Annotated in this window: 51 protein-coding genes, 17 tRNA genes and 2 rRNA genes (2 of these 70 only partly in view); 13 read left to right on the top strand and 57 right to left on the bottom strand. The window is 39.6% G+C overall.

Annotation, left to right across the window (positions count from 1 at the left end):
• Together ACZ5XR_RS03895 and ACZ5XR_RS03890 are read right to left on the bottom strand one after the other, a co-directional pair.
• On the bottom strand, positions 1–543 hold the start of the coding sequence (locus tag ACZ5XR_RS03895; RefSeq protein WP_464500375.1) for a SpoVR family protein. Its footprint begins 870 nt before the window's first position; the window shows 543 of its 1,413 coding nt (coding positions 1–543); it begins with the start codon at positions 541–543; its stop codon lies beyond the left edge, outside the window.
• A gap of 336 nt (positions 544–879) precedes the next feature.
• Entirely contained in the window at positions 880–1,851 is a 972-nt protein-coding gene (locus ACZ5XR_RS03890; RefSeq protein WP_464500374.1) for a M14 family zinc carboxypeptidase, read from the bottom strand.
• A gap of 161 nt (positions 1,852–2,012) precedes the next feature.
• On the opposite strand from ACZ5XR_RS03890, the gene ACZ5XR_RS03885 reads away from it, so the two are divergent.
• Positions 2,013–2,267: a YhdB family protein gene (locus ACZ5XR_RS03885; RefSeq protein WP_464500373.1), complete on the top strand. Its 255-nt coding sequence runs from the start codon at positions 2,013–2,015 to the stop codon at positions 2,265–2,267.
• 112 nt (positions 2,268–2,379) lie between these two features.
• Here the strand turns inward: ACZ5XR_RS03885 and ACZ5XR_RS03880 are convergent, their stop codons facing one another.
• From ACZ5XR_RS03880 to ACZ5XR_RS03865, 4 genes are all read right to left on the bottom strand, one after another.
• Positions 2,380–3,027: a response regulator gene (locus ACZ5XR_RS03880; RefSeq protein WP_464500372.1), complete on the bottom strand. Its 648-nt coding sequence runs from the start codon at positions 3,025–3,027 to the stop codon at positions 2,380–2,382.
• 11 nt (positions 3,028–3,038) lie between these two features.
• Positions 3,039–4,154, bottom strand: coding sequence for a GAF domain-containing sensor histidine kinase (locus tag ACZ5XR_RS03875; protein ID WP_464500371.1), 1,116 nt, complete (start codon positions 4,152–4,154; stop codon positions 3,039–3,041).
• Between the two features lie 416 nt (positions 4,155–4,570).
• Positions 4,571–6,313 carry a phospho-sugar mutase gene (locus ACZ5XR_RS03870; protein WP_464500370.1) on the bottom strand — a complete coding sequence of 581 codons (1,743 nt, stop codon included), beginning with the start codon at positions 6,311–6,313 and terminating at the stop codon, positions 4,571–4,573.
• A gap of 190 nt (positions 6,314–6,503) precedes the next feature.
• Positions 6,504–6,902, bottom strand: a complete 399-nt coding sequence (locus ACZ5XR_RS03865; protein WP_464500369.1) for a YhcU family protein — start codon at positions 6,900–6,902, stop codon at positions 6,504–6,506.
• A gap of 112 nt (positions 6,903–7,014) precedes the next feature.
• On the opposite strand from ACZ5XR_RS03865, the gene ACZ5XR_RS03860 reads away from it, so the two are divergent.
• Positions 7,015–7,938 (top strand): RluA family pseudouridine synthase, encoded by a 924-nt coding sequence (locus ACZ5XR_RS03860; protein WP_464500368.1) that lies wholly within the window; start codon positions 7,015–7,017, stop codon positions 7,936–7,938.
• Positions 7,939–7,994: 56 nt separating this feature from the next.
• On the opposite strand, the gene ACZ5XR_RS03855 is transcribed toward ACZ5XR_RS03860, so the two are convergent.
• The gene (locus ACZ5XR_RS03855; protein ID WP_464500367.1) at positions 7,995–8,249 is read right to left on the bottom strand and encodes a GlsB/YeaQ/YmgE family stress response membrane protein; all 255 of its coding nucleotides are present in this window, start codon (positions 8,247–8,249) and stop codon (positions 7,995–7,997) included.
• 371 nt (positions 8,250–8,620) lie between these two features.
• Between ACZ5XR_RS03855 and ACZ5XR_RS03850 the strand changes: the two genes are divergently transcribed.
• The 4 genes from ACZ5XR_RS03850 (at position 8,621) to ACZ5XR_RS03835 (ending at position 13,361) form a co-directional block, all read left to right on the top strand.
• The gene (locus ACZ5XR_RS03850) at positions 8,621–9,238 is read left to right on the top strand and encodes a DUF47 domain-containing protein (protein WP_464500366.1); all 618 of its coding nucleotides are present in this window, start codon (positions 8,621–8,623) and stop codon (positions 9,236–9,238) included.
• Positions 9,239–9,249: 11 nt separating this feature from the next.
• Positions 9,250–10,251, top strand: a complete 1,002-nt coding sequence (locus tag ACZ5XR_RS03845) for an anion permease (RefSeq protein WP_464500365.1) — start codon at positions 9,250–9,252, stop codon at positions 10,249–10,251.
• Positions 10,252–10,387: 136 nt separating this feature from the next.
• The gene (locus tag ACZ5XR_RS03840; protein WP_464500364.1) at positions 10,388–11,683 is read left to right on the top strand and encodes an NCS2 family permease; all 1,296 of its coding nucleotides are present in this window, start codon (positions 10,388–10,390) and stop codon (positions 11,681–11,683) included.
• 274 nt (positions 11,684–11,957) lie between these two features.
• Complete coding sequence (locus tag ACZ5XR_RS03835) at positions 11,958–13,361, top strand: peptide MFS transporter (protein WP_464500363.1); 1,404 nt, start codon at positions 11,958–11,960, stop codon at positions 13,359–13,361.
• A gap of 49 nt (positions 13,362–13,410) precedes the next feature.
• On the opposite strand, the gene ACZ5XR_RS03830 is transcribed toward ACZ5XR_RS03835, so the two are convergent.
• The 11 genes from ACZ5XR_RS03830 to ACZ5XR_RS03780 all read right to left on the bottom strand — a co-directional run bounded on the left by ACZ5XR_RS03830 (position 13,411) and on the right by ACZ5XR_RS03780 (position 24,958).
• Positions 13,411–16,473, bottom strand: a complete 3,063-nt coding sequence (locus ACZ5XR_RS03830; RefSeq protein ID WP_464500362.1) for a hypothetical protein — start codon at positions 16,471–16,473, stop codon at positions 13,411–13,413.
• Positions 16,470–17,882 carry a glycosyltransferase family 2 protein gene (locus ACZ5XR_RS03825; RefSeq protein WP_464500361.1) on the bottom strand — a complete coding sequence of 471 codons (1,413 nt, stop codon included), beginning with the start codon at positions 17,880–17,882 and terminating at the stop codon, positions 16,470–16,472. The genes ACZ5XR_RS03830 and ACZ5XR_RS03825 overlap by 4 nt, the downstream gene beginning before the upstream one ends.
• Before the next feature lie 4 nt (positions 17,883–17,886).
• Positions 17,887–18,924, bottom strand: a complete 1,038-nt coding sequence (locus tag ACZ5XR_RS03820) for a HEAT repeat domain-containing protein (RefSeq protein WP_464500360.1) — start codon at positions 18,922–18,924, stop codon at positions 17,887–17,889.
• Entirely contained in the window at positions 18,925–19,371 is a 447-nt protein-coding gene (locus tag ACZ5XR_RS03815; protein ID WP_464500359.1) for a response regulator transcription factor, read from the bottom strand. It lies immediately after the preceding gene.
• A 54-nt stretch (positions 19,372–19,425) separates the two neighbouring features.
• Positions 19,426–20,229, bottom strand: coding sequence for a pyrroline-5-carboxylate reductase (gene proC / locus ACZ5XR_RS03810; protein ID WP_464502214.1), 804 nt, complete (start codon positions 20,227–20,229; stop codon positions 19,426–19,428).
• Between the two features lie 83 nt (positions 20,230–20,312).
• Positions 20,313–20,828: a DUF3189 family protein gene (locus ACZ5XR_RS03805; protein WP_464500358.1), complete on the bottom strand. Its 516-nt coding sequence runs from the start codon at positions 20,826–20,828 to the stop codon at positions 20,313–20,315.
• Positions 20,829–20,946: 118 nt separating this feature from the next.
• Positions 20,947–21,342 (bottom strand): cytidine deaminase, encoded by a 396-nt coding sequence (locus tag ACZ5XR_RS03800; protein ID WP_464500357.1) that lies wholly within the window; start codon positions 21,340–21,342, stop codon positions 20,947–20,949.
• Positions 21,343–21,368: 26 nt separating this feature from the next.
• The gene (locus ACZ5XR_RS03795; RefSeq protein WP_464500356.1) at positions 21,369–21,539 is read right to left on the bottom strand and encodes a XapX domain-containing protein; all 171 of its coding nucleotides are present in this window, start codon (positions 21,537–21,539) and stop codon (positions 21,369–21,371) included.
• 22 nt (positions 21,540–21,561) lie between these two features.
• Positions 21,562–22,236 carry a deoxyribose-phosphate aldolase gene (gene deoC / locus ACZ5XR_RS03790; RefSeq protein WP_464500355.1) on the bottom strand — a complete coding sequence of 225 codons (675 nt, stop codon included), beginning with the start codon at positions 22,234–22,236 and terminating at the stop codon, positions 21,562–21,564.
• A gap of 284 nt (positions 22,237–22,520) precedes the next feature.
• Complete coding sequence (locus tag ACZ5XR_RS03785) at positions 22,521–23,882, bottom strand: IS1182 family transposase (RefSeq protein WP_464498701.1); 1,362 nt, start codon at positions 23,880–23,882, stop codon at positions 22,521–22,523.
• A 134-nt stretch (positions 23,883–24,016) separates the two neighbouring features.
• Positions 24,017–24,958, bottom strand: a complete 942-nt coding sequence (locus ACZ5XR_RS03780; RefSeq protein ID WP_464500354.1) for a sugar-binding transcriptional regulator — start codon at positions 24,956–24,958, stop codon at positions 24,017–24,019.
• 161 nt (positions 24,959–25,119) lie between these two features.
• Between ACZ5XR_RS03780 and ACZ5XR_RS03775 the strand changes: the two genes are divergently transcribed.
• Positions 25,120–27,294, top strand: a complete 2,175-nt coding sequence (locus ACZ5XR_RS03775) for an MMPL family transporter (RefSeq protein ID WP_464500353.1) — start codon at positions 25,120–25,122, stop codon at positions 27,292–27,294.
• Positions 27,295–27,312: 18 nt separating this feature from the next.
• On the opposite strand, the gene ACZ5XR_RS03770 is transcribed toward ACZ5XR_RS03775, so the two are convergent.
• The 7 genes from ACZ5XR_RS03770 to ACZ5XR_RS03740 all read right to left on the bottom strand — a co-directional run bounded on the left by ACZ5XR_RS03770 (position 27,313) and on the right by ACZ5XR_RS03740 (position 31,622).
• Complete coding sequence (locus ACZ5XR_RS03770) at positions 27,313–27,654, bottom strand: cupin domain-containing protein (protein ID WP_464500352.1); 342 nt, start codon at positions 27,652–27,654, stop codon at positions 27,313–27,315.
• A gap of 173 nt (positions 27,655–27,827) precedes the next feature.
• Entirely contained in the window at positions 27,828–28,373 is a 546-nt protein-coding gene (locus ACZ5XR_RS03765; protein ID WP_464500351.1) for a 2-oxoacid:acceptor oxidoreductase family protein, read from the bottom strand.
• A complete protein-coding gene (locus ACZ5XR_RS03760; RefSeq protein WP_464500350.1) occupies positions 28,370–29,128 on the bottom strand; it encodes a thiamine pyrophosphate-dependent enzyme in 759 nt (252 codons plus the stop codon). Before ACZ5XR_RS03760 ends, ACZ5XR_RS03765 begins: the two co-directional genes overlap by 4 nt.
• Positions 29,125–30,189, bottom strand: coding sequence for a 3-methyl-2-oxobutanoate dehydrogenase subunit VorB (locus ACZ5XR_RS03755; protein WP_464500349.1), 1,065 nt, complete (start codon positions 30,187–30,189; stop codon positions 29,125–29,127). Before ACZ5XR_RS03755 ends, ACZ5XR_RS03760 begins: the two co-directional genes overlap by 4 nt.
• Positions 30,190–30,208: 19 nt before the next feature.
• Entirely contained in the window at positions 30,209–30,439 is a 231-nt protein-coding gene (locus tag ACZ5XR_RS03750) for a 4Fe-4S dicluster domain-containing protein (RefSeq protein ID WP_464500348.1), read from the bottom strand.
• Position 30,440: 1 nt separating this feature from the next.
• Positions 30,441–31,130 carry a hypothetical protein gene (locus ACZ5XR_RS03745; RefSeq protein WP_464500347.1) on the bottom strand — a complete coding sequence of 230 codons (690 nt, stop codon included), beginning with the start codon at positions 31,128–31,130 and terminating at the stop codon, positions 30,441–30,443.
• Positions 31,131–31,301: 171 nt separating this feature from the next.
• Positions 31,302–31,622: a hypothetical protein gene (locus ACZ5XR_RS03740; RefSeq protein ID WP_464500346.1), complete on the bottom strand. Its 321-nt coding sequence runs from the start codon at positions 31,620–31,622 to the stop codon at positions 31,302–31,304.
• Between the two features lie 205 nt (positions 31,623–31,827).
• On the opposite strand from ACZ5XR_RS03740, the gene ACZ5XR_RS03735 reads away from it, so the two are divergent.
• From ACZ5XR_RS03735 to ACZ5XR_RS03720, 4 genes are all read left to right on the top strand, one after another.
• Complete coding sequence (locus ACZ5XR_RS03735) at positions 31,828–32,946, top strand: metallophosphoesterase (RefSeq protein WP_464500345.1); 1,119 nt, start codon at positions 31,828–31,830, stop codon at positions 32,944–32,946.
• 314 nt (positions 32,947–33,260) lie between these two features.
• Positions 33,261–33,392 carry a hypothetical protein gene (locus ACZ5XR_RS03730; protein ID WP_464500344.1) on the top strand — a complete coding sequence of 44 codons (132 nt, stop codon included), beginning with the start codon at positions 33,261–33,263 and terminating at the stop codon, positions 33,390–33,392.
• A gap of 178 nt (positions 33,393–33,570) precedes the next feature.
• Positions 33,571–35,079, top strand: a complete 1,509-nt coding sequence (locus ACZ5XR_RS03725) for a diguanylate cyclase domain-containing protein (protein ID WP_464502213.1) — start codon at positions 33,571–33,573, stop codon at positions 35,077–35,079.
• A gap of 152 nt (positions 35,080–35,231) precedes the next feature.
• Positions 35,232–36,488: an ATP-binding protein gene (locus ACZ5XR_RS03720; RefSeq protein ID WP_464500343.1), complete on the top strand. Its 1,257-nt coding sequence runs from the start codon at positions 35,232–35,234 to the stop codon at positions 36,486–36,488.
• A gap of 33 nt (positions 36,489–36,521) precedes the next feature.
• Here the strand turns inward: ACZ5XR_RS03720 and ACZ5XR_RS03715 are convergent, their stop codons facing one another.
• The 5 genes from ACZ5XR_RS03715 to nagA form a co-directional block, all read right to left on the bottom strand.
• Positions 36,522–38,720, bottom strand: a complete 2,199-nt coding sequence (locus tag ACZ5XR_RS03715; RefSeq protein WP_464500342.1) for an alpha-galactosidase — start codon at positions 38,718–38,720, stop codon at positions 36,522–36,524.
• Positions 38,721–38,830: 110 nt separating this feature from the next.
• Complete coding sequence (locus tag ACZ5XR_RS03710; RefSeq protein WP_464500341.1) at positions 38,831–39,568, bottom strand: SIS domain-containing protein; 738 nt, start codon at positions 39,566–39,568, stop codon at positions 38,831–38,833.
• A gap of 10 nt (positions 39,569–39,578) precedes the next feature.
• Positions 39,579–40,301: a GntR family transcriptional regulator gene (locus ACZ5XR_RS03705; protein WP_464502212.1), complete on the bottom strand. Its 723-nt coding sequence runs from the start codon at positions 40,299–40,301 to the stop codon at positions 39,579–39,581.
• A 56-nt stretch (positions 40,302–40,357) separates the two neighbouring features.
• The gene (nagB, locus tag ACZ5XR_RS03700; RefSeq protein WP_464500340.1) at positions 40,358–41,095 is read right to left on the bottom strand and encodes a glucosamine-6-phosphate deaminase; all 738 of its coding nucleotides are present in this window, start codon (positions 41,093–41,095) and stop codon (positions 40,358–40,360) included.
• Between the two features lie 4 nt (positions 41,096–41,099).
• Complete coding sequence (gene nagA / locus ACZ5XR_RS03695) at positions 41,100–42,290, bottom strand: N-acetylglucosamine-6-phosphate deacetylase (RefSeq protein ID WP_464500339.1); 1,191 nt, start codon at positions 42,288–42,290, stop codon at positions 41,100–41,102.
• A 258-nt stretch (positions 42,291–42,548) separates the two neighbouring features.
• Between nagA and nagE the strand changes: the two genes are divergently transcribed.
• Positions 42,549–44,438: an N-acetylglucosamine-specific PTS transporter subunit IIBC gene (nagE, locus tag ACZ5XR_RS03690; RefSeq protein ID WP_464500338.1), complete on the top strand. Its 1,890-nt coding sequence runs from the start codon at positions 42,549–42,551 to the stop codon at positions 44,436–44,438.
• Positions 44,439–44,469: 31 nt separating this feature from the next.
• On the opposite strand, the gene yhbH is transcribed toward nagE, so the two are convergent.
• The 5 genes from yhbH to queG all read right to left on the bottom strand — a co-directional run bounded on the left by yhbH (position 44,470) and on the right by queG (position 50,708).
• The gene (yhbH, locus tag ACZ5XR_RS03685) at positions 44,470–45,639 is read right to left on the bottom strand and encodes a sporulation protein YhbH (protein ID WP_464500337.1); all 1,170 of its coding nucleotides are present in this window, start codon (positions 45,637–45,639) and stop codon (positions 44,470–44,472) included.
• Positions 45,640–45,874: 235 nt separating this feature from the next.
• Positions 45,875–47,770 carry a PrkA family serine protein kinase gene (locus ACZ5XR_RS03680; RefSeq protein ID WP_464500336.1) on the bottom strand — a complete coding sequence of 632 codons (1,896 nt, stop codon included), beginning with the start codon at positions 47,768–47,770 and terminating at the stop codon, positions 45,875–45,877.
• A 332-nt stretch (positions 47,771–48,102) separates the two neighbouring features.
• On the bottom strand, positions 48,103–48,576 hold the full coding sequence (gene trmL / locus ACZ5XR_RS03675) for a tRNA (uridine(34)/cytosine(34)/5-carboxymethylaminomethyluridine(34)-2'-O)-methyltransferase TrmL (RefSeq protein WP_464500335.1): 474 nt from the start codon (positions 48,574–48,576) through the stop codon (positions 48,103–48,105).
• Between the two features lie 53 nt (positions 48,577–48,629).
• Positions 48,630–49,499, bottom strand: coding sequence for an amidase domain-containing protein (locus ACZ5XR_RS03670; protein WP_464500334.1), 870 nt, complete (start codon positions 49,497–49,499; stop codon positions 48,630–48,632).
• 75 nt (positions 49,500–49,574) lie between these two features.
• The gene (gene queG, locus ACZ5XR_RS03665; RefSeq protein ID WP_464500333.1) at positions 49,575–50,708 is read right to left on the bottom strand and encodes a tRNA epoxyqueuosine(34) reductase QueG; all 1,134 of its coding nucleotides are present in this window, start codon (positions 50,706–50,708) and stop codon (positions 49,575–49,577) included.
• 78 nt (positions 50,709–50,786) lie between these two features.
• Between queG and ACZ5XR_RS03660 the strand changes: the two genes are divergently transcribed.
• Positions 50,787–51,458 (top strand): B3/B4 domain-containing protein, encoded by a 672-nt coding sequence (locus ACZ5XR_RS03660; RefSeq protein WP_464500332.1) that lies wholly within the window; start codon positions 50,787–50,789, stop codon positions 51,456–51,458.
• A 78-nt stretch (positions 51,459–51,536) separates the two neighbouring features.
• Here the strand turns inward: ACZ5XR_RS03660 and ACZ5XR_RS03655 are convergent.
• The 22 genes from ACZ5XR_RS03655 to ACZ5XR_RS03550 form a co-directional block, all read right to left on the bottom strand.
• Positions 51,537–51,610: transfer RNA gene (locus ACZ5XR_RS03655), tRNA-Gly, on the bottom strand.
• A gap of 179 nt (positions 51,611–51,789) precedes the next feature.
• The gene (locus ACZ5XR_RS03650; protein ID WP_464500331.1) at positions 51,790–52,734 is read right to left on the bottom strand and encodes an alpha/beta hydrolase; all 945 of its coding nucleotides are present in this window, start codon (positions 52,732–52,734) and stop codon (positions 51,790–51,792) included.
• Positions 52,735–52,990: 256 nt separating this feature from the next.
• Positions 52,991–53,518, bottom strand: coding sequence for a hypothetical protein (locus ACZ5XR_RS03645; protein ID WP_464500330.1), 528 nt, complete (start codon positions 53,516–53,518; stop codon positions 52,991–52,993).
• A gap of 218 nt (positions 53,519–53,736) precedes the next feature.
• Positions 53,737–53,934 (bottom strand): hypothetical protein, encoded by a 198-nt coding sequence (locus tag ACZ5XR_RS03640; RefSeq protein ID WP_464500329.1) that lies wholly within the window; start codon positions 53,932–53,934, stop codon positions 53,737–53,739.
• Between the two features lie 124 nt (positions 53,935–54,058).
• A tRNA-Leu gene (locus ACZ5XR_RS03635) sits at positions 54,059–54,139 on the bottom strand.
• Between the two features lie 23 nt (positions 54,140–54,162).
• A tRNA-Leu gene (locus tag ACZ5XR_RS03630) sits at positions 54,163–54,248 on the bottom strand.
• A gap of 46 nt (positions 54,249–54,294) precedes the next feature.
• Positions 54,295–54,368, bottom strand: a tRNA-Cys gene (locus tag ACZ5XR_RS03625).
• An 8-nt stretch (positions 54,369–54,376) separates the two neighbouring features.
• Positions 54,377–54,451: transfer RNA gene (locus ACZ5XR_RS03620), tRNA-Gly, on the bottom strand.
• A gap of 4 nt (positions 54,452–54,455) precedes the next feature.
• Positions 54,456–54,530: transfer RNA gene (locus ACZ5XR_RS03615), tRNA-Gln, on the bottom strand.
• A gap of 38 nt (positions 54,531–54,568) precedes the next feature.
• Positions 54,569–54,644, bottom strand: a tRNA-His gene (locus ACZ5XR_RS03610).
• 15 nt (positions 54,645–54,659) lie between these two features.
• A tRNA-Trp gene (locus ACZ5XR_RS03605) sits at positions 54,660–54,733 on the bottom strand.
• Positions 54,734–54,772: 39 nt separating this feature from the next.
• Positions 54,773–54,857: transfer RNA gene (locus ACZ5XR_RS03600), tRNA-Tyr, on the bottom strand.
• Positions 54,858–54,889: 32 nt separating this feature from the next.
• Positions 54,890–54,962 (bottom strand) — tRNA-Thr (locus ACZ5XR_RS03595).
• Positions 54,963–54,979: 17 nt separating this feature from the next.
• Positions 54,980–55,055: transfer RNA gene (locus ACZ5XR_RS03590), tRNA-Phe, on the bottom strand.
• A 6-nt stretch (positions 55,056–55,061) separates the two neighbouring features.
• A tRNA-Asp gene (locus tag ACZ5XR_RS03585) sits at positions 55,062–55,138 on the bottom strand.
• A gap of 3 nt (positions 55,139–55,141) precedes the next feature.
• Positions 55,142–55,215: transfer RNA gene (locus ACZ5XR_RS03580), tRNA-Met, on the bottom strand.
• A gap of 9 nt (positions 55,216–55,224) precedes the next feature.
• A tRNA-Val gene (locus ACZ5XR_RS03575) sits at positions 55,225–55,300 on the bottom strand.
• A 39-nt stretch (positions 55,301–55,339) separates the two neighbouring features.
• Positions 55,340–55,414 (bottom strand) — tRNA-Glu (locus ACZ5XR_RS03570).
• Positions 55,415–55,430: 16 nt separating this feature from the next.
• A tRNA-Ser gene (locus ACZ5XR_RS03565) sits at positions 55,431–55,522 on the bottom strand.
• 7 nt (positions 55,523–55,529) lie between these two features.
• Positions 55,530–55,604 (bottom strand) — tRNA-Asn (locus ACZ5XR_RS03560).
• 14 nt (positions 55,605–55,618) lie between these two features.
• A 5S ribosomal RNA gene (gene rrf, locus ACZ5XR_RS03555) occupies positions 55,619–55,735 on the bottom strand.
• A 129-nt stretch (positions 55,736–55,864) separates the two neighbouring features.
• Positions 55,865–57,671: ribosomal RNA gene (locus ACZ5XR_RS03550) — 23S ribosomal RNA — on the bottom strand; it runs 1,131 nt beyond the window's last position.

Raw genomic sequence — 57,671 nt, 5'->3', positions numbered from 1 at the left:
ATCCTCATCATCGTCCTCGATGGACCAAGCCAGCTTTGGTCTCATGAGCGACGGATCAATATGTTCATCAATGGCTAATACAGCATCCAAGAACGTTTCCACTTCTTTTTTTCCATATTGAATTTCATATTGGCGGATTCTCTCTGCAGTGGCCGCCATACTCTCGACCATATCCCGCTTCGTGTTTTGAAACCGCACATTGTTTTTAAAGAAATCACAGTGGGCAAGCACGTGAGCCACAATCAGTTTATTTTGAATAAGGGTATTCGAATCTAACAAAAAGGCATAACATGGATTTGAATTGATGACCAATTCGTAAATCTTACTGAGCCCTAAATCATAATGGAGCTTCATTTTGTGGAATTGCTTCCCAAAGCTCCAATGTGAAAAACGGGTCGGCATACCATAAGCTCCAAAGGTATAAATAATTTCCGCAGGACAAATTTCATAACGCATCGGATAAAAATCTAAGCCAAAGCCGCTTGCGATCTCAGTGATTTCACTGATGGCATATTCAAGTGAGCGGCGATCTTCCCCATTCATCAGCATTCCCCCTTTTCCTTCTTACCACAATGTATGAAGAAAAAATGGGAATGATGAAACAAGATATTTTAAAGCATATACTTTTCTCTCAATACGGTCGGTCCTTACAGGGGCTTTTAACGGACACTTTTGCTTTTTCTCCTTTCGGTTTTGTCCGTATGAAGCCTTGTTACGGAAAGTCTATTGGTTTTTCCAAGTCGATTTTGTCCGTAAGCAGCCTTGTTATGGACACACTTAACGTTTTTCCTAGTCGGTTTTGTCCGTAAGCAGCCTTATTTCGGACACACTTTACGTTTTTCCAGGTCGATTTTGTCCGTTAAAAAGCCCAAAATCGATTTATTTCTTTATTTTTATTGCTTCTTCTGCTAATTTCAGTCCTACGAGCTTATTCCGGCGCCATTCTGTTTTAAAAACAGATAACGGCGGGTTGGTTTCTCCGACAAAATAACTGATTTCAATCGTCATGGCCGGTCGGTGATAGGTCGTAATAAACCAATCGGTAAGTCCGCCGCCTACCGCTTTCTCGCCCGGTTCTCCCAACTTATAGCCGGTTAATTTCGATATTTTTTTGGCTATTATTTTATCTCGTTTAAGGTATTTCCCATTTTTATATTTCCAGTAAATCTCTCTGCCTGCTGTATGATAGGCTACAGCTGCCGATGGTTGGGTTTTTTCAATAAATTGGGTTAACGCAATAACTTCTTTCGCTTCTAATGGTGCCTTTCCTTTATAAAATTTAGAAAATGGTACGTCAGGTTCTACATCCAGTTCTTCCCATCCGGCAGGGTATTGCCGATTTAAATCGATCCCTACACCATTAGCTTTCCAGCTGTGAAAATAAAAAGACCCATCATTCATCCTGATCAAATGATTTACATCGAGAGCGGAAAAATGATGAAGCTTATTTTGCTGGATGTCGACTCCATCCGGATTTAGCATCGGTACAAACCAAATTGATACTTCATTTAAGATATTGGTTACTTTCTTTTCCTCTTGATAGTCCTTGGCATAAGTCTCAAGCATTTTCATTAATAACATGCTTGTCAGCCATTCTCTTGCATGATGGGTTCCAACTAAAACAATATTTTTTTCTCCTGTCCCAAGCTTTATTGCCCAGATTTTCTTGTGTAAATAGGTAGTGCCGATACATTTGATTTGGATTACTTGCTTGTAGCGCTCATGAAGGTCCGCTAAATCCCTATTCAAAATGTCATATGTATAGGGTCTGTTTTCTTCCACGATCTTTTCTTTCGAAGGATTTCCAAATGGAAGTGATAGCAATAACAAAACAGATAAAAATCGGGCCATATTTACACCGCTTTTTGATTATTTTTCACCACTCAAAATCCTTATTATACAGGTAAAACTTGATAATCGCGTCCTATAAGGGTGACCAACATTTTCTTTGAAAGAAATCGGAAGAAAATCATAAAATAAACTCAACTCCTAATAAGGAGGAGATACTTAAAATGAATAAAGTGGATTACGATCGAGCGTTGTATTATACACATCGATCAGAGTGGGATAATTTGATGATTTTGATGGTTCGTACACAAGATCAATTTTTATCGAAGAAAATCGAACAATTTCTGCATGCCTACCATTTTGAACATGACTACAAAATCTTGGAAACAAAATTATATTCCCTGCTTCGTTACATCGACCATGCAAACGAAACGGCTGCTGCTGAACCAAATGAGGTACCGATGTATAGTCTTTCCTGAAAAGGTACGAGAATACGCTTAATTGTGAGAAAAGTTTTACCTACCGGGCTAATGAATTCCACCAAAAAATACGGCTTCCCATTGTGGAGGCCGTATTTACTATTCATCTGGATTAATTTTCTTTTGTAACCCCATTGCGCACAGCATAAAGAGCAGCCTGTGTTCGATCCTGCAGCTCCAATTTCGCCAAAATGCTTGAAACATGGGTTTTGACTGTTTTTTCCGTTATAAATAAGGAAGCTGCAATTTCTTTATTGCTTTTGCCGCCTGCAATTTCTTTAAGGACCTCTAGCTCTCGTTTCGTTAAATCCTCAAGCGGTTTTTTCTCGACTTTGTTTTTTGCCGTTAAATGTGTCAACAAATGTGTGGTCGCCTTTGGATGCAGTTGATTTTCACCCAGCATCAGCTGCTTGATAGCCCGTACCAGCTCATCCGGTTCGATATCCTTCAGCTGAAAGCCTGAAGCCCCCGCTTCAATTGCAGGGATCACATGGTCTTGATCCGAAAAGCTGGTTAAAATCATGATCTTCATGCCGGGACAATTTAGTTTGATTTGTTTGGTTGCTTCAATCCCATCCATCACGGGCATGACAAGGTCCATTAATACCAAATCCGGATTAAGCAACTCTGCCAACTCGACGGCTTCTTTCCCATTTTTGGCTTCCCCAATAATCTCAATGTCTTCCTGTGTTCTTAAAAAGAATACTAACCCTCTCCTGACCACATGATGATCATCGGCAATAAGTATTCGTATACTCACTTTCATTCCCCCTAATACGGTATCATCACCTGGATTTTTGTACCTTTATCCGGTTCACTCTCCAGATAAAAGGATCCAAAAATGGATTCTGTCCGATCCCTCATACTTTTCAAGCCCAATGAGGGAAGTTCTTTTGTTTCATCATATAAGAAACCGCATCCACGATCCTTTATTTCCATTGTTATTTGATTATCACCAACATAAAAATGAAGCTTTGCTTCGGTTTGCCCGGAATGTTTTTTGCAATTGGCCAACGCTTCCTGGCCAATTCTCCAAAGGACCTCTTCAATATTTCCAGGTAAATTAATGACGCCGTTTACTTTAACCTCTATTTCCAAACCGAGCATAACCGCATAGCTGCTTAGGGCACTAACAATGCCCTTTTCCAATCCTCTAGGCCGGAGCTGCCAGATCAGTGCCCGCATTTCATTTAAGGCTTCCTGCGCTAGGTCCTGAATATACTCAAACGTTTCTTTTACCAGGGTGTCTTTGGCCATTTCCATTCCGCCTCTGGCCGTTAAACTTAATGAAAAGAGCAGCTGATTGACGGAATCATGAAGGTCACGTGCCAAGCGGTTTCTTTCAGCTGTCAAAGCGATTTCCTGTTCTCTTTGTGTCAGGTTTATTCTTTTCAAAGCTGTCCCGATTTGCAGGGCGACTGATTCTAAGAGGGCAAGCTCTTCTGTATTAAAGCTTGTTTTATTGGGAGAGCCAACATTTAAAAGGCCAAACTTTTCATTCCCGGCTTTCAACGGAACCGTTGCATGATGCGTTAAGCCATAAGTTTCACCCCAAGAGAATGCCACTGCATCCTCGAGCCTTTTACATTCAATGATATTTGTGGCTTTATCTAAGCGGCCGTTATTATAGCGATTAATACACCAGCAGTCGCCCTTACACATTGGTTCATATTGCTTATTGGATAAGGCAGGGGGCAAATTCTCATGAGCCGATAATTCAAAGCGGCCATTTTGGTCAATCAGAAAGATCCAACCCGTTTGCATGCCCGTGACATGTAATAATTTTTTCAGTACCTCTGAAAGAACAACTTGCACATCTGTTCCTCGATTTAACAGCTCAGCGATTTCTTTTAACATTTTTAGCTCAGTCAGGTGACTCTCTCCCATCCCGGTTCCTCCTGGAAAAATATCTCTTGTACTCATTATATCGTTTTTTACCTATTCAAGCCTTAGAATAAAGTTTGGCTTTTGCTACGACTAAAGTCGTAAAAAACCCATAGGCATGCCTTTCCAACTACTTTGGTATTCTTATTGTTTCATCTTTAGAATTTATGAGTATTTGAAGAACTTCTCCCAATTGACCAATACTCATGATATTTATTGTCTTCGGGCTTTTGGAGGGCTTCCTATTGACCAATCCTCATGATTTTTATTATCTTCGGGAATTTGGAGAACTCCCTATTGCCCATAACCCATAATACTTATAGTCTTCGGGCATTTGGAGGGCCCTCCACCACCTCAGTTCGTTTTATGAGCATAAAAAAATCCCGCAGGTAATGCCTGCGGGATTTCAAAATGCCATTCTATTTTTCTGATACCTGTTTTATTTTCGCATCCACAAGCGCCATAAAGTCTTTTTCGATCGCTTGCAATTTTTGTTTGCTTTCTTCCAGGCTTCCGCTGTTTATCCCGAAATAAAACTTCACTTTTGGCTCCGTTCCGGATGGTCGTAAGCAAACCCATGAACCATCTTCAAATGTATATTTTAATACATTGGATTTTGGTAAATTGATTGGCTCTTCACCAGTCTTAGTTACACGAAGACTGGTCAAATAATCTTCAGTGGCTGAGGTTGTTAACGCCCCAAGATTTGTTAATGGCTCAGAACGGAAGGAAGCTAAAATTTGTTGAATCATTTCTGCTCCCTCTTTACCTTTTAATGTTAACGAGCGAAGACCTTCCAGATAATAACCATATTTTCCAAATACTTGCATTAAGCCTTCATAAAGAGATTTACCTTGCTTTTTATAATACGCACAGACCTCTGTTGCTAAAAGAGCTGCTTGCACCGCATCTTTATCACGGGCAAAGTCGCCAATTAAATATCCATAGCTTTCTTCATAACCAAATAGGAACGTGTGCTGACCGGTTTTTTCATATTCATTGATTTTTTCAGCAATAAATTTAAACCCTGTTAAAACATCAATCGTTTCTAATTGGTAAGAGGAAGCAATGGTTCTTCCGACTTCAGATGTAACGATGGTTTTTAGAACGGCACCATTTTGTGGGAGTGTGCCTTTCGCCTTTTTCTGGGAAAGTAAGTAATCAAGCAGGAGAGCACCTGTTTGGTTTCCGGTTAGAACGACATATTCGCCAGTTTCATTCAGAACGGCTATCCCTAATCGGTCCGCATCCGGATCCGTTGCGATTAATAGATCTGCCCCCACTTTTTTGCCATCTCGGATGGCTAATTCAAATGCTGCATGTTCCTCCGGATTCGGACTTTTCACAGTTGAAAATTCCGGATCAGGCAGCTCTTGCTCTTTTACGACGGTAACATTTTTATAGCCCATCGCTTCCAGCGCTTTACGAACTGGTTTATTGGCAGTTCCGTGCAGCGGAGTAAAAACAATTTTTATATCGGATTCATAACCAAGAGACGGATTCTCTGAAATCGTTTTTAATTTTTCTATATAGGCTTCGTCTATTTCTGCACCGATGATTTTAATTAAGCCAGCAGCTTTTAACGTCTCTTCACTGTCCACTTCGATTAATAATTCATTCTCAATTTCATTAACTTTAGAAATTACAATATCGGCTGCTTCGGGAGGCAGCTGACCGCCATCTTGTCCATAAACCTTGTAGCCATTATATTCAGGTGGATTGTGGCTTGCGGTAACCACAATCCCTGAAAATGCCTGTAAAGATCTTAAAGCAAAGGACAATTCAGGTGTTGGCCTTAATTCATCAAACACATAGGTTTGAATTCCTTTGGTTGCCAGTGTTTTTGCTGCCTCCATGGCAAACTCCGGCGATTTATGACGGGAATCATAGGCAATGACGACTCCGCGTTTCTTCGCCTCAAGCCCTTGCTCCTCTATGTATGCGGCCAGACCGGCTGATGCTTTTCTAATGGTATAGATATTCATACGGTTTGTACCTACACCAAGTTCACCTCTCATGCCGCCGGTCCCAAATTCGAGATTTTTATAAAATGCTTCTTCTAATTGCTTTTCATTATCTTGTAGTTCTAATAGTTGCGTTTTTAGTTCTGAATTTAACGCTTCAAATTCGAACCATTTATTTGCTGTCACTTTCCAGTCCAATTGATGTCTCCTCCATTCTTTCTGTCCTTTATTGTTTCGAAATAAAGAATTGATACTCCTTCAAAAATAAACATAAATATTCCGACATTTTTCGCGGATGCCAAAATTACTTATCCCCTATATTTTATCTTTACTACATGATCGTACACAAGGTTGATGTCTAAAAAAATAAACGTCTGCAAGCAGACGTTTAGATTAGCAGTTCATTAGCTGCTCTTGTATAAATACTGAAGACACTGTTTTTTAAATTTTTTGCTTCCACAAATTGATCATATTCAAACGGAAAAAATAAGCCAAACTCTTGCAGGTTCGCGACATTCTTATTAAAAAGGGAAGAATAATGATCATCTAGAGAGGGAAATTCCAAAATGGAAATAATGGTCTGCAAGCATGTCATAACTTGAAAGGCATCTTTTAAGGTGCTAAAATCTTGGAAATGCTTACCGGAAGTGTGCAATACCTTTAACTGCATAAACTCTTTGATTTCTTCGTCCGAGAAATAGAGTGGAAAAACAGTTGAATATATATACCTCACAAGCCCATCTATTTCTTCCTCTTGACTTGGTATCGAGGCAAACACGATTTTCACTTGTAACCCACCTTTGCTATCATATATTTCTAATGTAATATTTAGATTAAGAATAACATATTCGCCCGTAAAAATACGGTGGTAATTATATGTAATCATGAAGGAGAAGCGAATGATTAAAATAGAAAGAAAAGGTAAATGGCTTGAATTGATCCTGCCTGAAAGCTGGGATGGTCAAACGGTGGAGAGTATTTTTCGACATAAATGGGAAGCACCTAAAAAGCTGACCCATACATTCCGAATGGAAAATAGAGTGTTAATAAATGGAGAAAAAGGGAATTGGACCAGACCGCTTGAAGCGGGAATGAAGCTTCAGCTTCATTTATTTGACGAAGAAGAAATAAATGTTATTCCAAGTTATCATGATATTTCCGTTCTTTACGAGGATGACCATGTCATTGTATTCAATAAACCGCCGTTTATGAACACACACCCGAACGATCCTTATCATGAAACCGATACACTGATGAATGCAGCTGCATTTTATTTACTATCAAACGGAGAAATGAGAAACGTTCGGCAGGTTCACCGCTTGGACAAAGATACTTCGGGAGCCATCCTGTTTGCCAAGCACGCCTTAGCCGGGGCTATTTTGGATCGAATGCTGGAAAAACGAGAAATAAAAAGAACTTACCTTGCCTTGGTTCATGGTTTGTTGAAGGCTAAAAAAGGGACAATCAAAGAGCCGATTGGCCGGGACCGTCACCATGCAACAAGAAGGCGAATCTCTACATCGGGTCAAGACGCTGTTACCCATTATCAGGTGATCAAGGAGGATCGCAGTAAACAAGTATCCTTCGTAAAATGCTGGCTTGATACAGGAAGAACCCATCAAATCCGCGTCCATCTCAGCCACCTAGGTCATCCCCTTTTGGGGGACGTCTTGTATGGGGGAAAACCTCTTGTAAACAGACAAGCCCTGCACGCAGCAAAACTGGAATTTTCCCACCCTTTTTCTCAGGAAAAAATAATCTGCGTTGCTCCCTTTACAGACAATCCGCAGATTTTTAAAGATATTGATGTTTTTTCCATATAAGGAAAGGGGTCAGTCCCCCGCTGCTTTAAAGCAGCGGGGGACTGACCCCCTTTTTTTTAATCCGCTTTTCTAAATCCACGCATGATTAAACTTAGGAGAAATACGAGGATGACGGCGCCGATTATTGCTGGGATGATGGCAAAGTTTGCAACATGCGGTCCCCAATTTCCAAGAATTAAAGTACCGAGCCATGCTCCAACGAATCCAGCAATGATATTACCTATGATGCCTCCTGGAATATTTCTTCCTAACATAAGGCCTGCTAACCAGCCAATAATCCCGCCAACAATCAATGACCAAATGAAACTCATTACGAACACTCCTTTTTAGTATTCAATAGTCACTTAATACAAGCACACATCCCATGTTCACACTGCAGAATATGGGAACAAACTTCTCAAATGAAAAGTTTGTCTGCCTGTAATTTTAAAGTACCCAAATTTTTTTATAATAAACATGAAAAAGAAAAAGGTCATGCCCCATTCAAATTTCAAAATACATTTTTACATATAAAGTTTGAATGTTGGTGAAAGTATTTAAAAAAGGATTAACCAAGGGGCATTTTCAGAAAATTCAATTGTTAAGTTTTTGTAAAGTTAACGTTAATAGGATTCTTTTTTGGACATATTTCAGTTAGAATTTTTTTCGTCGATGAATTTAAAGAAAAATCGGGGGTTTTCACATGGCATTCAAGAAAAATGATAAGTTCTCAATTTTATTAAGTAATATTTCTGCTAATTTAAAGGAAAGTGTAAATTTCTTTACAGAGTACAAATTAAAAAATGTCAGCGATTTAAAAATATTTTCTGAAAAAATGAAGGAACTGGAATCAAAAGGAGATGGTTTTGTTCATGATACCATCAAAGAATTGAACGATGCCTTTATTACTCCGATTGAGCGGGAAGATATTCTTCACCTAGCCATGAGTATGGATGATATACTTGATGGTCTCGAAGGATGCGCCGCATTATTTGAAATGTATTCGATTACTCAAGCCGATGAATTTATGATGAAATTTGTGGATGCAATCCAAGGAAGTGTCCATGAACTTGATAAAGCCATTGAACTTTTAACAAATAAAAAACTGCTTCAGATGAGAGAGCATGCCATAAAAATTAAAGATTTTGAATCAAAATGTGATAATATACTACGTCAATCCATTAAGAATTTATTTACTGTTGAAAAAGATCCTATCCGTATTATTCAATATAAAGAAATTTACGAAACGCTTGAGGATATTGCTGACAGCTGTCAGGAAGTTGCAAATACGCTTGAAACAATCATTATGAAAAATGCATAAGGAGCCTAAAAATGAGTATTATTTTTATTTTAACGGTGTTAATCGTAATTGGTGCTCTTGCCTTTGACTTCATAAATGGCTTCCATGATACAGCAAATGCGATTGCTACCTCAGTTTCAACAAAAGCGCTAAAACCACGTCAGGCAATTCTACTTGCTGCCGTTATGAACTTGGTCGGTGCATTAACATTTACAGGCGTGGCAAAATCAATTTCAAAGGATATCATCGACCCATTTACGCTTCAAAATGGTGCCGTTATTATTCTTGCTGCGATTATCTCAGCTGTAGCCTGGAATTTAATTACTTGGTATTATGGAATCCCCAGCAGTTCTTCTCATGCAATCATCGGTTCTATTGCTGGTGCAGGGATTGCGGCAAAAGGGTTTGCGGCACTTAATTACAGCGGGTTTATAAAAATTCTTGAAGGACTAATTGGTTCCCCAATAATTGCCTTTATTGTGGGTTATATTGTTTACAGCATTTTTAAAGTGGTTTTTCGTAATTTCAATTTGACTAAAACGAACCGGAGTTTCCGATATATTCAAATTGCTACTGCAGCATTGCAATCCTATACACATGGGACAAACGATGCGCAAAAATCAATGGGGATTATCACCATGGCCCTCATTGCGAATAAAATGCTTCCTGCAAATTCTGATATTCCATTTTGGGTCCAGCTTTCCTGTGCGATTGCAATGGGACTTGGTACTTCCGTCGGCGGGTGGAAGATTATCAAAACTGTTGGCGGTAAAATCATGAAAATTCGCCCGATTAATGGGGTTGCAGCAGATTTAACTGGTGCAGCAGTCATATTCGGTGCAACCTATATGAAACTTCCTGTAAGTACAACACACGTCATTTCCTCTGGAATTTTAGGCGTAGGTTCTGCCCATCGCCTTAAAGGCGTTAAATGGGGTACCGCCCAACGGATGATTATTACATGGGTTATTACCCTTCCAATTTCTGCTCTTTTAGCCGGTATTATTTTCTATCTTCTAAATTTAGTTTTTTAACAACTGTAAAAAACAGGATCATAAATGATTCCTGTTTTTTTGTTATACAAATTTTAATTTTCAATTGAAAAGTAACATAAAAACGAATAATATATATGAGCGTTGTAAAAATCGTTCGTTTCTAGGAGTGGAACAATTGTTTAAGCTTAAAGAAAATCAGACTGGTGTAAAAACAGAATTATTTGCAGGTATCACTACCTTTTTAACAATGGTATATATTATCGTGGTCAATCCCATAGTATTATCTGACGCGGGTGTTCCCTTTCATCAAGTGTTCACAGCGACAATCATAGCTACTGTAGCTGGCACACTATGGATGGGCTTGGTAGCGAACTATCCCATTGCGATTGCACCGGGGATGGGGTTGAATGCTTATTTCGCCTATTCCGTAGTGGGCCCTCACACAGGAATTAATTATCAAACTGCATTTGCTGCCGTTTTTGTGGCAGGAATCATATTTGTGATTCTATCGTTAACTCCCTTTAGAAGAAAATTAATTGAAGCCATTCCTGAAAATTTAAAATATGGAATTTTAGCAGGAATTGGTTTATTCATCGCATTCATTGGGTTAAAGTTGTCAGGAATCATTACAAAAAATCCTGAAAACCTCGTTGGGCTTGGAAATCTACATGCCCCGGAAGCCCTCTTAACATTGGCTGGACTTGCTGTAACACTTATTCTGATGAGCTTCCGAGTAAGTGGAGCAATGTTTTTTGGAATGATTTTTACAGGAGTAGTCGCCTTTTTTACCGGCCAGCTCCATTTTAAAGGAATTGTATCTATGCCAGCGCTGCCGGAAGGGTTGATAATTAGTAACCCATTTAGTGCTTTTGGACAAGTAATCGGACATAGTCTTTATTCCGCTGTTTTCTCTTTTTTATTAGTAACAATCTTTGATACAACAGGCACGATGATTGGGGTCGCCCAACAGGCAGGTCTAATGAAAGGAAATATAATGCCAAGGTCCGGAAAGGCACTGCTATCCGATTCTTTAGCCACTACGATTGGGGCGTTCTTTGGGACAAGCCCGACAACGGCATATATAGAATCCACAAGCGGAGTAGCAGCAGGTGGAAGAACCGGTCTGACTTCGGTTGTTATCGCTGTTTTGTTTATGATTGCCGCTTTTTTCAGTCCGGTTGTAAGTGCTGTTTCTGGTTTAGCGGCCATCACTGCACCAGCCTTAATTATAGTCGGCAGTTTGATGATGGGAAGTATTTCAAAAGTTAAATGGGATAGCCTTGATGAAGCGTTTCCTGCCTTCTTAGTTGTTTTGAGTATGCCACTAACATCGAGTATTTCAACTGGAATTGCACTCGGATTCATTTCCTATCCGATTTTAAAAATCGTAAAAGGAAAATGGCGGGATGTTCATCCACTGGTCTATATTTTCGCCGTATTATTCTTCTACCAACTTGCCTTTTTACAATAACTTTCAAAGATCTATAAAAAAAGAGGATATTTCATCCTCTTTTTTTTATTAAAAATTAACAAAATAATATAAAAAGTATGAAAATGAGATTATATATTATTATATCGATATAATGTTATTTGCATTTTTTATAAATTAAAAATAGTGTGGATAATTCGGCAAATTCCTAATATATCAACTCTTTTCACTGTTAGAACTTCCTATTGACGGTGCTATGTTTATTAATTTAGAATAATAACATATTCTTTATATTATGGACATTAGGAGGTATACAATGGACAATACAGCAACACTGAAGAAGTCCGAGCAGACCACAGCAGCTAAGAAACACCCGCCTGGCCTTTATTTATTATTCTTTACTGAGATGTGGGAAAGATTTAGCTATTATGGAATGCGCGCAATCCTTGTTTTATATCTTACAACTCAATTTGTAAGCGGTGGTTTAGGATTTAGCGACGCTACAGCAATGAGTATTTACGGTTTCTTTACCGGAGCAGTTTACTTCACACCTATGGCTGGTGGGTATTTATCTGATAGATTTCTAGGCCGTCGCCTTGCTATAACAATCGGCGGTATCACAATGGCAATTGGTAATATTGCTTTGTTTGCCAACCAAAGTAAAGCAGCTTTTTATCTTGGCTTAGCCTTGTTGATTATTGGAAACGGTTTCTTTAAACCAAATATATCAACTATTGTCGGGGAATTATATGCTCCTGAAGATCGCCGTCGTGATGGGGCCTTCACCATTTTCTACATGGGTATCAACATCGGTGCTTTCTTCTCTCCACTTGTTGTAGGTTATTTGTCTGATTCACTATTCAAGACTACTGTAAACGGTGTGGTACACCACGGATTTAGATATGGATTCTTAGCCGCTTCCATTGGGATGATTATTGGACAAATCCTCTTTAACCTTCTTGGAAATCGTTATTTAGGAGAAATCGGTAAGAAGCCAACAGGTAAGGTTGCTTCTAAAACGACTACTACCACATTAAATAAACAACCATTAACCAAACTTGAAAAAGCACGTACCGCAGTCATAGTTATTCTTACTCTTTTCGTTGTCTTCTTCTGGGCTGGGTTTGAACAAGCAGGAAGTTCTTTAACACTTTATACTGATCGATTTGTAAACCGTAATGTATTAGGATTTACTGTACCAACAGAATGGTTCCAGTCTTTAAATCCACTATTCATTGTTATCCTTGCGCCGATTCTTTCAGCACTTTGGTTAAAGCTTTCATATACAAAGCGCGGAGATATTAGCGGCCCTAGAAAAATGGGATTAGGTATGGTTCTATTAGGTGTAGGTTATATGGTTCTCTTAATTGCTGTATTAAAAACTGGCAGTGATCAACACCATATTGCCATTAAAGCTAACATGATGTTTATTGTTATCACTTACTTGCTCCATACTCTTGGAGAATTATTCTTGTCACCAGTTGGATTGTCCCTTACAAGTAAAATTGCTCCAGTTAAGCTTGCATCCCTATTAATGGGTGTATGGCTTGCCGGTTCAGGGATTGCCAACATTTTAGCAGGTCAATTAGCTTCATTAACACAATCACTTGGTTACTTCCAAATTTTCAGTGTAATCGGTGCGTTAGCGATTGTGCTTGGTTTAATCCTATTAGCTCTTTCTGGAAAACTTCAACGTATGACAGAGGAAAGCAGTAAATAAACCAATGACAAAAAGGATGAGACATTTGTTTCATCCTTTTTGTGTGCATTCATTTTTTTAAATCGTTTGTATCAATGGTTTGATATGTTTTCTTCATGATGTCATAGGATTGCTTTAAGCGTTCATAATACTCCGGCTGATCCCAATTTTTCCATGAATATAAAAAAGCGTCGTGTTGCTGGATTCGGTTATTTACCAGATTAGGCAAGGCTTGCTGAATGGTATCGCCTCTTGTGGTGACAATAGCTGCACGAATTCCGTTTATTTTGACACTAGAAAATAAACCATTCTTCCATACATCGCCCATTGCTTCTTTTGTGCTTGGGTCTTTTATATTTAAAAGTTGCCAAGGAATACGGCCTTCGATTTCCTTTTTGTTTTTACTGATGCTTACATCTGTTAACGAATTAAACTTTAGATGGCTTGAATTCGCATCACCAAACTTCAGGACACCTGTTTCATAATCTTGAAATGGTATCGTTTTTTTAGTTGATGGGATATATAATTGCTTATTCAAAGCAAGTCGCATCGGGTGGAATATACCATTATTTTTTTGATTTACATTTGGCTCAAGTTCTATCATGTGAAGGAGATTTCCATACTGTAAATAAAACGGATCGTAATAACTGTCGCCAAGAAGCCTCGAATCCTCTTGCCCTGTTAACTTAACTAAAAAATCAATCCCATAGTTTGTCTGTACATTTGATTTTTCGGTCAATTTAATCCTGGTTTGTCCCTGGTTATCAAAGGTATCAAAAAGTAAAAAAATCCCCTGATCCTTAAAATTCACAGGCTGATCCAAGGTGAGAAGATAATAAAAGTATCCGCTATCCGAAGCCATTCGCAGCTCTTTTACCGGTTCCTTTGTATTTTTTGCTCGATAGATTCTCTTAATGCCCGCTTTGTCCCAATCCTTCGATTCACCATCTACTGAGATAGCTGTTTCCTGTTTTCCTGGCTCAAACGATAGTAAACCGAAGTGCTGTTCATTCGTTTGCTGGTTATCCCAGTAAGGCCGGCGATCAGGATTATCAAAGTCCATTGTATTCCATGTCCGTTTAAACCACTCATCCTGCCAAGTAAAGACAAGACCGCCTGCATACCCTTCGGATACAATCGATTGAAAGAGCCGCTTATCGATTTCCCCCTGCTCTGCTTCTGAATGAAAGCCTTGGTTCATTCCAAATACATTCTTATGTGTTAATCCCCTTGAAGCAGGGACACCATATTCTGCTACCAGGACTGGCATATGATGGGCTGCGATTAGGTCATGCAAATATCCCGCATAATTATTCTTTTTCCCTGAAAAGTCTTTATAATTAACGTAGGCTGGATCATAGTTAAGAAAATCAGGGTAATAGGGGTAAATATGATAGGAAGCAAATAATCCGGCATGAAAATGGCTGGAAGCTTTAATATGATTCGGATTCACAGATACCAGGTCTTCATCTTTTAAAGGCTCTGAGGGATGACGTAATAAATCAGTCGTCACCCAATTCGTAAAACTCATCGAGTGCTGCCACTTGTACTCCTTCTTCTCATAGCCAACCGCATATTCCATTAATTTGGCAAGCCATACTTCAAAGGCCGACGCATTTGAGGTCTGAAAGTATTGCCCCTTAAACTGCTCTTTATCTGCATGCAATACATCCGTATTTTTTACCATTTGCGGATCCCACTCTATGCCGACAATCATTCCAAGTACATACTTTGAAATATCATAGGGATAAAGTCCGTAAGCATGCCCCGGATTAGGTGGGAGATTTGCCTTTCCATGTATGATATCAATGATATTTTTGATTTCTGACTCCGCGTCATTCACATTTACTTTTGCATACGCATCTTGTGTTCGAATCAAATTTTCCTCATTCACCCATGATCCATGAAATAAGTATAAAGGCTTCTTGGCCATTTGGTTATATTCGTAAAATGCTTCATAGAATGGTGGGGGATGAATGGTATATACCCTGATGGCATTTGCATTCATGGCGCCTATTTCCTGGAACCACCTTAAATATTCTTCTTTTGTAATCGCCGTTTCGCCAGGAAAATAACCCGGCTTACTAATTCCAATATTAACCCCTTTAATTAAAAAGTCCGTCCATTTTCCATTTTTTTGTATTTGAATATATGTACTTCCTGTCCGGCTATTGGTCGTAATTCCATTATCGTCAATCGTTTCTACTTTTTCCTGCTTTACCGTATGATTTAAACCATTCTTTAGAAGGGCTTTCATCATCGGGACATACCCTTCCCAGTAAAAAGAGTCCCCTGTCCCAAAATGCCTTTTCCAAAAATCCAAACCCTTTGTTTGATATATTTCGGGAAGCTCTGATTCATCTGCAAAGTCGCCTGAGAAATAATAGGATGTGTAAGTGGCTGTTTGATGGTAAATAACGGCAGGGAAATTTGCAGGGATTCCATAGCTTTCAAGCCTCTTTTTAACCTTCGCTGATACAGGGAAATGATAGGACGCAAGAATTTCACCTGGATCCCTGGCTTGGTTAATGTCGAACCAATTTTGATATTTACCTTGAAACCGATCTTTCAAAAATGATTCACCATGCTTCGTTAAGGTAAACAATAAACCATGATCGGTTAAATCCTTCTGATCAACTACGACAATATAATGATTCCTGTTTATTAAGACAATACCTTGTCCATTAAACTTCCATCTTTGATGATTAGCTTCATATTGCTTCTTTACCCAAACAGGTACTTCATTCCCATTCAAATCAGAAAAATACCGGCCAATCCAGCCAGTCCAATCCACATTCAATACATTTGAGATTTTGTCCCTTTCCTTATCCGTTTTTAGCCTTGCAAGGATATTTTCTGCTATTATCGTTCTGCCTTTGGACTGTTGTACTGCTTTTTCAATTTGATCTACAGATTCCACTGGATAGAACTGATGTTTATTGATTAAATATTTTTGATTATTTAAAATCCACGTTAACCCTTTATGTTCCCGATCGCTTTCATTTGAATCTATTTGACCCATTATTAAGACATTTAGTTTTTTAGAAGGCTGAATTTCCCAAAGCCAAAAAGGACTTGTTATCAAGGTGATTAATACAATGGAATAAATAATGAGGTGGCTTTGTTTTTTCATTTGGAAACACCTTTTCTTTTCATAACTCCCCAGCTTGTATCTCCTTTTATCATTTGCCAAATACCTTCGCATCTCCAAATCACTGTCAGGGGCCGATACCAAAGTGTCTCTGTTAAAGAGTATAAAAAAAGCTTTAAAATGTCCGTGACTTTCGGATACTTGGTTAAGCTCCACTCCTCAAGAAGAACGGCTGCCATTGAAAAAACGGAGCCATATAAACAGGAAAGCAGGAATAATAAAATAGAAAATTCAATATAAATCCCACCTAAAAATAAACACAGAACCACAAAAAGATAGCCCAAGCCTTCAATCACCGGCCCAAAGAACTCAACTATCCAAAAATAGGGAAAAGAAATAAGACCAATCGATCCATATTTAGGATTAAAGGTAAGACTTTTATGTGTCCAAAGGCTTTCAAATAACCCCCTATGCCAACGTCGTCTTTGCCTTCGTAAAAAAGTGAGATCTTCCGGTACTTCTGTCCAACAAACTGGGTCCGGAACATAGACGATTTTTTTCTTCAATTTCCTTTCCTTTAATACTCGATGGATTCGGACAACCAGTTCCATATCCTCGCCAACCGTATCGGGTTTGTAGCCGCCTGCCTCAATTACCCATTGTTTTGAAAAAACCCCAAAGGCCCCTGAGATAATTAAAAGGAGATTATGACGGCTAAGTCCGATTCTTCCCATTAAAAAGGCTCGTAAGTATTCAATGATCTGCATGACAACCAAAGGCTTATTGGATAAACGAATTTTCTCAATATGGCCGTGTTGAATTTGACAGCCATTTGCAATTCGAACGCTGCCTCCTGATGCGATGACTTCTTCGTTGGAATCAATAATAGGCTTCATCACTTTTAAGAAGGCATCTTGTTCTAATACGGAGTCTCCATCCAGTGAGCAAAAATAAGGGTAATGGGAAAAATTGAGTCCTACATTCAGGGCATCTGCTTTTCCTCCGTTCTCTTTATCTACCAGGAAAAGATTCGGCAGGATTGAGGATTGGTAGATGCATTTTATCGGTTTTGTCTCAACTTGTTTGCGAACTACTTTTTTTATTTCCTTCAAGTCATAATGCTCAATCATTTTTTCAAGTGTCTCATCGGTAGAGCCATCATTCACAACAATAATCTCGAACATGGGATAATTAATACTTAATAATGAGCGGACACTTTGAATGATTCCAGCTTCTTCATTAAAAGCAGGAACAAGGATAGAAACAGGCTTTGTATAAATGGCCTCCATATAGTCTTCATATGCTTTATCCCTGTCCAATTGGAATTCCATTCTAAGCTGTACCATTGAAATGAACAAAATAACCGTGTAGAAAACAATGACGATCACCATATAAATCGCAATAAACCATCCAAAGCCGGAGACAATGGTACCCCACCCGAAAAATTGCATTGGCTTATACTCCTTTATGAAGCCACTCCCAGGCCATATCTTTCGCAAATTCATCCTTTGAAGTAACTAAAACATCACGCAATACCATTTTCCCATTTGGAAATTGATTGATTGCCTGTCCTGCTTGAGAGCGAACCCACCACGATTGATCATGCAAAAGCTCAATTAGTCTCGATATCGCTGCTTCTTCTTTGATCGCACCAATTAATTTTGCTGCAAACATTCTTTCCTGCCATTTGGAAGAGTATAGAAGCTCTACGTATTGATTTGTATTCTTTACAAACCCCATTTCAGCTAAGGCTTTTAAGGCCCTCAATTTAATTTCTCCCGAATAGGAAGAAAATATATTTTCAGTAAATGTGAGATAGCTTAAATCTCTTTTTAATGAGATGACATCTAATATCGCCTTTTTTAGATTTATCACTTCTGCGGGGAAGCTTAGGATAAATTGATTGAATAAATGATTGTCCAAGCGAATTAAAATAGTGCGGTAATCATATTCTGACAAAGCAAAAAAGCGCCCTGCCAGCAAAGAGGAAATTTGCGGGTATTGGATGGATGCCAAAATTCTAAGGATGAGTACTGTTTCTTGATTCGTCAGGCCCTTCTTTCTCGTTAACAAAAGAACTTCCTTTTGGAAATTACTCATCTTAAAATCCTCAATATGATATAAGACATTCATGCGATGGCTCCATCTTTTGCTTTTTAGACGTTTTTGGTAGTAGGCTGTTAAAAATCTTTTCGCCAATTCCGATAAGCGATTCTCCTCTTCTGCTCCTTCTAAAATGGATACATAACGATCCAGCAGCTCTTCCACTGCTTTTTGTTGTAAAGCAGTTTCCGGAATAAATTCTCTTGGATAACAACCTTCTGTCAAGAAACGGAAAATCATAGGATTAAATTTATCTTTATACGTTTCGATTGCTTTTCTTTTTTTTATTTCCATCGATTTTTGAACCATTAAATAGACGAGAAGAATGAACAATATTCCTAATATCGTTGTGGTGATGAGGGAAAGGATATAGAGCTCATGGAAATACATTTAGATCATCCTTTGAATGAGCCGTTTCATTCTTGCTTGAAGCTCCTTAATGCTGAATGGTTTTGTAACGTAGTCATCTGCTCCCAATTTTAGAGCTCGCTCTATATCCGAATCACTTTTCCTGCCTGTCAGCATAAGGACATGAATGTTCGAGCTATTTTTCATTTTTTTTACTCTTTGCAAGATCTCAATGCCGTCCATGACTGGCATTACACCGTCAAGGATTAAAAAGTGTTCACCCTGCATTTGTAACCGGTTGGATTCAAAAAATAGAATCCCACCGGCAAATTCTTCAATGGAAAGATCATAGTGTTCGAAATCCATCATCTTAAGAATTCTCATTAACATAGACCGAATAAAGGCATCGTCATCAATGATCGAAACAAATAAAGGCGTCTTAAGGGTTTCTTTTATTTCAGCCTTCTCAAAATTTTTTTTCAATATCATAATGAAACACCTCAGGTTAAAGATGCTTTTATTCTTTAGCAAACGAACAGTTTTTTATGTTAAAGATTTTATTTTTTCTGTGCATCTTTCCATCGCGGCCATGATGGCGCCACGGAATTGTTTTTCCTCTAATGCAGCAACTGCTTGGATGGTTGCGCCTCCTGGAGTACAAACATTATCTTTCAGTTTTCCCGGGTGCTCACCCGTTTCAAGGACCATTTTGGCTGCACCTAGCACCGCCTGTGCTGCAAGCCTGTATGCTTTGTCCCGAGGTATTCCCTGCAGGACTCCGCCATCAGCCAATGCCTCGATGAACATATAAACATAGGCAGGGGAAGAACCACTTATGGCCGGCACAGCATCCATCCATTTTTCTTGGAGACGCTCTGTTTTTCCACAGGAACTGAACAGCCTTTCGACCACGCTTACTTCTTCTTCGCAAAGAAAATCATTTGGACAAATAACACTCATCCCTTCCCCAACCAAGGAAGGCGTATTAGGCATAACCCTCACCGCTTTAATGGGAAAACCAAATGACTTTTCCATATCTGCTAACGTGATTCCTGCAGCAATCGTCACAATAATAGCATTTTCCTTAATATCCTTTTTAATCTCCTCAATAACATGCGAGTGAAGATCTGGCTTCACTGCTAAGATGAGAATTTCAGAAAATCTTGCTACTTCGTTATTTCGATTGGTTGTCATTATATTGAAAGTCTTTTTGATTTTATCTAGTGTCATTTCGGTCATGGCACTTGCTATCAAGTTTTCCTTAGCAACCATGTTTGAATTTACAATACCCTCAATAATGGCTTGGGCCATTTTTCCAGAACCGATAAAGCCAATTTTTTTATTAATCATCTAATCCACACCCTATCTAAATTAAAAATAAAAAGGATTCCCTATTTGCTTAGGAAATCGTTTAGAGTGATAGTATACCATTATGACTTATACATTTCATTTTCTAAAATAATAATGTTTTCATTAAAGGATGTTCGACCAACTTCCTTCGTATTTTCCACCAGTCTAAACACATTATCGCAGCATTTTTTAGCCCCGATGACTAATAAAGGAACACCTAATGGATTTATTCTTAATCCCCTTGCAAAAAAGCCTCCAAATGTCATGGAGATCGGAACGGTAGGAGATGTATTGGAAAATACAATTTTTTCATTAAAATGGAACTTCTCTTGTAATAATAAACCGAATTCTTTTAATGCCGGTACGAGCAATTTGTTTCTTTTCCGGCCAATGGTATACACCTGATTTCCATCCTCATCGTCCCCATGAAAGATGATTTTCCCGAAATCGGCATGTGTTAATTTGTTGAAATATGGTATATTTAAAATTTCTTCAGTTGTCAATTTCCGTTCGGATTGCGGCAATTGCTTCAGATGGTAAGCAGCAGCCATTGATGTCGTATGTGTCCCACCATAATCATTATAGATATATATCATAGGATCATCCTTTATCATTTTATCTACCTATATTATGGTCATTTTTCCCTGATTTTATTTTTCATAATAAAGAGGAGCATCTGCTTTCGCAAATACTCCTCTTGGGAATTTCTATTTATTAAGTTAAGTCCTTTGGCGAAAAAGCACCTGGAAGGAGATCTTTTACCTTTATTCTTTGAATATCTCCTTTTAGGTTAGTCAGAATCACTTCCATTTCTTCGTCGCAAAGCTCGGAAATGACTTGACGGCAGGCCCCGCATGGTGGACATGGACGGTCCGTATCTGCTACGACAACAAGTGAATCAAATTTCGTTACACCCTCGGAATAAGCTTTAAACAAAGCCGTTCGTTCCGCACAGTTTGTCATTCCGTAAGAGGCATTTTCTATATTACATCCGTGGAACACTTGTCCATCTTTAGCTAAAAGGGCTGCTCCTACTTGAAACTTTGAATAAGGAACATATGCAAATTCTCTCGCCTTAAATGCTTCCTGCATAAGATCTTTTTCTTCCATTACTTCTCACTCTCCGCCAAGGAATATTAATGCTGAATTAATTTTGTAAACCATTCAACGACAATACCGCCAAAGTAAACACCGAACACACCAACAACCGCAGAAAACACTGGCGGTGCAGGTAATGGCAGCTTTAGAAACTTAAATATTACCCCAACAATTAAACCAGCTAATAAAGCTAACATAATTTCTTTCATTTCGTTTCCCTCACATTTATTTTTAATAATTGCTGTATGATAACTCGCCTTTACTTATGGAAACACCAGAACTTGCTCCGATGCGTGTTGCCCCTGCTTCAACCATTGCAAGCGCATCTTCACGGCTGCGAACACCACCTGAAGCTTTCACACCAATTTCAGGTCCAACCGTCTCACGCATGAGTCGAATGTCCTCCACCGTTGCACCGCCAGTTGAAAAGCCTGTTGACGTTTTAACAAAATCAGCTCCAGCTTTGACAGAAAGTTCACACGCTCTTATTTTTTCCTCTTTTGTTAAAAGACATGCTTCAATTATAACTTTTGTTAACGCTTTTCCTTTTGCAGCCTCAACAACCGCACGAATATCACGCTCAACCAATTCATCCTGATGGTCTTTAAGAGCAGCAATATTAATGACCATATCGACTTCCGTAGCGCCATTTTCAATCGCATTTTTTGTTTCGAAGCCTTTCGTTTCAGGTGTTGAAGCTCCAAGAGGAAAACCAATTACCGTACATACTTTTACTTCAGGTGTATCTTTAAGTAACTCAGCAGCTGTCTTCACCCAAGTTGGATTCACACACACCGAAGCAAATGAGTATTCTTTTGCTTCTTCCACCAATTTGACGATCTCTGCTTTTGTAGCGTCAGCTTTTAATAATGTATGGTCAATCATTTTTACAATATTTTGTGTCATTAATAATTCCTCCCCAGTTTAAAAAGAATCTTATATTAAATCGTTATTTTCATTTTCCACATTGATACTATATCAGATTGTTGAACATTTGTAACTACCTTTATGAACAAATGTAAAAATATTTTTAAATGGTATTCACAATACATACAAAAAAACAGCATACTATGCTGTTTTTTTGTATGTTCAGATTGTAGACAAAAGGCATCCGAATGTGTCCATTCGGATGCCTTTTTGTTGGACTTTTGCTCGTAAGAGCAAAACTTAGACTTATCTTATTCATATATTTACGCCATTACCGGACTTTTCCATGTCCAGCTGGCCATCTTTTTCAAATTCATGGCAGCAAAAGTAAGCATCGCTTGCATAGACAATTTTTTTAGACCTCTTAAGGTTGTCCATCGCATTCCATGCTTTTCCTTAGCATCCGCAAAGACACGCTCAATCGTTTCTTTACGTCTTGCATATATAGTTTTATTTTCTTCTGTATGACGAAGATGGTCGGCTTCTTCTAAATAGTTTTCCCACACATGTCGTTGAATTAGTTTTTTATGTTCTTTACTCTGTGTACACTGTGATAATAATGGGCAATTTTTACACTCAATGGGGTTAGAGAAGTATTGTCGATAACCTTCCTTTGTCGTTGTTGCATATTTTAATATTTGTCCTTTCGGACAGATATAACAATCATAGTATTCATCATAAACATATTCATGCTTTCTTAAGAAGCCATCCTTCGTACGAGGGCGAGTGTAAGGTAATGCAGGCGTTATATCATTTTCAAATAAGTATTGGGCAATGGCAGGCGTTTTATATCCAGCATCAGCAGCAATAGCCTCAGGTTTCCCGTGTTTTTCAATGACCTTTTCTAGAAGTGGTTCAAAAATAACGCTATCGTGTATATTCCCTGGTGTAACAATCGTACCCAGAACAAAACCATTTCGATCAGCAGCTGTATGGAATGAGTAAGCAAACTGTTTAGTACGCTCGTCCTTTACGTAATAACCACTTTCTGGGTCCGTGGTGCTTTCTTTAATTTCTTTCTTTTCTTCCTTTTCAAATTTATCTGGAGGAAATGGCTTTTTCCCGTGATCTTCGCGGTCACTATTAATCTCCTCTTGTAATCGCGCTTCATATGCTTTGGTTTCTTTTCGAACGACTTTCTTCTCAATTTTACGCTTATTTGCACTTGCTTTAACATGTGTGGAATCAATAAAAACGTGATCACTGCTTATTAATTTTTTATCAGAAGCTTCCTTCAAAATACGATAGAAAATCTGCTCAAACAAATCAGTGTTCTTGAAACGTCTTTCGTAATTTTTACCGAAGGTTGAGAAATGTGGTACTTTATCATAAAATCCAAAGCCTAAAAACCAACGATAAGCAATATTTGTGTCGATTTCCTCTATAGTTTTACGCATAGAGCGAATACCGAAGGTATATTGGATAAACGCCATCTTAATCAATACTACAGGGTCAATACTCGGACGACCTCGATCAGATGAATACATATCTTGTACAAGTGAATAGATAAATGAGAAATCTATGGCAGCTTCTATTTTGCGAACCAAATGGTTCGCAGGTACAAGTTGTTCTAAAGCTATCATTTCTATTTGGTCACGATTCATCTGTGTATTTTTTGAAAGCATAGTATCCACCTCATTAAAATCTTCATATATCAATTATACAAAAAAGACTGCCGGCAGACCCGATTTTTCTCGGATTTGTCGACAGTCTGTACATACAAAAAAACAGCATACTATGCTGTTTTTTTGTATGTTATTCAATTTTTATCGAGGAGAAATTGTGCCGTAAATTGATCCGTTACTAATACGTTTGCATACTGCCCTTTTAATGCACCGTGGATTCCTTCAATCTTATTCGGTCCACCGGCAACAAGGATTGAATATTCTTTTTCTCTTAAATTATTCAAACTGATGCCAAGCGTCCGTTCATTGAGACTCTCATTACATAGGTTCCCTTCCCGATCAAAGAAGCGGGAGCTAATATCGCCCACGGCTTTTCCATCAAGAGATTCTATATCACTTTCCGTAAAGTAACCCAATTGAAATAATAACGAATCCTTTTTAATGGGACCTATCGTAAATAATGCAATATTCGCTTTTTCTCCAAGGTCAAGGATTTTCCGAATATGCCGGTCTGCTTCCATTGCTTGTTTGACGACAACATGATCCACTATAGCCGGCAATGGAAGATGATTAGGAGTGGTATTATAGGCTTTCCCAAACAGATATAAAATTTCAGAGGCATACGTATTGGTTTCTGCATGGCTGACGCCGCCTTTTAACTGAACCACTTTCACATCTTTGACGAATTTTTGCTGGAGCTCGATAGCGACATGATAAAGGGTGGTTCCCCATGTTACTCCGATTATATCGTTATCTTTAACAATCTCATGAAGATATTGGGCAGCTTTTTCACCTAGATAATTCTTGATGATATGATTTTCAAACTGAGGTATGGAAGCGACAATCGCCTTTTTCAAGTTGAACTTTTTTTCTAATTGCATAGAAAGATTTTCCACATCTTCAGTTGGATCCATTATATTAATTTGGACAATTCCATCGCTTTTTGCCTGCTGTAACAAGCGGGACACCGTAGGGCGTGAAACCCCCAAAAGCTTAGCAATTTCATTTTGATTATAATCCAAGAGATAATATAATTTAGCTGCTTCAATAACCTTACTTAATTTTTCTTGATCCATTTTGATCACCTAAAGAAATTATATTTTGATTTATTATACCAAAAAACTCCTTCATTTTACATTTGTAAAATTTACATTGAACATTTTTAAACTACTGACAGATCTTGTCTTTTCTAAAAAGAAGTTTTTCGGGAAAAATAAATCGCTAAAGGAGGCATTTTATGCAGAACTTCGGGGGGTTCATTTTTCGGTATCGTAAATTTATCCTTTTTTTCTGGGTATGTGTGATTATAACCTTTGGTTTTTTTGCAGTAAAATTGCCATCCGTGCTAAGCGGAAACGGGTTTGAGTATAAGGGGGATTATAATCATACAAGAACCATTCTTGAAAAGGAGTTTGGACAGCCTAAATCGACTATTATTCTTGTATTTCAGCGGAATTCTTCCGTAAAAGGAGCGGAATGGAGGAAATTCATTCAAGATACGTTCAACAGGCTTGGCAAATTTGATCATGCAGAGACCATTACGTCCCCTTTAGACCAGGTAGGGATGATAAAAGGAAATTATGCGTATGGAATTCTTTCCTTTAACCAAAAACCTGAACAATTGGGAAATGAAATAAGTCAATTAAAAAAGAAATTAATAAACAAAGATGGTCTCCGGGTCACAATGACGGGGGAACCTATTATCGTCCAAGACCTAAATGTTGCTAGCCAAGAGGATTTAGCCAAAGCCGAAATGATTGGTCTGCCCATTGCATTAATCGTTCTACTTCTCTCTTTTGGCGGCCTGGTCGCTGCGGCAATTCCGATCATCATCGGAATCGTTTCCATTTTAGTCACCATGGGTACCGTTTATTTTTTTAGTTATCATACTGATTTAACTATTTTCATTCTAAATATCATCCCGATGATCGGTCTTGCTCTAAGTATTGATTTTGCCTTACTGTTTATAAACCGCTACAAAGAAGAGCTCCGAAGCAAACCGGTTCAGGAAGCCATTCAGATCACGATTGTGACAGCTGGCCGTTCCATCATTTTTTCCGGGCTTTGCGTGTTTATTGGGCTATCTGGATTATGGTTCATAAAAATTGATATTTTCCAAAATGTTGCGCTTGGCGGGATGACCGTTGTGTTTATTTCTGCTGTATGTGCCTTAACCTTTCTCCCTGCCTTTCTTTCTATATTAGGAAGCAGCGTAAATAAATTAAGCATTTTAAGAATTAAGGACCAGCAATCAAGTATTTGGCACGGTTTTGCTAAAATTGTAATGAGCCGGCCCATATTAATGTCTATTTTCTCTCTCGCCATCCTATTAATCGGCCTTATTCCAGTCAGGCACATGATTTTGACGATACCTGGCACGGATTCACTGCCATCTAATTATCCTTCAAGAGTTGCTTTTGAAGCCTTTAACGAAAATTTTATATCAAAGGAAAAAAGTGACGAGAAAAAAGTAACCATTGTTTTGGAAGCGACCAACAATATTCTTGAAACAGCCAATTTGGAAAAGGTTAGTAAAGTGGTAAAACGGCTGGAGAAAGATTCACTCGTTCAATCCGTTAACTCTCCTTTTAAAGCAGCAGGGGCATTAAATGCTCAGCAGCTTTTTCAAATGCTTAAATACGGTAATAAGCAGATGATAAAACCCGTTGAAGATTATTTTATAAGAGGCAAGAAAATGCTTCTCGAGGTTTATTTAAAAACCGGTGAAAACTCACCAAAAGCTAGAAACTGGATTGAGCGTTGGTCCAAGAAGGATTTGGGATTGAAATCTTCATTCGGTGGTTCAATAAAATTTGAACAGGAAATATTTGATGAAATTTATCAAAAAGCTCCTGATGGGCTGTTATTAATTTTTATTTCAACCTTTCTCATTCTTATGGCAGCCTTCCGCTCCATCCTTATTCCATTAAAAGCGATTATCATGAATATGTTAAGTCTTGGCTGTACATTTGGAATTGTGGTGTGGGTTTTCCAGCTGGGCCATTTAGGAATAAAGCCTTCAAATATTGCTTTAATTTTGCCTGTGTTTGTCTTTACATTAGTATTTGGTCTTTCCATGGATTATGAAGTCTTCCTCATCTCCAGAATCCAGGAATTTTATTTAAAGACAGGCGATAATAGTGAAGCAACAATATCAGGATTAACTTTCACCAGTAAGATTATTTCATCTGCTGCCGCCATCATGATTGTTGTGACTGGGGCCTTTGCCTTTACAGGCGTCATGCCCATCAAGCAGCTCGGCGTTGGGATTGCGACCGCCATATTTATTGATGCCACGATTGTTAGAATGGTACTTGTCCCTGCCCTAATGAAGCTATTGGGTGATTGGAATTGGTGGTTTTTCGGTTTTAGAAATAAAGCCCTGCTGGAAGGGAAGAAAAAGCCGGCCTAATTTGGCCGGCTTTTTTTCTTACATATTTTTGGCATAGTTTTCATTTGGAAACTTACTTAAAACAACATAAATACTTAAAGGTTCATCACCGGTATTTTTAAAGGCCATTTCTTCCTCACTATTAACATGGATAATATCAGCCTCTGAAACATTTGTATCCTGACCATCAATAATGACCGTTCCATTTCCAGTTACAATGTAAAGGTATACTTCTGTTCCCGGATGTTTATGTGGCGGAAGCTGTTGACCCGGTAAGAAATTTAAAACAAAGGCAGTGGTTTCTCCCTTTTTATATACAACTCTTTTAGTGAATTTTTCTTCATTATATTCTTGGTAGGACTTGATTGAATTTTTTTCCATATCCTTATACCTCCTTGGTATCTTTCATCATCATTTTAATAGAAAATCATTTTCAATTAAGTGAGCCAAATCACAACTTGATAAAAATCTCACAAAAGTTTAACTGAGCTACTTAACAACTATATAAGATAACCCAAAAACCAGCCGGCATTCGCGGCTGGTTTACCTATACTCTATCTACCTGCTCCAACAAGCGATGCCCCTTTGGCCAACGCCTGTTTGTTAATGTCAATTAAATGATGCTTATTAGGCCCCAATACTTTCTTCAAAGATTCTATAATTGATTCAATTGAAACGATTTTTGTATGTTCCAGAAATGCACCGAGGAGAATCATATTGACCACTCGTGAATTTCCAAGATCGTTTGCCATGTCAGTCGCATTCATTTCAATGATATCAATGTCTTTTCGCTCTGATGTTCGAATAACCAATGAAGAGTTTAGAATTAATAAGCCCCCGGGACGGACCTTTGTTTCAAATTTATCAAATGAAGGGTTGTTGAGAACGATGGCTGTTGATGGCGATGTCACAACAGGTGATCCGACAGGGTCATCGCTAACCACGATGGAGCAATTAGCTGTTCCTCCCCTCTGCTCCGGTCCATAGGATGGAAGCCATGAAACTCCCTTTCCTTCCAGCATTCCTGCATAGGCAATTAACTGGCCCATGGACATGACACCCTGACCGCCAAAGCCGGCAATGATTATTTCTTCCATCATCGCACTAGTCCCTCCCCTTTATTTTTATAGACTCTAAGAGGATAAGCAGGAATCATATTATCCTTCACCCAATCAAGGGATTCATGAGGGTCTAATCCCCAGTTCGTTGGACAAGTAGATAATACCTCTACCATAGTAAAGCCAAGACCTTTCTTTTGCATTTCAAACGCATTCCGGATTGCTTTTTTCGTTTTTTGTATATGCTGAACGTCATGTGAGGAAACACGTTCCACATAGGCTGCCCCATCCAATGTGGCAATCATTTCACAAACTTTTATCGGCGACCCTTGAATACTCGCATCCCGTCCATAAGGAGTGGTGGCTGTTTTTTGACCGATTAATGTGGTCGGAGCCATTTGTCCGCCGGCCATTCCGTAAATAGCATTATTCACAAAAATGACGGTAATTTTTTCACCGCGTGCAGCAGCATGAATCACTTCACTTATACCAATCGATGCAAGGTCTCCATCACCTTGGTAGGTAAACACAAACCGATCAGGCAGAACCCGCTTGATACCAGTAGCGACCGCAGGCGCCCGTCCATGGGCTGCCTGTGTCATATCACAATTAAAATATTCATAGGAAAGAACAGAGCATCCAACCGATGCGACACCAATCGTCTCTTCCAGAATATCCATTTCTTCTAATACTTCACCAACAAGGCGGTGGATGATTCCGTGCGTACAGCCTGGGCAATAATGGGTAGGTTTATCAGTTAGTCCACTTGTTTTTTTAAAGACAGTCTTCATTGTCATACTGGAATCCCCCCGGCAACAGCCATGATCTTGTCGTAAATCTCCTCTTGGGTAGGAACAACACCGCCGGTTCGGCCGAAGAAATCTACTGGTGCATGGCCATTCACAGCCAGCCTTACATCCTCAACCATTTGACCTGCGCTCATTTCCACTGTAATATATGCTTTTACCCGTTCTCTAGTTTCCATAAACGGCTGTTCCGGAAATGGCCATAGCGAGATTGGACGAATTAAGCCAACTTTTACTCCATTCTGTCTGGCTTTTCTAATGGCATTCATAGTAATCCGGGCAACTGTTCCAAATGCCACCATAATATAATCTGCATCATCGGTTTCATAGGTTTCATACCGGACTTCATTCGCCTTTATTTTTGCAAATTTCTCTTGAAGACCTCTATTCCGTTTTTCTAATCCTTCTGCATCAAGCTCCAGCGAGGTAATAATTTTAGCTCCCCCGTCATCGCGTGTTCCTGTTGTGGCCCAATCTTTTTCCGGCAAATTCCTTTCACTAAGTTCTTTAAATTCAACCGGCTCCATCATTTGACCAAGCATTCCATCTCCCATAAGGATGACCGGTGTCCGATAGCGATCTGCGATATCAAATGCCTCACATGTTAAATCAACGATTTCCTGCAGGCTTGCTGGTGCTAACACAGGGATGTTGTAGTCTCCATGTCCACCACCTTTTGTAACCTGAAAATAATCTGATTGGGCAGGCTGAATATTTCCAAGTCCAGGACCGCCTCGGACAATATTACAAATGACGGCCGGAAGCTCTGAACCTACAAGATAGGAAATCCCTTCCTGTTTTAGGCTAAATCCTGGACTTGAAGAGGATGTCATCACTCTGACACCCGTTCCCGCGGCACCGTATACCATATTAATAGCAGCAATTTCACTTTCCGCCTGAAGAAATAACCCGCCAACTTCAGGCAGCCTTCTTGCCATGTAGGCGACTAGCTCACTTTGCGGTGTAATTGGGTAGCCGAAAAAATATTTGCAGCCAGCCTTTACAGCCGCCTCTGCGATCACTTCATTACCCTTCATTAAAACTTTCCCCATAAATAGTACTCCCTTCCTATCAAACAGTTTGTAATACCTTTACCGGTCTATACACAGAAATTACTGCATCTGGACAAATTTGGCCGCATTTAGCGCAGCTGATACAATGCTCCTGATCCACGACTGTTGCCGGACGATATCCTTTTCCGTTTAAATAGTCAGCTAGAAAAATAACCTTGCTCGGACAAACCTGCACACATAGACTGCAGGATTTACATACTTCTTCATTAAAGACAACTTTCTTTTCCAATTTATTCAACTCCTCTTCCTTCCCAAGGTAATTTCATATATCGGTCAATAAACATTACTTTATGGTTTTCAGCAAAACTTTCTGCCTCCATTTTTAACTGCGTAGAAATAGAGGTAAATAAAAGCGGAATTTGAAGCTTATCAGATACTTGGCAACTTAAATCATAGCCATTCTTTATATCTTCCATTGTTGTTTCTATTCCAATATTGGCATTATTAATGATGCCCGTTACCTTTAATCTGGAGGCATTTTCAATTTGAGCAACCGTGTAAAGGGCTCCATCCAAGGTACTGACATATGGACGATTACTGTTTAGGACAAACAGAAGCTCTGGTGATAAATCCTTCCACTCATGAAAATACTGTCCGAGGGCCGTGGCTCCGTCTTTGTCGCCTCCTGCATCAATAATGACTCGGTATCGGTGGTCATGTAAAACGCGATAAATTTCTCCGGATACGATCGGTAAATCGGAAGTAGCTAAATGTTCCTTCGGAGCAAGTAATTCAATATCTTTTTGCCGAAATAAACCAGCCACATCTCTTGACCGGAAATAAGGGTTGATGATATCTAAATCATTGATTGCCACTTTTTCATATTTCTTTCTTTCCATTAATGCCAGATTAATTGCCAGCTCTGTTTTGCCACTCCCAAAATGTCCTGTTAATATCGTAACTTTACGATTTGCGATCAAAAACTTCAGGCCTCCTCTCATTTCGTTATGTAAGCGTTTCCATTAAGTTATTTTAAAAGACATTCATACCTGCAACAGCACCATTATAATGACCATTAGAAAAAACTGCATTGACCATTGTCACACTTCATGAACAGCTCAGCGAAAAAAAGAAGTTCCTAAGAACTTCTTTTATGCCATGAAGGAGAGAATAACCTTTTGAGGAAGGTCTGAATCATTTTTTATTTTTCTTTTTAATCGCTCACAAGAAGGCATTTCATATGAAAAGTCCTCGATCTCAACTGGGATTACGCCTTTCTGCTTTAATTGATTAAACACCTTTTGCATGGCATCTTCCGTTGACAATTTTTTATTCGACTCTTCAATTTGGAAGCATTCCACGCATGTTTCTACTATATTTTCATGAATTCGCTCTTCTGCAAAAACTAGCTTTGCTCCAGCAATATTTTCTACTTCATTATTTTCTAATTCAATAATAGTTGTGATATTCATTACAATTACCTCCCTTTTGGATACTTTCATTATAAAAAATTTTTACTAATAATATAGTTGAAACAAGTTTTTTTCATTTTTTATTCATATGTTTATGACAAATTTCTGACCGTTTTATCACGGCTTGAATTTAGGAAGAAATAATAATTCTAAGAATATAACGAATACTAGTATCACTTCCATTAAAATCAAGGAGGGATTGTAAATGCGATACAAAAAAAGGTTTTTATTCATCCTTCTAACACTCACTCTTTATTGGCAAGCCTTCCCGCCGCCATCCCTCGCATCAGAGAATCCTGTCACCAAGGCCGTTATTGATTTAAGAATATTAGAAACGACAGATCTGCACACCGCTCTAATGAATTATGACTATTATCAGTCCAAGGTAGATAACCGCATCGGCCTTGTTAAGACGGCAACATTAATAAAACAAGCACGAAAGGAAGGGCAAAATTCCCTGTTGTTTGATGATGGGGATCATTTAAAGGGCAATCCGCTCGGAGAGTACCTTGCACGGATTAGAGGCATTCACTATGGAAAAACACACCCGGTATACCGTGCCTTTAATTACTTAAAATATGACGCAATCACGATTGGAAACCATGAATTCAATTATGGACTTCCATTTATTAATGAAGCATTAAAAGGTGTAAAAATCCCGGTTGTCAATGCAAATGTGTATTCTGCCAAAAATCATAAGCCTTATTTTAAACCATTTGTCATTCTGAAAAGAAAGTTGGTGGACGAAAGCGGGAAATCACATTGGCTGAAAATTGGGGTGATTGGCTTTATGCCGCCGCAAATTATGAGATGGGATAAGGCAAATCTTGAAGGTAAGGTTTATGCCCGCCCCATTGTGGAAACAGCAAAGGAATATATCCCGATTATGAAGAAAAAAGGAGCCGATCTTATCATTGCCCTGGCACACACCGGTATTAGCGGGGCACCCTATCATCCTGATACGGAAAATGCTGTCTATTACCTAAGTCAAATTCCGGGAATTGATGTCATCCTTGCCGGTCACTCCCATAATATTTTCCCCAGCGCGCATTATTCAAATATCCCCAATACCAATCTTGAAAAGGGATTAATCAACGGGAAACCTGTTGTTATGGCCGGGGCCTTTGGCAACCGCCTAGGAATCATCGATCTAAAACTTGAAAATAAAGCTAAGCATTGGATGATCATTCAAGGAACCTCGTCTACCAGACCAATTGCAGATGAAAATGGAAAACCACTAGTCAAAACAGACAAGGGTTTGTACATGCTCATCAAAAAGGAACACGATGAAACCGTTAATTTCATAAAAAAGCTCGGGTTGTAAAAATAGGGGTTAAATGTTAAAGGCGAATGTTGATTTTTTACAACTGTTGATTGGAGTGGAGGGCGCTCTCCTCCTCGAAAATGCTAACGCATTTTCTTCGTGCGGTGAATATTCGATGAAGCTTATTCAATGTCCTGCGGGATGAAGAGGTCACGGGAGACCCCTCAGGCGCTAAAAGCGCCGAGGAGGCTCCCGGACCTCCCCGCGGAAAGCGATACCCTTCGCTACAATCAACAACCAAGTTTATCAGAGCCAAATATATAAATTTTTTTATCGATAAATAGGAAAGACTAGTTTTGAAAGGAGGGGTTTTAATGAAACAAGTAAAAAAAGATGGGCAGCAGTTAAGCTATGAATCTGATGGAAAAATGGGTAAAAATAAAAATGGCCAGAAAAACAATAAAGATCAGGCACAGTTTTTCAACACAACTCAAAACAGCGAATAAAACAAAAGGATGACTCAACAGCAATGGGTCATCCTTTTGTTTTGATTATAAAATGAGAGCATTTTATGACTATTTCCTTTTATAAATTACAAAATAATCTAATACATAGTATAATTGGAAGGATGTAATCGAATATTGTCGATTTAACTCAGAATTTAAACAGGAGAATATACATGTGATGCTCAAAGATTTTGTCTCCAATGCGGCACTTTTAATTGCTTCCTTTTCATTAATGGGACAGATATTTAAAGATAAACCGTTACGCTTTTCCTCTCCTTTTTCGACAAAGCTTTATTGGGGAATTTGCTTTGGAATACTAGGAAATATTTTAATGCTGTTCAGCATTCATATTAACCCGACTACGATTGCTGATTTTCGTCATTTGGCCATTGTGATTGCCGCTGCATTTGGCGGGACATTCCCTGCGATAATTGGAGCCGTTATCATCGCCATAGGCAGAATCCTTCTTTTTGGCTTTAATCAAACATCTCTACATGCTGCCATCGGGATCCTTTTGACGGGTATCATTTGTGGAGGGATTTCAAAATTAAAGATTAATTCAACCGGAAAAGCCTACTTAATGAATCTTATCGCTTTGTTTATTATCTCAATCGTCCTTTACTTAAATATAAATAATTTGACAACACTTAAAAATATATTAATTTACCATTATCTTTTTTCTTTAATTGGCGGATTTATTGCCTATCATTTTGCACTTTTTATTGCTCAATCAAATGAAGCGCAAAGGCAGCAAAAGAACATCCTTATAAAATTAACAGATAGTGAGGAACGTTTCCGCTTACTCGCTGAATATTCCAGCGACATGATTACGATGCACAATGGTAACAAGGAATATATTTATATCTCCCCAGCAGTTAAAGAAATCATCAAATACGAATATCCTGAGCTATTGGGAAAGAAAATGGAGAATTTTATTCATCTTGACGATATTAACATGACAAACGAAATGTTTGAAAAAGCCCTTTCCGATGGATTTGCAGAATCTACCTTTCGTTACCAGACCAAAACAGGAGAGTATGTATGGATTGAATCAAGACTAAAAAGTGTTCCTTATCAAGAAGATGGGACGAAACGAGTTATTATTGTATCCAGAAACATAACGGATCGTAAAATAATGGAGCAGAAATTAAAAGAAGCAAACGAACTGCTGAATCAGCTTTCATACATGGATGGACTTACAGGTATTGCAAATAGACGATATTTTGATCAAACCTTGAGGAAAGAGTGGAATCATCTATCGTTTGCAAATAGTCCTTTAACACTCGTGATGTTCGATATCGATTATTTTAAAAAATATAATGATTCCTATGGACATTTACAAGGAGATAGCTGCTTACAAACCATTGCTCTTGCAATTAAAGAGAATATGATGAATAACACGACTTATACATTTTGCCGTTATGGCGGAGAGGAATTTGCCCTTATATTACCTGCTACTGAACAGCAGGAAGGATTCCAGATCGCAGATCGAATTCAGAAAACCGTTAAGTCACTCAAGATTCCTCATCTAAGTTCGGAAATTGCCAATGTTGTGACACTAAGTATTGGGATCGCCACACTTCGGCCAAATATCATGGCAAAACCTGAAGATCTTATCCGAATGGCAGATGAGTCATTATATTTATCGAAAACAATGGGAAGAAATACAATTTCTACAGTTCAATAAAAAAGAGCAGATGACTCTCAACACAAGTGCAAACCTTGATGAGTTATCTTCTTTTTTTGTAAAAATATCAAAATATTTTGCAAATTATGTTGTATAACAGCGAAAATACATGTAAAATTTTCCTAACAGATCCCTATTGGATGGTGAACTTAATGGAAATTACTAAACACCTATTCCTGAATCTTTCCATTTTAATCATATTACTATTTTTTTGTTTGGTTTTAATTGAGAGAAATAAAAAGTTTCCTTCTTCTAAACTAGCGATAAATCTAATTTTTATTGGTTTGCTGTGGATGTGTGTCCAATTCTCTTATCATCCTGTTTCCTATTCTCGTTATGACCTAAGAGTTATTCCGATTGTCATTGGCGGTCTTTATTTAGGAATTGGTCCTATACTGGTTGCCGTTTTACTCCTCATCAGAAGTTTTTTTGGTGTTAATTTAGGCCTTTTTGAAACCGGTGCGTTATATGTTCCTCTTGCGGTTTTACAATGGCGGTTATTCCCCTGGTTTTGGAAACAAAGCCCCATTCGACGCATTCTGTCCGCGGTAATAATGGGCATGGTCCTTGGTTTATTAACTGTTGGCGGGATGGAATATACAAATCCTCACTCAAATTGGTTAGATGCTTGGTTTGCTTATCTGGTGATTCCTCCATTAGGTGTCGGAATCATCGCTTACTCAATTGAATTTGTCAAAAAGAATCTGGAAATGCGGCAGCAATTGGTCAAAACAGAGAAATTAAAAGCAGTTGAACAAATGGGTGCTGCCATTTCCCATGAAATACGCAATCCTCTTACAGCCGCAAGCGGTTTTGTCCAATTATTGCAAGATGATTCGCTTCCAAGACATAAACGGAATGATTACCTTGCGCTTGTAAGAGAGGAATTATTGTCAGCGGAAAAGGTTATTCAAGATTATTTGACATTTGCGAAGCCGGCCTTTGAATCGTACGAAGAGCTCAATGTAAAGAGCGAACTTAGGCAAATTATTAATATCCTTCAGCCATTAGCCAATCAAAATTCTGTTGAGATTATTACGGACTTTTCCGTAATAGGATTTATTAAAGGAGACCCGCAGAAGTTCCGGCAATGCTTTATTAATGTCATGAAAAATGCGGTAGAAGCTATGCCTAATGGCGGACAGCTTTACGTAACGACAGAATTCTCTCAAGACAATGTGACCATTTTCATTAAAGACACTGGGATGGGAATGACAAAAGAACAGCTTGATCGACTTGGAGAACCATTTTATTCTACAAAAGGCAAAAATGGCACAGGTCTTGGAATGATGGTCGTCTATAGCATTGTCAGAGCAATGAATGGGTCTTTATCGGTAGAAAGCGAAATAGGAGAAGGAACTGCCTTTCAATTTCAATTCCCCACCATCATGCCCTTCTTTCAGAAGTGAGAAAAAACGACAGCTAAAGGTCCCTGTCGTTTTTTAATTGTTTTTTTCTACTATTTTAAAATGCCAAAGGAAACTAGTAAAATCACCCTTTAGCCTCGGAATGGCAATGCCTGCATACATCAACTCATCCCCGCCGTAAATTCTCCCAGTGATCATATGCTGATAATATTTGTCTGGATTTAATCCTTTAAATGTAAGGAATTTTAATGGTTCATTTGGCTCTGCTAATACCTTGAAATATCCAACAACTGTTTCAGCCTGATCAATGGAAACAAATGACCAAGCGGTTTCATTTCCTTCAAACGGGCTATGCAAACGATAAAATTGGCCAAATTGTATGATATGGCGAATATCCTTATAGAAATCTACCTGTTCTTTGATTTGTTCCTTTTCCATACTGGTTAACTTTGTTAAATCAAGCTCATATCCAAAGTTACCCGACATCGCAACGTTTCCTCGTATCTCTAGTGAGGTCAGCCGATGCACCTGATGATTTGGTACTGCCGAAACATGTGCGCCCATTGTAATTGGCGGGTAAACGAGACTTGTTCCATATTGAATTTTCAAACGAGAAACTGCATCCGTGTTATCGCTTGTCCAGGTTTGCGGCATGTAATAAAGCATGCCTGGGTCAAAGCGTCCTCCGCCACCGGAACAGCTTTCAAATAAAATATCTGGAAACCTGGAGGTAATTTGTTCAAGAACATAATAAAGGCCGAGCATGTAGCGATGGGCTGTCTCCCTCTGTCTTTCTGCCGGTAATGCCGCCGAGCCAATTTCCGTCATATGCCGATTCATGTCCCATTTAACATAAGTAATAAAAGCATTGGATAAAATGATCGAAACGGCTTCAATAATATAATCACAAACTTCCTTTCTCGACAAATCCAGAACCAATTGATTTCGGCCTTCCGAACGATTTCGGTTTGGAACATGGATACACCAATCCGGATGTTTCCGATAAAGTTCACTATCAACTGAAACCATTTCCGGTTCAAACCATAAACCAAATTCCATTCCAATATGGCGGATTTGATTCGCAAGATTGGCCATTCCATTTGGCAGCTTCCGTTTATCGACGATCCAATCCCCAAGTGAGCTTTTATCATTATTCCGTTTCCCAAACCACCCATCGTCTAAAACAAATAATTCGATTCCGACCTCTTTGGCGGCTTTGGCAATTTGGATGATTTTATCGGAAGTAAACTTCATATAGGTTGCTTCCCAATTATTAATTAGGATGGGACGAAGCAGGTCGCGCCATATTCCACGGCATAATCGCGTTCGATAAAATTCATGGTATGTGTTGGAAAGCCCTCCAAGTCCTTCTGAGGAATAAACCATCACCACTTCTGGAGTCTGGAACGAACCTTCTCTCTCCAGCAGCCAGCTAAAATCAAAGGGGTTGATCCCCATTGAAACCCTTGCAGTATGAAATTGGTCTACTTCCACCTGGGCTAAAAAATTACCGCTGTATACCAGGTTAAACCCAAAGACTTCCCCATTGTTCTCATTGGCCTCTTTTCGCAGCAAAGCCAAAAAGGGATTCTGCTGATGACTGCTCGCCCCACGTCTGCTTTCAATTAATTGATTTCCAGGGACAATCCGGCGCCTGACGATATTTCGTTCATTAATATGGGCCCCATACAGTGTTAATAGATCAAAGTGATCATCGCGAAAATCGACATTCACACTTAGTGCCCGGAGAATTTTTAAAGGTTTTTCACCATGATTTATAAAGCGAACTGAACGAGTAATGACATTAAAACTATCAAAGATTGTATAGCTGAGAACAACGGATAGTCCAATTAGGCGGTCTTGCAAGATGATTTCCAGTGTATTGGCTTCGGCAGTCTTTTCAACATATGATGCTGGAAGACCCTCTAATTTTGGTTTTCCTTTTATGATGGTATGGCACAAATAGCGAAGGTCTGTCACAGTAGTTCCGTTTTCCAATTGAATTTGGTAGGCCGGTGTTCGAAAATCCGTATTTCCATATCCAGGATACTCCTGCGGCAAAGTATCTAATGAGAAAGTTCGATCTGATGGTTCAGGATTCGGCGAAAACCCACGATTAATAAAGGTCATTTCTTTGCAGCCATGATAATTATTTATTTTTCTACCCCAGTAAAGATGGGTAAGGTATCCATCTCTCGTTATTTGAAAACAATAGCTTGTCTCTTTCCCTTGTAAATGGAATACTTTTCGCTTCTCGTCAAAATGAATCCCCACAATCTAACCTCCAATTGTCATTGCTATTATCATGTATATTAATTAATCCCCATTTCATGAATAAAAACGGAGCGGCTTCCTTATGGAAACCACTCCGTTTTTTAAAGAAATTAAGATTCCAACAAAGGAATCCTGCCCTTATACTTTTCAATCAGTACTCTGTTATGCTCCACAGACCCATCAACATTACCGCTTTTAAAAATAGGTGGGATAAAGTGATGACCCAGCATAATATTAACTGCTTCGACCATGATTCCATTTGCAATGGTCATTCCAATAATAGTTGAACCTGAGCCAAAACTGATATTTAAGGATGGCTCATGCATAAGTGCATCACCAATCTGGATATGATTATCAATCGAGATGTCTGCCTGATTATACAAGTATTTTCCGCTTTTATGGCGGGACGGTTGACTCTTGGCATAGTCATGTGAAGTAATCGCAATGACAAGGGCTCCTTGTTTTTTTGCGATGTTGGCAACATCAATGGGAACCGGATTCCTGCCCGATGTTGAAACAACAAAGATTACGTCACCAGGCTGAATTTGGACATTCTCCATAAATTTTCCCGCTAAGTCATTGGTCTTTTCTAATTCTGATGACCGAACCGCACCATTATGAAGCATTAAATCTTCAATTAAAATAGGATTGATTGGCACTAAACCGCCAGCACGGTAAAACAGCTCCTCCGCCAGCATATGGGAATGGCCGCACCCGAAAACATGAACAAGCCCATTTCTTTGAATACAGTCTGCAACTTGTTCTGCAGCTTTTTTTATGCTGTCACTTTCATCCTTTTCTACTAAGTCCATTAAATCCTTTATTCTTTTAAAATAAAGTTCAAACAATCTTGATCTCCTACCGTTTCATTTGAATCATAAATTTATACCGGTCAGCCCGGTAAATCGATTTAACAAATTCAATCGGTGTCCCGTCCTGTAAATAGGTGTTTCTTTGAATGAGCATAACGGGAGAACCTATGGTGATGTTTAAATATTTCGCTTCAAGTTTATTTGCAATAGACGATTCAATAATCTGACTGGCATGATCAATTCGAAAGCCTAGTTCTCCTTCAATATATTTGTATAGAGATCTGTTTACGATTGGCTCAGTAAGTCCTTTAATCAGATTGGCTGAGATATAATTGGTTTCAATTGCCATTGGAATTTTATCTGCCAAGCGGATTCGCTTAATTTCATAAACCGGTCCATATTCTTGAATCGAAAGCTGATTGGCAATTTGATTTGTAGCAGGAATAATTTGAAAGTTAATTAATTGACTCCCTGCTTCCAACCCTCTTGCCTTCATATCTTCCGTGAAACTGGTCAAACCTTGGAGCGGCTGTTCAATTTTTCGATCGGAGACATACGTTCCTTTTCCTTGCAAGCGAAATAAATAACCGGCACTTACAAGCTGTGTGAAGGCTTGCCTGACTGTCATCCGGCTAATTTGGTATTTTTCCGCAAATTCTCTTTCCGCCGGCAAGGCATCTCCCGGTAATAGTTCGCCTTTTTCAATTAAATCTTTTATATGCTCTTCCAGCTGATAATAAATGGGAATGGGGGAATTTTTATCAATCATGCTACTCAATACTGCACCTTTCCAGTTAATCTAACTCTTTCCGGCAACCCCTGCTTTTAACTGTATATCCGTAAGTCTGCTACGGCCGCTTTATCTGCAATAATTGTAACATATGGATGATTTTTCAACACCGATGCCGGAAAATTTTCATCCACCCCTCCATTTAATAATCTAAACAATGCATCCTTCTTACTCTCCCCTGAAACCAGCAGAAGAATTTCTTTACTCTTCATAATCGTGGCAATTCCCATCGTAATGGCTCGTGCCGGCACATCTTTGATTTGATTAAAATACCGGGAATTCGCCTTTCTGGTCGAAGGGGTTAACTCAACAATATGGGTATTGGTGTGAAAGGATGTCCCAGGTTCATTGAAGCCGATATGCCCGTTTGCGCCAATTCCAAGTATCTGCAGATCAATTCCGCCATGCTTCGCAAGTAAGTCTTCATAACGAAAACATTCTTCTTCCAAATCCAAAGCTTCACCATTTGGAACATGGGTATGATTTTTATTAATATCAATATGATTGAATAGCTGCTCATTCATAAAATATCGGTAGCTGTTTTTATCCGTTCCTGACAGACCAATGTACTCATCCAAATTAAAGCTCGTTACTTTCTGATAGGAGGTTCCATTCATCTGATGGTCCGCAATAAGATTTTGATACGTTCCCACCGGTGTACCGCCAGTTGCCAGCCCCAAAGTAATATCGGGAACATTGATTACTTTATCAATGATATATTTTGAAGCTTCTTTACTCATTTGGGTATAATCATTAACTTCAATAATTTTCATAAGTTTATTCCTCCTTGGAAAAAGCAAGTGCTCCACGACAGTAAGTCCTATTAACGTTTAAATGTTCATCTAAAATGATAATATCCGCGTCTTTTCCCGCCGTAAGACTTCCCTTCCGATCGTACACATTCAATTGTTTTGCAGGATTTACGGAAGCCATAACAATCGCGTCCTCCAATGAACAACCAGTATAGGCAAGGAAGTTTTTCACTGCATCTCCAAGCCTTAATATACTCCCCGCAAGTGTCCCATCATCAAGAAACGCTTTTCCATCCTTTACATTTACTTTTTGTCCGCCAAGGTCATACTGACCATTTTTTAAGCATTTCGCCCGCATGGAGTCAGTGATTAATATTAACCCTTCTTTTCGCTTCAGTTTAAAAGCGAGTTCTATCATTTCCGGACGAACATGTACTCCATCGGCAATCATTTCCACTAGTAATTCATCTTTTAAAAAGGCAGCACCTACTACGCCTGGTTCTCGATGGTGCAAGCCTCTCATTTGATTAAAGAGATGGGTAACATGATTGGCACCAGCATGAATGGCCTCGGCAACCTCTTCATACTTGGCATCAGTATGCCCTATTGAGGCAACGATCCCATTGGCCTTTAAATAGCGAATCATTTCCAGACCACCAGATAATTCTGGTGCTAAAGTCACAACCTTAATATTCCCCTTCGAAAGCTCCTGCCATTTTTTAAATAAGGAAAGCTCTGGCTCAATCATATACTGAACAGGCTGTGCACCAGCTTTCTTAGGATTGACAAACGGTCCCTCTAAATGGATGCCAAGTATTTCAGCTTTCCCGTTGGAAGCTTGCTCTTCTATAAATTGACTAGCATTCATTAACGCCTTTTCAATTTCTTCTTTTGCCTGTGTCATCGTTGTCGCTAAAAAACTGGTTGTTCCTTCTTTAGGAAGGCTGGAAACCATCGTATCCAATGCAGATTTATCGGCATCCATCACATCGGCACCATTGACTCCATGGATATGAACATCAATAAAACCTGGGATTGCTTTATATTGCGGGGGAATTTCTATTATTTCATAATCATCATCATGAGTAAGTTCCCTTGCTGATCCGAGCTCCACAATTTTTTGATTTTTTATTTTAATAAAGCCATTTTGAATGATTCCATCTTCTGTATAAATTTGAAAACCCTTAAGTAAAATATGATTATCTACTATTGGCATCTCCATTACTCCTTTCGAGTCAAAGCTATTTTAGCATTTATGTTTTATAGTTGTCTATACCACCTCTTTTTATAAAAATTTATTAATAAAGTAAAAACCCTTATTTAATCAATAAATTCCCCTATTGGACATAATTAAAATAAATAAAAATAATAAAATTGGTATAGACATCTATAATTATCGAATGTTATGATTACCATGGATTAAGAAAAGCGCTTACACTTTTTTCAAAATAAATAGAAAAGGGAGAGGTCATTTATGTTGGGCTTTTTACAAAGAATCGGGAAAGCATTAATGCTTCCAATTGCGGTATTGCCTGCTGCGGGGCTGCTGCTTCGTTTTGGACAACCTGATTTATTAAATATTCCTTTCATCGCCAATGCTGGAAATGCTATATTTTCCAACCTGGCATTAATTTTCGCTATTGGCGTTGCCATGGGATTTGCCAAGGATAATAATGGTGCAGCCGCATTAGCCGGTGCAATTGGATATTTGGTCCTACAGCAAGGAACTATTGCGATTGATAAAAATATTAATATGGGAGTTCTTGGCGGAATTATCGCTGGTATTATCGCCGGATTATTATATAATCGTTTTCACAATGTCAAGCTTCCAGAATGGCTGGGGTTCTTTAGCGGAAGACGCTTTGTACCGATTATCACCTCATTATCAATGGTCATTTTGGCATTCATTTTTGGTTTTGTTTGGCCGCCTATTCAAGACGCCATTAACGGTCTTGGTAATTGGATCATTGGATTAGGAGCCGTGGGTGCCGGGATTTTTGGAGTATTAAATCGTTTATTAATTCCATTAGGTTTACACCATGTGTTAAATAGTTTGTTTTGGTTCCAGTTTGGAGAGTTTCATGGCAAAGCAGGAGATATTGCCCGGTTCTTTGCCGGAGATAAAACTGCTGGTACGTATATGACAGGATTCTTCCCAGTAATGATGTTTGGATTACCGGCTGCATGCTTCGCCATGATTGCAGCGGCTAAACCGGAAAAAAGAAAATCGGTTGCCGGTATGTTTATCGGTATTGCCTTAACTTCTTTTTTAACGGGAATTACCGAACCAATTGAATTTTCCTTTATGTTTATTGCCCCATTACTATATGGTGTCCATGCCGTATTAACCGGTTTATCGATGTTAGTGACCTCCCTTTTGGGAATTAAGGATGGGTTCACCTTTTCCGCAGGTGCCATCGATTATGCGTTGAACTTTAACATTGCCCAAAAGCCTTTATTATTACTACTGGTTGGTCTGGTCTACGCAGTGATTTATTTCATCGTTTTTTACTCATTGATTAAGGCCTTTAATATTAAAACCCCTGGCCGTGAGGATGATGATGAATCCATAGATATTGTGAAAGATGAAAAAACGGTGGGAAGCAGCAAGCACGAAGCAATGGCATATCACTTTATTCATGATATTGGCGGCAGAGAAAATATTACATCGATTGAAAATTGTACGACCCGTCTTCGTTTAAATGTAAAGGATATGGATAAAGTACAGGATTCAGCCCTTAAGGCGCATGGCGCAAAAGGAGTTATGAAATTAAATAAGAACAATCTGCAAATTGTCGTCGGAACGGAAGTGGAATTTGTCGCAGATGCGATGAAGAATATAGAACTGCGTCATGTTAATTTAGACAGCCTCGACGATCAAGCGAATCAATCAGATATTGGCAGCATGCTTCCATTAACTGAAAATGATTTTGTCATGCCTATTGAAGGGGAAATTATTCCTATTACCGATGTTCCTGATCAAGTGTTCTCTCAAAAAATGATGGGTGACGGTTTTGGCATCATTCCTTCAAGCGGTTCAGTCGTATCGCCGGTTGACGGGGAAATTATCAATATATTCCCGACTAAACATGCCATCGGTATTAAATCAAAACAAGGCTATGAAATATTGATCCATATCGGTTTAGATACGGTGAAATTAAAAGGAGAGGGCTTTACTGCTCTTGTTCATGAAGGTGAGCAGGTTAAAAAGGGACAAGCCATTATGACGTTTGACCATGACTTCATTAAGAGTTCTGCTCCTTCTACTGTCACTCCAGTAATCTTTACAAACTTAACAAAATTAAATGTAAAAAAACTTGGTCAAACAGAGCAGGGAAAAAGCGGAATTCTCTCCATTGAATAAAAAAAATACAGGTGCCTGGCACCTGTATTTTTTATGCATATAGTTTTGATTCTACTTCCTTTTGAAAAAAGCTCTTCATCGCATGGAACACATCGGCTTTTTGCTTGAGGATGTAATAACGGAAATGCTCATCTTTAATGTTCTTATAGGCAGACATTAAAGTGGAATGACGATTGTACTGATTAACCTCACCATAACCAAACATATTCGAAACCTTCATTAATTCTTCAACAAGCTTGACACATCGAGCGTTATCCGATGTTAAATTGTCACCGTCAGAAAAGTGGAATGGGTAAATGTTGAACTTTCGCGGATTGTATTTGTCCTCGATTAGCTCCAAGGCTTTACGGTATGCGGATGAACAAATGGTTCCACCACTTTCACCTTTTGAAAAGAAGTCTTCCTCAGTAACGACTTTTGCTTCCGTGTGGTGGGCGATAAACTCAATTTCCACCGTTTCATATTTCGTTCTTAAAAAGCGCGTCATCCAAAAGAAAAAGCTGCGGGCCATGTATTTTTCCCATATCCCCATACTACCGCTCGTATCCATCATCGCTAATACAACAGCTTTAGAATCAGGCTTTACGACCTCATTCCATGTTTTAAATTTCAAGTCATCCTTGTAAATAGGATGAAAAGACGGCTTTCCACTCATCGCATTTCGTTTAAAAGCAGACATCATCGTTCGTTTTTTATCAATATTCCCCATGAGCCCTGTTTTTCGAATATCATTAAATTCAATATTCTCAACCAAATTCTCTTCTTGCTCTTTCCTCTTTAAATTAGGCAGCTCTAATTGCTTAAATAATGCTTCCTCAAGCTCCATTAACGAAACTTCAGCTTCAAAATAGTCTTCACCAGCCTGGTCACCTGCGCCTTGACCCTTACCAGGGCCCTTCTGCGCACCAGAACCGTCACGTGCCACAACATCACCGACTTGGCTATCACCGTCACCTTGGCCCACGTGTTTGTTTTTGTCATAATTATAACGAATTTTATATTCGTCCAGCGATCGAATCGGAATTTTTACCACATCTCGACCATTTGACATAATAATGCTTTCTTCTGTGATTAAATCGGGAAGATTGTTTCGAATCGCCTCCTGGACTTTTTCCTGATGTCGCTGCTGGTCATCGTGGCCTTTACGGTGGAGGGACCAATCTTCTCTTGAAATCACATATTGATGGTTATTGTCAGACAAATGTAAACCCCTCCTTATAAAATTTTCAATTTGAACATGCACATATGGTTTCCCAAATCATAATATAACCCGAATGATAAAATGCAATAGAAAGATTGATTACTCTATCCTATGCAGAAACAGCAAATAATTTACAAATAATTTTGACAATTGGGGAATCGCCTAAGAAATTAGGACAAGTATTTTTTCTAGAAAAAAACAGACTGGCAGAAGTCTTTCTACCAGTCTCTCTCTACTATCTGTTTAATAAGCTTCCAACATACCGCAATAATTCATTGGCAGAGGTTGAATTATATCCGTGCTCATCAATAAGCCGGGCCACGACATCATTAATCTTCTTCAGCTGCTGTTCATCAGGTGTCTTCGATGAAGTTGTAATTTTAACCACATCTTTAAGATCCGCGAACAGTTTCTTTTGTATGGCTTCACGAAGGCGATCATGAGAATTGTAATCAAATCGCTTGCCTTTTCTTGCAAAGGCTGAAATTCTGATTAAAATCTCTTCCCTGAACGCTTTCTTCGCATTTTCAGAAATGCCGATTTGCTCCTCGATGGAACGCATAAGCTTTTCATCCGGATTAATTTCTTCACCAGTTAAGACGTCACGCAGCTTTGCTTTATTACAATAAGCTTCAACATTATCAAGATAATTATCCATTAATGTCTTGGCAGACTCTTCATAAGAATACACAAATGCTTTTTGGACCTCATTTTTTGCAATATTATCATATTCTTTCCGAGCTAGAGAAATATAGTTCATATAACGTTCACGCAGTTCTGTCGTAATAGATGGGTGCTGATCCAACCCGTCTTTTAATGACCGCAATACGTCCAATGCATTAATAGAAGGGACTTCCTTTCGAATAATCGTAGATGAAATTCGGTTAATGACATAACGTGGATCAATCCCGCTCATACCTTCATCATGATATTCCTTCTTAAGCTCCTCAATGTCAGCTGAATTAAAGCCTTCTACATTTTCTCCATCATATAACCGCATTTTCTTCACTAAGTCGATATCGCCCTTTTTCGGTTCCTTTAAACGAGTCAGAATCGTAAACATCGCTGCCACTCTCAGTGTATGCGGGGCAATGTGTACATCAGACACATCGCTTTCCCTTATCATCTTTTCATAAATCCGCTCTTCTTGTGAAACCTTTAAATTGTATGGAATCGGCATCACAATAATCCTGGAGTGAAGAGCTTCGTTCTTTTTATTTGAAATAAAGGATCGATATTCCGTTTCGTTTGTATGGGCGACGATCAGCTCATCCGCGCTGATTAACGCAAATCTGCCCGCTTTGAAATTTCCCTCTTGGGTTAATGATAGTAAATGCCACAGGAATTTCTCATCACATTTCAACATTTCCTGGAATTCCATCATTCCACGGTTTGCTTTATTAAGCTCTCCATCAAAACGATAGGCTCTTGGGTCAGATTCTGACCCGAACTCGGCGATGGTTGAAAAATCAATGCTTCCTGTCAAATCGGCAATATCCTGTGATTTTGGATCAGATGGGCTGAACGTACCGATCCCTGTTCGTTTATCCTCAGAGAAGAAGATTCTTTCCACTAAAACATCTTCAATTCTTCCTCCATATTCTTGCTCAAGGCGCATCATATTTAGTGGAGAAAGATTTCCTTCAATTCGAATTCCGTATTCTTCATAAAAATCAGATCTGAGATGATGCGGAATTAAGTGCAGCGGGTCTTCATGCATCGGACAGCCCTTTATGGCAAAAACAGAGCCCCTGTCCGTATGGGAATAACTTTCAAGTCCTCTTTTTAGCATGGTAACCAGCGTGGATTTCCCGCCGCTTACCGGGCCCATTAATAACAATATACGTTTTCTGACATCCAGCCTTTTGGCAGCTGGATGGAAATATTCTTCCACAAGCCGCTCCAATGCTTCCTCTAAGCCAAATAATTGATTGTTAAAGAAATTGTACTTCTTCGTCCCTTTTTCTTCTTCAATTCCTGCGTCTTTGATCATATTATATACGCGTGAATGTGCAGATTGTGCTACCCATGGCTTATCCTTTAACAACTCCAAGTAATCAGCAAACGACCCTTCCCAACGAAGTTTTTCCTCTTCTTCACGAAACATCTCGATTTTTTTTAAAATATCCATAAGGCCCTCCCCCTGTACTTTATCAGAGACGATTAATATACTCTATGCGCTTGATTCTTTGAACATGCGTAACCAAGACGTATTCGTGTCTATCTTTTTTGTTTTATCCTTAGGAATATTTACCTTTTCATTTTTTAAAGTTAGGATATAATAAAATTATATGTTCACTAATTTAAAAAATTAATGTGGGAGGAATACATAAACATGCACACATTTATCGTTATTTTGGTCATGATCGCCTTTTTAGCCGCCATCTTTACAGCTGGATATAACGACAAACCGGGCGCAAATAAATAAGCAAAAAAAGAGACCGATTCTGGCCTCTTTTCTTTTTATTTTAAATTAGGATAGTCCTGCTGCCGCAATGCTTCGTAGATTAAGATGGCTGCGGTATTGGACAGGTTTAAGGAGCGAATATTATCATTCATTGGGATTCTTAAGCTGACCTCTTTATTATTTTCAATAACATCCTTTGGAAGCCCCGTTGTTTCACGACCAAAAATAAAGTAGTACTCCTTATTTGGATCGCTATAATCAAAGGAAGAATGTGGCTTTTGGCCAAATTTGGTCAAATAAAAAAACTCGCCGCCGGCATTTTTTTCATAAAAATCATCTAAGGAATCGTAATAAACAATATTAACGAATTCCCAATAATCTAATCCAGCCCGCTTTAACATTTTATCATCAGTAGAAAATCCTAATGGACGGATTAAATGTAAAGTGGCACCTGTTCCTGCACAGGTTCTGGCAATATTCCCTGTATTTGATGGAATCTGTGGCTGATATAATACTACATGCACTGACACGTTTACTCACCTCATAAGCCATTATACCGACTCTGAGTATTGTCTACAAGAAATCAACCAATAATTGAAAAAAACTTATATTTGATATTTGGTGTATAAGCAGAAGAATCTTCATATGCCCAGTATCTTTTCCGGCTATTATACGTATGGGCATTTACTAATGGCATGCCATTAGCATCCTTGCCGGTGACCATCGTATTATGATTGAAGCGGCCATCTCCTTCAAAATCGTAACAAATGATATCACCCAATAGAAGTTGATCAGGACTGCTAACTTCTTTAGCCATTAATCCGCTCTTTGAATTAGCTAAGTATAATCTTAATGAATGTGCCATTGCCCAGCTATAGCTATAATTTTTATATTGCAGCCACCAGCCACTTCCACGCTTCGGAAATCCTCTCATTGGTGCCCCGCCTGATCTAAGGCATTGAGAAATGAAATTGGTACAATCATTTTGAAACTTAATATAGGATGGATTATAGCTATTCCACCACAGTTCCGCATATTGCACAGCTTTCAGTCGATTATATTCATAGTTCAAGCGCTCGGGATTTTCTTCTGAGAGGTCGGGTAGTGCTTCTTCTTGTTTGTCAAAAATATATGGATTGATTTCTTCATCCATTATCAGTACATTCTTATAGAACTTCCCTATTCTTTCTTCAACCTCTTCTTCTAAATAAAGGCTCCCTTTTTGCTTAATTAAGTATTGAAAATGGGTCTCGTATTTGATGGTTTGAAAATCGCCGTCGGTTGTTTCTTCGATTATTTTTCCAGCCGCTTTTACCTTTACGATTTCGGCAGACCGCTTCGCTAATGATTCCTTCTTTTTTTCAGCCTTAGAATAATAATCACTTTCATTTCTTGGGCTCCCAACAAACTGTTGAAGCCGTTTTTGAAATAAATCTTGGAGTAATTCTCGCATGGATTTCCCCCCTTTCCATTCATACATATGAAGGAAAAAGGAATTTAAAAGCAAAAAAAGAGCCAATTCGCTCTTTTATTGTTTATAATAATTAAGGCCTTTTTCAATTTCTTTTTGAACGGTTTCATCATTTTCCTGCCCTTTTGCCTCCAGCAAGGCAGCATAAGCATGGTCCCCGCCGATTTTTCCAAGAGCCCATGCCGCTGTTCCTTTCGTAACAGGGCTTGGTTCATTCTTCAATACTTCTATTAAATCAGGTACTACCGTATCGTCCTTAAAATGCGCAAGAGCAATGATGGCATTCCGCTGAATCGGCTTTTTCCCGCGCCATGCACCGGAAACATGTCCGAACTTGGCTTTAAATTCACGATTGCTCAATTTCAATATAGGGGTTAACAGAGGTTTCGCTACTTCCGGTTCAGGCTCAATCTCATCATGGAAATGAAACTCTTTTCCTTTATTAACCGGGCAAGCAGTTTGACAGGAATCACATCCATAAACACGATTGCCGATTTTTTCCCTAAATTCGTCAGGTATCAGATCCTTCGTTTGTGTTAAAAAGGAAATACAATGCTTGGCATTGATTTGTCCACCCTGAACCAAAGCACCTGTTGGGCAGGCATCAAGGCATTGCGTACAAGTACCGCATTGGTCCTCCATTGGTGTATCCGGCTCAAAGGGAAGACTCGTTATCATTTCCCCAATATAAACATAAGAGCCAAACTCAGGAGTAATAATCGCACAGTTTTTCCCGCTCCAGCCGATTCCTGCTCTCTGTGCAACAGCGCGGTCAGAAAGTTCACCTGTGTCTACCATGGATTTCAAGCGTGCGCCAGGAGCTTTTTCTAAAATAAAGGCTTCAAGCTTCTTCAATCGATCTCGAAGAACATGATGGTAATCCAATCCCCAAGAGGCTCGAGAAAAAATCCCTCTTCTTTCCCCTTTTTTGCTGACGACTCTAGTTTTCATTTTCGACGGATACGCAATCGCAATCGAGATGATTGATCTTGGTTCCTCCAGAAGCAAAGAAGGATTGGTGCGTTTCTCAATATCCGGCTCCTCAAAACCGGATTGATAGTCTAATTCCTGCTGCCGGATTAATCTATTTTTCAACTCACTAAAGGGATCGGCTGTAGTAAAACCAATTTTATCGATCCCAATTTCCTTACTGTACACAATGAGCTCTTCTTTTAGTTTTATAATATCCACAGGCGGCCTCCCCCTTCATTATTTATTTCATATCCTTTTATGATAAACTATTATTAACGTATTTTGGAGGTGAAAAGCTTGGAAATTACCCTTTCAGCAGCGCTTATCGAGCAGATTTCCAATTTTAAAGCAGGAATTATTGAATATAAAAATATCACGGTCGGAGACTCTCCCCAAATGGTAAAAGGACGGCTCCAGCTTTTCCAAGAGTCCATTTTTTTTGAATTAGAAAACAAGAACGTCACTGATTTACCGGGAATTCAGGAATGGCGCAAAGTGTTTAAAATGCTTGGAAAAGATCCAAACCGTTATCGCCCCTCAAACGAAGCACTAATTCGCAGGGTGCAAAAGCAAAATTACCTTAACCCCGTGCAAAGTGCTATCGATATCAATAATTTCTTCTCCTTACAATATCAAGTACCGATTGGCATTTATGACCTTGACCGGCTAACAGGACCGGTTGAAATCCGAATCGGCCGAAAAGGAGAAGAATATAATGGCTTAAATGGCCGGATTAATTCGTTGGAACATTTGATTATCGCTTGTGACCAACAAGGCCCATTTGGGAGCCCATTCGTGGATTCGGAACGATCACCCGTAACGGAAAAAACAACAAATGCTCTGCAAATCATTTACTTAAGGCCATCGATTGAGCAAGCATCTGCAGAAAAGCTTACCGAATCGTTATTGAATATGTTTGTCCAAGTACATGGTGGTGACGCATCGTTTCGCATTCTTGGATGCTCATAAGGCATCTTTTTTTCAGTAAAAAAAGAAAAACGCAATGCATCGTTCTCTATTGTAACGATACACTGCGTTAGTTATGTATGGAGCGGGTGATGGGAATCGAACCCACTACATCAGCTTGGAAGGCTGAGGTTTTACCAGTAAACTACACCCGCATGGTTAAATGAATAATAATTCATTTCATCTGACGTATATTATAATACATGGTTTGCTAAAATTCGTCAAGGAATTTTACGAAATTTGTCGAAATCCTCACTTGCTTTACCTAGGTGGGTTTACTCTCATCATTAATTTAGAGCTGGTTGATTTTCTTCCAGCTCTCCTTTATACCTTGTTATTTTATGTGAAAATTGATCCAGTTAAGAATGTCCGTCACCACTTCGGCCCTATTTATTTCATTCAATATTTCATGGCGGGCATCTTGATAAAATTTATAGGTTACATCTGTAATTCCAGCCTTTACAAAAGCCTGATAGGTTTTTATAACACCCTTTGTTTTACCTCCAACCGGGTCCTTGCTTCCAGAAATTAAGTAGATTGGAAGATTCAAAGGAATAGCGGCTATATTGGAAGGATGGTTGATAATTTCAAGACCTTCGAGGAGGTCATTGAAAAATCCGGAAGTAAAAACGGCTCCACAAAATGGGTCCTCGATATATTTATCTACTTCCGCTTCATCCCTGCTCAACCAATCAAATTCGGTACGATATGGACGAAACCCTTTATTATAACTGCCAAACGTTAATTTGTTCATCAACGGGCTTGATGTCTTTGCTCCTTTATTAATCATTTCACGCTTCGCAATGATTCTTCCCAGCTTCCCCATCCATCCAGGATCCCCACCTGTTCCTGAAAGAATAACACCCTTTAACACCTCCCCTGATAACTGAATATATCTTCTTGCTAAAAATGATCCCATACTATGACCAAAAAGAATGATGGGAACATCAGGGTTTTCCTTCTTAATAATCGTTGTCAACTGAATTAAGTCCTCTACTGCTTTCTCAAACCCTTGTTCAGCCGCAAAATAGCCCGGACTATTATTCAGTTCCCCCGTTCTTCCATGCCCCCGATGATCATTACCGTAAACATGGATTTTATGAAAAAACAGCTCATTAGCAAATGATTCGTATCTCTGAATATGCTCTGCCATACCGTGGGCGATTTGCACAATGGCACGCGGTGCTTCCTCCTTTTCTGATGCCCACTTACATGCATAAATTTCAGTAGAATCATTGGTTAAGAATGAAAACGAAGATAGAATGACCAGACCGACCACTCCTTTTAAAATCTAGCGATAGATTAAGGTAAGTGCATGGGCTATACATCTAATACAGTTTATTAAATTGAAGTTGGATATATTTCAGCTAAAATAAAATTTAAAGTGGTGCCTGTAAGAGTATCATTTCGGATTTTTACTTTATACTTGTCCCAAAAAAGACCGTCTTAAAAAAGAAACGGTCTAAAGGTTTTCTGAGTGTCAATTAATGCCCATAACGCTTCTTCAACATCATTTCCAGCTAATTAAGGGGATCCTAGTAGTATCGACGAGGTGAGCGGCTGCCAAAAGGGTGAACGTGTTCTAAATCAGCATGGCGGAAGCTAATCATTGGTACTGCATCTTCAAGTGAAAATCCATCGGATGAAAAACCGCCTGTTACACTGACTTGAATTAAATCACCAGGTTTTGTTACATCACCACTAATTGTAACTACCAAGATTTGTGGGTTTGATTGAGTAGCAGCGTCTTTAGTAGAATCGTCTGTTGAATCGTCTGTTGAATCAGCTTCTGTTGGAGGAGTGGATTGTTCGATTTTTTGAGAGAACATGACTGCTGAACTTGGTGCAAGTGTGATTGGAACGGATGGTAGAAGAGCTGTCATTTCTGAAGATGGAAAATTGGAGCCATTTGGGTCGGATACAATTAAAGCTTGATGGATCTCTACATATACTGTTAAAGCTGTTCTGCTAAGATTCGTAAGGGAAATAAATACATGGTTAATAGGATTTCCACTGCTCGTTTTATTTGGTACCAAAAACGGACCTGTTGTAAGTGAAGGCATCGAATTCACCTCCTTTCAAAATGTAATCTATCATTCCATATATTAAATGCAAAAAGTGTTCTATTTGATAGGGACAATTTATATAGTTAATCCGTACATTTTATGTGATTATTTGTAAAAATAATATATGAAGAAATCAAATTTACGGGATTTAAATCTTGTGAGCAATGATATTTCAGGCCATGAAACTTAATTTTGTTAACGATCTTTTGTGATTTTTATATGAAGAATTCTTCTAAGTTATCTATTCTTCTTTTTGAGCATTTTTTGCTAGCGTAGACTCCTTCCTTCTCTGATTTGTAGTCTGAAGCTTGTAGCCTAACACTGGCGACACTTTTGGTTGCTTTCTCTTCTGTATTGTCGCCAATAGGCTTCATAGGCGACAATATCGGCAACTTCTTCATTTTCTTTTCCAATTAAAAAGAAACTCTTTAACTACACATTCTGGTTCAATAACGAAAAAAGCACTCACAAACATTGATTTAACAACATTTGTGAGTGCTTTACAGCGTTTAAATTTAGTTTATCTAAATCTAAAGATACCGGTGGTCGGGGTCGAACCGACACTCCAGAGGAACACGATTTTGAGTCGTGCGCGTCTGCCAATTCCGCCACACCGGCGTAATAAAATTTTAAATAAATAATGCCGAGGACCGGAATCGAACCGGTACGGTAGTCACCTACCGCAGGATTTTAAGTCCTGTGCGCCTGCCAGTTCCGCCACCCCGGCGAAATCTAATTACCTGTTCTAATCCAAAACCCAACATTTATTTAATTGGAGGCGGCAACCGGATTCGAACCGGTGGTAAAGGTTTTGCAGACCTCTGCCTTACCACTTGGCTATGCCGCCGTATTTTATGGAGCGGAAGACGGGATTCGAACCCGCGACCCCCACCTTGGCAAGGTGGTGTTCTACCACTGAACTACTTCCGCAAATTGGCTGGGCTAGCTGGATTTGAACCAACGCATGTCGCAGTCAAAGTGCGATGCCTTACCGCTTGGCTATAGCCCAATAATAATACAATTTATTGAAATATTCAATACTTTTAATGGGGCGACTGATGGGAATCGAACCCACGAATGTCGGAACCACAATCCGATGCGTTAACCACTTCGCCACAATCGCCACAATAAAATCAATTGGCAGGGGTAGTAGGAATCGAACCCACACCAAAGGTTTTGGAGACCTTCGTTCTACCTTTAAACTATACCCCTATGTTATGAAAAGTTATTTTCACTTGTGCGAAAAAAATTTGGTGGAGGGGGACGGATTCGAACCGCCGAACCCCGAGGGAGCGGATTTACAGTCCGCCGCGTTTAGCCACTTCGCTACCCCTCCACATAATATTAACTGAATTTGTCAGCTTAAGGTGCCGACGAGAGGAATCGAACCCCCAACCTACTGATTACGATTCAGTTGCTCTACCAATTGAGCTACATCGGCGTATCTTTTAATCTAAATGGTGGCTCAGGACGGAATCGAACCGCCGACACAAGGATTTTCAGTCCTTTGCTCTACCGACTGAGCTACTGAGCCAACATATGGCGGTCTGGACGGGACTCGAACCCGCGACCTCCTGCGTGACAGGCAGGCATTCTAACCAACTGAACTACCAGACCGAATTGCGGGGACAGGATTTGAACCTGCGACCTTCGGGTTATGAGCCCGACGAGCTACCGGACTGCTCCACCCCGCGACAATATTATGGTGGAGGATGACGGGATCGAACCGCCGACCCTCTGCTTGTAAGGCAGATGCTCTCCCAGCTGAGCTAATCCTCCATTATAATGAAAGTTATTTTCCCTGACGCGAAAAAACTTTGGTGACCCCTACGGGATTCGAACCCGTGTTACCGCCGTGAAAGGGCGGTGTCTTAACCGCTTGACCAAGGGGCCAAAAATAAAAGTATTATGGCGGAGAGCAAGGGATTTGAACCCTTGAGACAGGGTTACCCGCCTACACGATTTCCAATCGTGCTCCTTCGGCCACTCGGACAGCTCTCCATAATAATGGCTCCGCAGGTAGGACTCGAACCTACGACCGATCGGTTAACAGCCGATAGCTCTACCACTGAGCTACTGCGGAATAATGATATAACAGCCTGGCAACGTCCTACTCTCACAGGGGGACAGCCCCCAACTACCATCGGCGCTGAGAAGCTTAACTTCCGTGTTCGGGATGGGAACGGGTGTGACCTTCTCGCCATTATTACCAGACTATTTATCAGACACTATTTTATTATAATGTCTTTTTAGATTTTTTCAAGAGGAAATTTATAAAAATTTCATTCCCTCAAAACTAGATAATGCAGAAGAAGTTTTCGTAAAAATGAGGTAATCTTAAAATTGGTTAAGTCCTCGATCGATTAGTATCAGTCAGCTCCACATGTTGCCACGCTTCCACCTCTGACCTATCAACCTGATCATCTTTCAGGGATCTTACTAGCTTGACGCTATGGGAAATCTCATCTTGAGGGGGGCTTCATGCTTAGATGCTTTCAGCACTTATCCCGTCCGCACATAGCTACCCAGCGATGCCTTTGGCAAGACAACTGGTACACCAGCGGTGCGTCCATCCCGGTCCTCTCGTACTAAGGACAGCTCCTCTCAAATTTCCTGCGCCCACGACGGATAGGGACCGAACTGTCTCACGACGTTCTGAACCCAGCTCGCGTACCGCTTTAATGGGCGAACAGCCCAACCCTTGGGACCGACTACAGCCCCAGGATGCGATGAGCCGACATCGAGGTGCCAAACCTCCCCGTCGATGTGGACTCTTGGGGGAGATAAGCCTGTTATCCCCAGGGTAGCTTTTATCCGTTGAGCGATGGCCCTTCCATGCGGAACCACCGGATCACTAAGCCCGACTTTCGTCCCTGCTCGACTTGTAGGTCTCGCAGTCAAGCTCCCTTATGCCTTTACACTCTGCGAATGATTTCCAACCATTCTGAGGGAACCTTTGGGCGCCTCCGTTACTCTTTAGGAGGCGACCGCCCCAGTCAAACTGCCCACCTGACACTGTCTCCCACCCCGATGAGGGGTGCGGGTTAGAATTTCAATACAGCCAGGGTAGTATCCCACCGACGCCTCCACCGAAGCTGGCGCTCCGGTTTCTCAGGCTCCTACCTATCCTGTACAAGCTGTACCAAAATTCAATATCAGGCTACAGTAAAGCTCCATGGGGTCTTTCCGTCCTGTCGCGGGTAACCTGCATCTTCACAGGTACTATAATTTCACCGAGTCTCTCGTTGAGACAGTGCCCAGATCGTTACGCCTTTCGTGCGGGTCGGAACTTACCCGACAAGGAATTTCGCTACCTTAGGACCGTTATAGTTACGGCCGCCGTTTACTGGGGCTTCGATTCAGAGCTTCGCTTGCGCTAACCCCTCCTCTTAACCTTCCAGCACCGGGCAGGCGTCAGCCCCTATACTTCGCCTTGCGGCTTCGCAGAGACCTGTGTTTTTGCTAAACAGTCGCCTGGGCCTATTCACTGCGGCTCATCGAGGCTATTCACCTCAATGAGCACCCCTTCTCCCGAAGTTACGGGGTCATTTTGCCGAGTTCCTTAACGAGAGTTCTCTCGCTCACCTTAGGATTCTCTCCTCGCCTACCTGTGTCGGTTTGCGGTACGGGCACCTTTTATCTCGCTAGAGGCTTTTCTTGGCAGTGTGGAATCAGGAACTTCGGTACTATATTTCCCTCGGCATCACAGCTCAGCCTTCACGGTGAACGGATTTTCCTATTCACCAGCCTAACTGCTTACACGCACATATCCAGCAGTGCGCTTACCCTATCCTCCTGCGTCCCCCCGTTGCTCAAACGATAAAGAGGTGGTACAGGAATATCAACCTGTTGTCCATCGCCTACGCCTTTCGGCCTCGGCTTAGGTCCCGACTAACCCTGAGCGGACGAGCCTTCCTCAGGAAACCTTAGGCATTCGGTGGATGAGATTCTCACTCATCTTTCGCTACTCATACCGGCATTCTCACTTCTAAGCGCTCCACCAGTCCTTACAGTCTGGCTTCAACGCCCTTAGAACGCTCTCCTACCACTGACACCTAATGGTGTCAATCCACAGCTTCGGTGATACGTTTAGCCCCGGTACATTTTCGGCGCAGAGTCACTCGACCAGTGAGCTATTACGCACTCTTTA

The sequence above is a fragment of the Neobacillus sp. Fa239 genome (assembly GCF_055395235.1).
This window is presented reverse-complemented; position numbering and strand designations above follow the sequence as displayed.

Bases quoted from the DNA above. Each gene is read 5' to 3' on its own strand.
- ACZ5XR_RS03795 (WP_464500356.1), bottom strand. From the start codon at position 21,539: ATGAAAGAAATTATGTTAGCTTTATTAGCTGGTTTAATTGTTGGGGTA.
- ACZ5XR_RS03645 (WP_464500330.1), bottom strand. From the start codon at position 53,518: ATGCCTTCACTTACAACAGGTCCGTTTTTGGTACCAAATAAAACGAGC.
- ACZ5XR_RS03850 (WP_464500366.1), top strand. From the start codon at position 8,621: ATGGCATTCAAGAAAAATGATAAGTTCTCAATTTTATTAAGTAATATT.
- ACZ5XR_RS03670 (WP_464500334.1), bottom strand. From the start codon at position 49,499: ATGCGAGAATTACTCCAAGATTTATTTCAAAAACGGCTTCAACAGTTT.
- ACZ5XR_RS03825 (WP_464500361.1), bottom strand. From the start codon at position 17,882: ATGCAATTTTTCGGGTGGGGTACCATTGTCTCCGGCTTTGGATGGTTT.
- ACZ5XR_RS03860 (WP_464500368.1), top strand. From the start codon at position 7,015: ATGATTAAAATAGAAAGAAAAGGTAAATGGCTTGAATTGATCCTGCCT.
- deoC (WP_464500355.1), bottom strand. From the start codon at position 22,236: ATGACACAAAATATTGTAAAAATGATTGACCATACATTATTAAAAGCT.
- ACZ5XR_RS03765 (WP_464500351.1), bottom strand. From the start codon at position 28,373: ATGATGGAAGAAATAATCATTGCCGGCTTTGGCGGTCAGGGTGTCATG.
- ACZ5XR_RS03770 (WP_464500352.1), bottom strand. From the start codon at position 27,654: ATGGAAAAAAATTCAATCAAGTCCTACCAAGAATATAATGAAGAAAAA.
- ACZ5XR_RS03820 (WP_464500360.1), bottom strand. From the start codon at position 18,924: ATGTATTTCCATGAGCTCTATATCCTTTCCCTCATCACCACAACGATA.
- ACZ5XR_RS03855 (WP_464500367.1), bottom strand. From the start codon at position 8,249: ATGAGTTTCATTTGGTCATTGATTGTTGGCGGGATTATTGGCTGGTTA.
- ACZ5XR_RS03885 (WP_464500373.1), top strand. From the start codon at position 2,013: ATGAATAAAGTGGATTACGATCGAGCGTTGTATTATACACATCGATCA.
- ACZ5XR_RS03730 (WP_464500344.1), top strand. From the start codon at position 33,261: ATGAAACAAGTAAAAAAAGATGGGCAGCAGTTAAGCTATGAATCTGAT.
- ACZ5XR_RS03760 (WP_464500350.1), bottom strand. From the start codon at position 29,128: ATGACAATGAAGACTGTCTTTAAAAAAACAAGTGGACTAACTGATAAA.
- ACZ5XR_RS03815 (WP_464500359.1), bottom strand. From the start codon at position 19,371: ATGATATTGAAAAAAAATTTTGAGAAGGCTGAAATAAAAGAAACCCTT.
- ACZ5XR_RS03785 (WP_464498701.1), bottom strand. From the start codon at position 23,882: ATGCTTTCAAAAAATACACAGATGAATCGTGACCAAATAGAAATGATA.
- ACZ5XR_RS03775 (WP_464500353.1), top strand. From the start codon at position 25,120: ATGCAGAACTTCGGGGGGTTCATTTTTCGGTATCGTAAATTTATCCTT.
- ACZ5XR_RS03740 (WP_464500346.1), bottom strand. From the start codon at position 31,622: ATGAATATCACAACTATTATTGAATTAGAAAATAATGAAGTAGAAAAT.
- nagE (WP_464500338.1), top strand. From the start codon at position 42,549: ATGTTGGGCTTTTTACAAAGAATCGGGAAAGCATTAATGCTTCCAATT.
- ACZ5XR_RS03705 (WP_464502212.1), bottom strand. From the start codon at position 40,301: ATGATTGATAAAAATTCCCCCATTCCCATTTATTATCAGCTGGAAGAG.
- ACZ5XR_RS03805 (WP_464500358.1), bottom strand. From the start codon at position 20,828: ATGATATATATCTATAATGATTATGGTGGGACACATACGACATCAATG.
- ACZ5XR_RS03830 (WP_464500362.1), bottom strand. From the start codon at position 16,473: ATGAAAAAACAAAGCCACCTCATTATTTATTCCATTGTATTAATCACC.
- ACZ5XR_RS03835 (WP_464500363.1), top strand. From the start codon at position 11,958: ATGGACAATACAGCAACACTGAAGAAGTCCGAGCAGACCACAGCAGCT.
- ACZ5XR_RS03845 (WP_464500365.1), top strand. From the start codon at position 9,250: ATGAGTATTATTTTTATTTTAACGGTGTTAATCGTAATTGGTGCTCTT.
- nagB (WP_464500340.1), bottom strand. From the start codon at position 41,095: ATGAAAATTATTGAAGTTAATGATTATACCCAAATGAGTAAAGAAGCT.
- ACZ5XR_RS03890 (WP_464500374.1), bottom strand. From the start codon at position 1,851: ATGGCCCGATTTTTATCTGTTTTGTTATTGCTATCACTTCCATTTGGA.
- ACZ5XR_RS03735 (WP_464500345.1), top strand. From the start codon at position 31,828: ATGCGATACAAAAAAAGGTTTTTATTCATCCTTCTAACACTCACTCTT.
- ACZ5XR_RS03755 (WP_464500349.1), bottom strand. From the start codon at position 30,189: ATGGGGAAAGTTTTAATGAAGGGTAATGAAGTGATCGCAGAGGCGGCT.
- ACZ5XR_RS03780 (WP_464500354.1), bottom strand. From the start codon at position 24,958: ATGGATCAAGAAAAATTAAGTAAGGTTATTGAAGCAGCTAAATTATAT.
- ACZ5XR_RS03680 (WP_464500336.1), bottom strand. From the start codon at position 47,770: ATGGATATTTTAAAAAAAATCGAGATGTTTCGTGAAGAAGAGGAAAAA.
- ACZ5XR_RS03720 (WP_464500343.1), top strand. From the start codon at position 35,232: ATGGAAATTACTAAACACCTATTCCTGAATCTTTCCATTTTAATCATA.
- ACZ5XR_RS03800 (WP_464500357.1), bottom strand. From the start codon at position 21,342: ATGGAAGAAAAAGATCTTATGCAGGAAGCATTTAAGGCGAGAGAATTT.
- ACZ5XR_RS03725 (WP_464502213.1), top strand. From the start codon at position 33,571: ATGCTCAAAGATTTTGTCTCCAATGCGGCACTTTTAATTGCTTCCTTT.
- nagA (WP_464500339.1), bottom strand. From the start codon at position 42,290: ATGCCAATAGTAGATAATCATATTTTACTTAAGGGTTTTCAAATTTAT.
- ACZ5XR_RS03875 (WP_464500371.1), bottom strand. From the start codon at position 4,154: ATGGGAGAGAGTCACCTGACTGAGCTAAAAATGTTAAAAGAAATCGCT.